The sequence below is a fragment of the Leptospira jelokensis genome (assembly GCF_004769635.1).
Classification (GTDB): Bacteria; Spirochaetota; Leptospiria; order Leptospirales; family Leptospiraceae; genus Leptospira_A; species Leptospira_A jelokensis.
Map to the genome: position 1 here is coordinate 115,344 of NZ_RQGH01000014.1, position 57,671 is coordinate 173,014.

54 protein-coding genes and 1 pseudogene (2 of these 55 cut by a window edge) are annotated in these 57,671 nt (G+C 40.7%); 33 read left to right on the top strand and 22 right to left on the bottom strand.

The window, feature by feature from the left end:
• The 3 genes in view from EHQ62_RS07670 to sppA are tightly spaced (at most 18 nt apart) and all read right to left on the bottom strand, a layout consistent with a single transcriptional unit that may run on beyond the window.
• Nucleotides 1-710: the 5' portion of a hypothetical protein gene (locus EHQ62_RS07670; protein WP_208720645.1), read on the bottom strand. Its footprint begins 4 nt before the window's first position; only the first 710 of its 714 coding nucleotides appear in the window; the start codon lies at nucleotides 708-710; the stop codon falls past the left edge of the window.
• Nucleotides 676-2,103, bottom strand: coding sequence for an MBOAT family O-acyltransferase (locus EHQ62_RS07675; RefSeq protein ID WP_135641611.1), 1,428 nt, complete (start codon nucleotides 2,101-2,103; stop codon nucleotides 676-678). Before EHQ62_RS07675 ends, EHQ62_RS07670 begins: the two co-directional genes overlap by 35 nt.
• An 18-nt stretch (nucleotides 2,104-2,121) precedes the next feature.
• A complete protein-coding gene (gene sppA / locus EHQ62_RS07680) occupies nucleotides 2,122-3,120 on the bottom strand; it encodes a signal peptide peptidase SppA (protein ID WP_135641613.1) in 999 nt (332 codons plus the stop codon).
• 55 nt (nucleotides 3,121-3,175) lie between these two features.
• On the opposite strand from sppA, the gene EHQ62_RS07685 reads away from it, so the two are divergent.
• Entirely contained in the window at nucleotides 3,176-4,072 is an 897-nt protein-coding gene (locus EHQ62_RS07685; protein ID WP_135641615.1) for an aldose 1-epimerase, read from the top strand.
• A gap of 59 nt (nucleotides 4,073-4,131) precedes the next feature.
• Nucleotides 4,132-4,341, top strand: coding sequence for a hypothetical protein (locus tag EHQ62_RS07690; RefSeq protein ID WP_135641617.1), 210 nt, complete (start codon nucleotides 4,132-4,134; stop codon nucleotides 4,339-4,341).
• Here the strand turns inward: EHQ62_RS07690 and EHQ62_RS07695 are convergent.
• Nucleotides 4,310-5,140 carry a hypothetical protein gene (locus EHQ62_RS07695; protein WP_135641619.1) on the bottom strand — a complete coding sequence of 277 codons (831 nt, stop codon included), beginning with the start codon at nucleotides 5,138-5,140 and terminating at the stop codon, nucleotides 4,310-4,312. The two genes, EHQ62_RS07690 and EHQ62_RS07695, sit on opposite strands and share 32 nt — an antisense overlap.
• A 34-nt stretch (nucleotides 5,141-5,174) precedes the next feature.
• Here EHQ62_RS07695 and EHQ62_RS07700 point away from each other — a divergent pair, with 34 nt between their 5' ends.
• From EHQ62_RS07700 to EHQ62_RS07720, 5 genes are all read left to right on the top strand, one after another.
• Nucleotides 5,175-5,939, top strand: a complete 765-nt coding sequence (locus EHQ62_RS07700) for an LOG family protein (protein WP_135641621.1) — start codon at nucleotides 5,175-5,177, stop codon at nucleotides 5,937-5,939.
• Between the two features lie 18 nt (nucleotides 5,940-5,957).
• Nucleotides 5,958-6,248 (top strand): 50S ribosomal protein L28, encoded by a 291-nt coding sequence (gene rpmB, locus EHQ62_RS07705; protein WP_135641623.1) that lies wholly within the window; start codon nucleotides 5,958-5,960, stop codon nucleotides 6,246-6,248.
• 26 nt (nucleotides 6,249-6,274) lie between these two features.
• Nucleotides 6,275-6,916, top strand: a complete 642-nt coding sequence (locus tag EHQ62_RS07710; RefSeq protein ID WP_135641625.1) for an endonuclease III domain-containing protein — start codon at nucleotides 6,275-6,277, stop codon at nucleotides 6,914-6,916.
• 802 nt (nucleotides 6,917-7,718) lie between these two features.
• Nucleotides 7,719-8,630, top strand: a complete 912-nt coding sequence (locus EHQ62_RS07715; protein WP_135641627.1) for a UbiA-like polyprenyltransferase — start codon at nucleotides 7,719-7,721, stop codon at nucleotides 8,628-8,630.
• Nucleotides 8,627-9,223: a UbiX family flavin prenyltransferase gene (locus tag EHQ62_RS07720; protein WP_135641628.1), complete on the top strand. Its 597-nt coding sequence runs from the start codon at nucleotides 8,627-8,629 to the stop codon at nucleotides 9,221-9,223. The genes EHQ62_RS07715 and EHQ62_RS07720 overlap by 4 nt, the downstream gene beginning before the upstream one ends.
• Here the strand turns inward: EHQ62_RS07720 and EHQ62_RS07725 are convergent.
• A complete protein-coding gene (locus EHQ62_RS07725) occupies nucleotides 9,207-9,620 on the bottom strand; it encodes an acyl-CoA thioesterase (RefSeq protein WP_039927955.1) in 414 nt (137 codons plus the stop codon). The two genes, EHQ62_RS07720 and EHQ62_RS07725, sit on opposite strands and share 17 nt — an antisense overlap.
• 66 nt (nucleotides 9,621-9,686) lie before the next feature.
• Here EHQ62_RS07725 and pyrB point away from each other — a divergent pair, with 66 nt between their 5' ends.
• The 12 genes and pseudogenes from pyrB (at nucleotide 9,687) to EHQ62_RS07780 (ending at nucleotide 19,094) form a co-directional block, all read left to right on the top strand.
• The gene (gene pyrB, locus EHQ62_RS07730) at nucleotides 9,687-10,619 is read left to right on the top strand and encodes an aspartate carbamoyltransferase (RefSeq protein WP_135641630.1); all 933 of its coding nucleotides are present in this window, start codon (nucleotides 9,687-9,689) and stop codon (nucleotides 10,617-10,619) included.
• A pseudogene (locus EHQ62_RS18555) lies at nucleotides 10,612-10,959 on the top strand (DUF2203 domain-containing protein); the annotation flags it as partial. The gene pyrB and the pseudogene EHQ62_RS18555, both read left to right, overlap by 8 nt.
• A 3-nt stretch (nucleotides 10,960-10,962) precedes the next feature.
• On the top strand, nucleotides 10,963-12,189 hold the full coding sequence (locus tag EHQ62_RS07735; protein WP_167482858.1) for an LL-diaminopimelate aminotransferase: 1,227 nt from the start codon (nucleotides 10,963-10,965) through the stop codon (nucleotides 12,187-12,189).
• A gap of 52 nt (nucleotides 12,190-12,241) precedes the next feature.
• Nucleotides 12,242-13,234 carry an adhesin OmpL37 family surface protein gene (locus EHQ62_RS07740; protein WP_135641634.1) on the top strand — a complete coding sequence of 331 codons (993 nt, stop codon included), beginning with the start codon at nucleotides 12,242-12,244 and terminating at the stop codon, nucleotides 13,232-13,234.
• Nucleotide 13,235: 1 nt separating this feature from the next.
• Nucleotides 13,236-13,874, top strand: coding sequence for a hypothetical protein (locus EHQ62_RS07745; protein WP_135641636.1), 639 nt, complete (start codon nucleotides 13,236-13,238; stop codon nucleotides 13,872-13,874).
• A 47-nt stretch (nucleotides 13,875-13,921) separates the two neighbouring features.
• Nucleotides 13,922-15,121, top strand: coding sequence for a helix-turn-helix domain-containing protein (locus EHQ62_RS07750; RefSeq protein ID WP_135641638.1), 1,200 nt, complete (start codon nucleotides 13,922-13,924; stop codon nucleotides 15,119-15,121).
• Nucleotides 15,122-15,263: 142 nt separating this feature from the next.
• Nucleotides 15,264-16,667 (top strand): transcription termination factor Rho, encoded by a 1,404-nt coding sequence (gene rho / locus EHQ62_RS07755; RefSeq protein ID WP_015676048.1) that lies wholly within the window; start codon nucleotides 15,264-15,266, stop codon nucleotides 16,665-16,667.
• Nucleotides 16,668-16,677: 10 nt separating this feature from the next.
• Nucleotides 16,678-16,878 carry a 50S ribosomal protein L31 gene (gene rpmE / locus EHQ62_RS07760; RefSeq protein ID WP_012388038.1) on the top strand — a complete coding sequence of 67 codons (201 nt, stop codon included), beginning with the start codon at nucleotides 16,678-16,680 and terminating at the stop codon, nucleotides 16,876-16,878.
• A 50-nt stretch (nucleotides 16,879-16,928) separates the two neighbouring features.
• A complete protein-coding gene (locus EHQ62_RS07765) occupies nucleotides 16,929-17,723 on the top strand; it encodes a pentapeptide repeat-containing protein (protein WP_135641640.1) in 795 nt (264 codons plus the stop codon).
• Nucleotides 17,720-17,908 carry a hypothetical protein gene (locus EHQ62_RS07770; protein WP_135641642.1) on the top strand — a complete coding sequence of 63 codons (189 nt, stop codon included), beginning with the start codon at nucleotides 17,720-17,722 and terminating at the stop codon, nucleotides 17,906-17,908. The genes EHQ62_RS07765 and EHQ62_RS07770 overlap by 4 nt, the downstream gene beginning before the upstream one ends.
• 54 nt (nucleotides 17,909-17,962) lie before the next feature.
• The gene (locus EHQ62_RS07775) at nucleotides 17,963-18,322 is read left to right on the top strand and encodes an STAS domain-containing protein (protein WP_015676045.1); all 360 of its coding nucleotides are present in this window, start codon (nucleotides 17,963-17,965) and stop codon (nucleotides 18,320-18,322) included.
• A gap of 7 nt (nucleotides 18,323-18,329) precedes the next feature.
• Nucleotides 18,330-19,094 (top strand): LA_1326/LA_4305 family lipoprotein, encoded by a 765-nt coding sequence (locus tag EHQ62_RS07780; RefSeq protein WP_135641644.1) that lies wholly within the window; start codon nucleotides 18,330-18,332, stop codon nucleotides 19,092-19,094.
• On the opposite strand, the gene EHQ62_RS07785 is transcribed toward EHQ62_RS07780, so the two are convergent.
• The 7 genes from EHQ62_RS07785 to EHQ62_RS07815 form a co-directional block, all read right to left on the bottom strand.
• The gene (locus EHQ62_RS07785; RefSeq protein WP_135641646.1) at nucleotides 19,083-20,765 is read right to left on the bottom strand and encodes a DUF342 domain-containing protein; all 1,683 of its coding nucleotides are present in this window, start codon (nucleotides 20,763-20,765) and stop codon (nucleotides 19,083-19,085) included. The two genes, EHQ62_RS07780 and EHQ62_RS07785, sit on opposite strands and share 12 nt — an antisense overlap.
• On the bottom strand, nucleotides 20,766-21,833 hold the full coding sequence (locus EHQ62_RS07790) for a glycosyl transferase (protein WP_135641648.1): 1,068 nt from the start codon (nucleotides 21,831-21,833) through the stop codon (nucleotides 20,766-20,768).
• The gene (locus tag EHQ62_RS07795) at nucleotides 21,830-22,663 is read right to left on the bottom strand and encodes a TrmH family RNA methyltransferase (RefSeq protein ID WP_135641650.1); all 834 of its coding nucleotides are present in this window, start codon (nucleotides 22,661-22,663) and stop codon (nucleotides 21,830-21,832) included. Before EHQ62_RS07795 ends, EHQ62_RS07790 begins: the two co-directional genes overlap by 4 nt.
• 15 nt (nucleotides 22,664-22,678) lie before the next feature.
• Nucleotides 22,679-23,515: a class I SAM-dependent methyltransferase gene (locus tag EHQ62_RS07800; RefSeq protein WP_135641652.1), complete on the bottom strand. Its 837-nt coding sequence runs from the start codon at nucleotides 23,513-23,515 to the stop codon at nucleotides 22,679-22,681.
• The gene (locus EHQ62_RS07805; RefSeq protein WP_135641654.1) at nucleotides 23,512-25,437 is read right to left on the bottom strand and encodes a SpoIIE family protein phosphatase; all 1,926 of its coding nucleotides are present in this window, start codon (nucleotides 25,435-25,437) and stop codon (nucleotides 23,512-23,514) included. Before EHQ62_RS07805 ends, EHQ62_RS07800 begins: the two co-directional genes overlap by 4 nt.
• A gap of 48 nt (nucleotides 25,438-25,485) precedes the next feature.
• Nucleotides 25,486-26,775, bottom strand: coding sequence for a citrate synthase (locus EHQ62_RS07810; protein ID WP_015676072.1), 1,290 nt, complete (start codon nucleotides 26,773-26,775; stop codon nucleotides 25,486-25,488).
• Between the two features lie 68 nt (nucleotides 26,776-26,843).
• A complete protein-coding gene (locus tag EHQ62_RS07815) occupies nucleotides 26,844-29,111 on the bottom strand; it encodes a lytic transglycosylase domain-containing protein (RefSeq protein ID WP_135641656.1) in 2,268 nt (755 codons plus the stop codon).
• Between the two features lie 48 nt (nucleotides 29,112-29,159).
• On the opposite strand from EHQ62_RS07815, the gene EHQ62_RS07820 reads away from it, so the two are divergent.
• The 7 genes from EHQ62_RS07820 to EHQ62_RS07850 all read left to right on the top strand — a co-directional run bounded on the left by EHQ62_RS07820 (nucleotide 29,160) and on the right by EHQ62_RS07850 (nucleotide 34,911).
• Nucleotides 29,160-30,359: an LBF_1011 family protein gene (locus EHQ62_RS07820; protein ID WP_135641658.1), complete on the top strand. Its 1,200-nt coding sequence runs from the start codon at nucleotides 29,160-29,162 to the stop codon at nucleotides 30,357-30,359.
• A gap of 1 nt (nucleotide 30,360) precedes the next feature.
• Nucleotides 30,361-31,134 (top strand): hypothetical protein, encoded by a 774-nt coding sequence (locus EHQ62_RS07825; RefSeq protein ID WP_135641660.1) that lies wholly within the window; start codon nucleotides 30,361-30,363, stop codon nucleotides 31,132-31,134.
• Nucleotides 31,135-31,202: 68 nt separating this feature from the next.
• The gene (locus tag EHQ62_RS07830) at nucleotides 31,203-31,643 is read left to right on the top strand and encodes a bactofilin family protein (protein WP_012388052.1); all 441 of its coding nucleotides are present in this window, start codon (nucleotides 31,203-31,205) and stop codon (nucleotides 31,641-31,643) included.
• Entirely contained in the window at nucleotides 31,644-32,588 is a 945-nt protein-coding gene (locus EHQ62_RS07835; protein WP_135641662.1) for a PdxA family dehydrogenase, read from the top strand.
• Nucleotides 32,585-33,007, top strand: coding sequence for a hypothetical protein (locus EHQ62_RS07840; RefSeq protein ID WP_135641664.1), 423 nt, complete (start codon nucleotides 32,585-32,587; stop codon nucleotides 33,005-33,007). Before EHQ62_RS07835 ends, EHQ62_RS07840 begins: the two co-directional genes overlap by 4 nt.
• Before the next feature lie 15 nt (nucleotides 33,008-33,022).
• Nucleotides 33,023-34,144, top strand: a complete 1,122-nt coding sequence (locus EHQ62_RS07845; protein WP_135641667.1) for a DegT/DnrJ/EryC1/StrS aminotransferase family protein — start codon at nucleotides 33,023-33,025, stop codon at nucleotides 34,142-34,144.
• Nucleotides 34,144-34,911 (top strand): hypothetical protein, encoded by a 768-nt coding sequence (locus EHQ62_RS07850; protein ID WP_135641668.1) that lies wholly within the window; start codon nucleotides 34,144-34,146, stop codon nucleotides 34,909-34,911. The genes EHQ62_RS07845 and EHQ62_RS07850 overlap by 1 nt, the downstream gene beginning before the upstream one ends.
• 9 nt (nucleotides 34,912-34,920) lie before the next feature.
• Here the strand turns inward: EHQ62_RS07850 and EHQ62_RS07855 are convergent, their stop codons facing one another.
• From EHQ62_RS07855 to odhB, 4 genes are all read right to left on the bottom strand, one after another.
• Nucleotides 34,921-35,754 (bottom strand): hypothetical protein, encoded by an 834-nt coding sequence (locus EHQ62_RS07855; RefSeq protein ID WP_135641670.1) that lies wholly within the window; start codon nucleotides 35,752-35,754, stop codon nucleotides 34,921-34,923.
• 108 nt (nucleotides 35,755-35,862) lie between these two features.
• Nucleotides 35,863-38,631, bottom strand: a complete 2,769-nt coding sequence (locus EHQ62_RS07860; RefSeq protein WP_135641671.1) for a 2-oxoglutarate dehydrogenase E1 component — start codon at nucleotides 38,629-38,631, stop codon at nucleotides 35,863-35,865.
• A gap of 34 nt (nucleotides 38,632-38,665) precedes the next feature.
• Nucleotides 38,666-40,072, bottom strand: coding sequence for a dihydrolipoyl dehydrogenase (gene lpdA, locus EHQ62_RS07865; protein WP_135641673.1), 1,407 nt, complete (start codon nucleotides 40,070-40,072; stop codon nucleotides 38,666-38,668).
• An 8-nt stretch (nucleotides 40,073-40,080) separates the two neighbouring features.
• The gene (gene odhB, locus EHQ62_RS07870) at nucleotides 40,081-41,313 is read right to left on the bottom strand and encodes a 2-oxoglutarate dehydrogenase complex dihydrolipoyllysine-residue succinyltransferase (RefSeq protein WP_135641675.1); all 1,233 of its coding nucleotides are present in this window, start codon (nucleotides 41,311-41,313) and stop codon (nucleotides 40,081-40,083) included.
• A gap of 157 nt (nucleotides 41,314-41,470) precedes the next feature.
• Here odhB and EHQ62_RS07875 point away from each other — a divergent pair, with 157 nt between their 5' ends.
• From EHQ62_RS07875 to EHQ62_RS07885, 3 genes are all read left to right on the top strand, one after another.
• Nucleotides 41,471-42,004: a gamma carbonic anhydrase family protein gene (locus tag EHQ62_RS07875; protein ID WP_135641676.1), complete on the top strand. Its 534-nt coding sequence runs from the start codon at nucleotides 41,471-41,473 to the stop codon at nucleotides 42,002-42,004.
• A gap of 131 nt (nucleotides 42,005-42,135) precedes the next feature.
• Entirely contained in the window at nucleotides 42,136-42,774 is a 639-nt protein-coding gene (locus EHQ62_RS07880; protein ID WP_135641678.1) for a hypothetical protein, read from the top strand.
• 123 nt (nucleotides 42,775-42,897) lie between these two features.
• Nucleotides 42,898-43,281 (top strand): hypothetical protein, encoded by a 384-nt coding sequence (locus EHQ62_RS07885; protein ID WP_135641680.1) that lies wholly within the window; start codon nucleotides 42,898-42,900, stop codon nucleotides 43,279-43,281.
• A 23-nt stretch (nucleotides 43,282-43,304) separates the two neighbouring features.
• Here the strand turns inward: EHQ62_RS07885 and EHQ62_RS07890 are convergent, their stop codons facing one another.
• On the bottom strand, nucleotides 43,305-45,065 hold the full coding sequence (locus tag EHQ62_RS07890; protein WP_135641682.1) for a GAF domain-containing SpoIIE family protein phosphatase: 1,761 nt from the start codon (nucleotides 45,063-45,065) through the stop codon (nucleotides 43,305-43,307).
• Nucleotides 45,066-45,464: 399 nt separating this feature from the next.
• On the opposite strand from EHQ62_RS07890, the gene EHQ62_RS07895 reads away from it, so the two are divergent.
• The gene (locus EHQ62_RS07895; RefSeq protein WP_244241687.1) at nucleotides 45,465-46,544 is read left to right on the top strand and encodes a BPSS1187 family protein; all 1,080 of its coding nucleotides are present in this window, start codon (nucleotides 45,465-45,467) and stop codon (nucleotides 46,542-46,544) included.
• Between the two features lie 27 nt (nucleotides 46,545-46,571).
• On the opposite strand, the gene EHQ62_RS07900 is transcribed toward EHQ62_RS07895, so the two are convergent.
• Genes EHQ62_RS07900 through EHQ62_RS07915 form a run of 4 tightly spaced genes read right to left on the bottom strand, consistent with a single transcriptional unit; the run spans nucleotide 46,572 to nucleotide 51,899 of the window.
• On the bottom strand, nucleotides 46,572-47,312 hold the full coding sequence (locus EHQ62_RS07900; RefSeq protein WP_135641684.1) for an SDR family NAD(P)-dependent oxidoreductase: 741 nt from the start codon (nucleotides 47,310-47,312) through the stop codon (nucleotides 46,572-46,574).
• Nucleotides 47,313-47,315: 3 nt separating this feature from the next.
• Nucleotides 47,316-49,727, bottom strand: a complete 2,412-nt coding sequence (locus EHQ62_RS07905; RefSeq protein ID WP_135641685.1) for an ATP-binding protein — start codon at nucleotides 49,725-49,727, stop codon at nucleotides 47,316-47,318.
• A gap of 13 nt (nucleotides 49,728-49,740) precedes the next feature.
• The gene (locus EHQ62_RS07910) at nucleotides 49,741-50,718 is read right to left on the bottom strand and encodes a sigma-70 family RNA polymerase sigma factor (RefSeq protein ID WP_135641688.1); all 978 of its coding nucleotides are present in this window, start codon (nucleotides 50,716-50,718) and stop codon (nucleotides 49,741-49,743) included.
• A complete protein-coding gene (locus EHQ62_RS07915; protein ID WP_135641690.1) occupies nucleotides 50,715-51,899 on the bottom strand; it encodes an NAD(P)/FAD-dependent oxidoreductase in 1,185 nt (394 codons plus the stop codon). The genes EHQ62_RS07910 and EHQ62_RS07915 overlap by 4 nt, the downstream gene beginning before the upstream one ends.
• A gap of 102 nt (nucleotides 51,900-52,001) precedes the next feature.
• On the opposite strand from EHQ62_RS07915, the gene EHQ62_RS07920 reads away from it, so the two are divergent.
• Entirely contained in the window at nucleotides 52,002-53,252 is a 1,251-nt protein-coding gene (locus tag EHQ62_RS07920) for an OmpA family protein (RefSeq protein WP_135641692.1), read from the top strand.
• Here the strand turns inward: EHQ62_RS07920 and EHQ62_RS07925 are convergent.
• A complete protein-coding gene (locus EHQ62_RS07925; protein ID WP_135641693.1) occupies nucleotides 53,245-54,753 on the bottom strand; it encodes a malate:quinone oxidoreductase in 1,509 nt (502 codons plus the stop codon). The two genes, EHQ62_RS07920 and EHQ62_RS07925, sit on opposite strands and share 8 nt — an antisense overlap.
• A 70-nt stretch (nucleotides 54,754-54,823) precedes the next feature.
• Here EHQ62_RS07925 and EHQ62_RS07930 point away from each other — a divergent pair, with 70 nt between their 5' ends.
• Nucleotides 54,824-56,023 carry a metallophosphoesterase gene (locus EHQ62_RS07930; RefSeq protein ID WP_135641695.1) on the top strand — a complete coding sequence of 400 codons (1,200 nt, stop codon included), beginning with the start codon at nucleotides 54,824-54,826 and terminating at the stop codon, nucleotides 56,021-56,023.
• A 135-nt stretch (nucleotides 56,024-56,158) separates the two neighbouring features.
• On the top strand, nucleotides 56,159-57,671 hold the 5' portion of the coding sequence (locus tag EHQ62_RS07935; RefSeq protein WP_135641697.1) for a methyl-accepting chemotaxis protein. It continues 269 nt past the right edge of the window; the window shows 1,513 of its 1,782 coding nt (coding positions 1-1,513); its start codon is at nucleotides 56,159-56,161; its stop codon lies off the right edge, out of view.

The window sequence follows — 57,671 nt, forward strand, 5'->3', positions numbered from 1 at the left end:
TCCAACTTCACGTGATGATACACGTGGGGTTGGAATTCTTTTTTTCCATACTTCAATTTTGCAATTTCGAATAATTTAGTTTTTGTATAGGGTTCATCAGATTCCCAAGCAATGCCAAAGTTTGCTTCCTCATACCCTGATTCATATTGCATCGGGTACAAAGACTTCCCATCATAATAGTAGAGTAGGTTGTGTTGGAATTCCTTGGTAGAATCCAAAGAAAACGTTTCACACGGAATCTTTGGCACAAACTGTTTTGCCATTCGCTTTGGTTTCCCTTCCACACGGCATTCTTTTGTATTGAGTTCTTTTGTGGATAGTAAAACCCAATCCTTTGATTTTTCAAACTGGCCTCTGCCAATGATTTGGCGGAATTGGACATGGTCTTCGTATACCTTCCACTCCCGCCAGGTCTTTTTGAATTCCGATTCTGATAGGATTTGGATGGTTTCTTTCCAATGCAAATGGAAGGATTTGGAACCCATTGCCGATTTTTTTTCCGTTGGCCTGTCATAATAACCTAATGGAAGTCCAATGTCTCTAGGGAAGGAAGGAGGCAGAGTGCGGATCCAACCCATCTTGGGTGTACAGGCATCGAGTCCTAAAACAAGGGCCACCAAAAGAAGGGATACAGCTTTCTTTTGGAAACCAATCGGCCCCCGTTTTTGTTTTTCGTTAGAACTGGAAGTAGATAAAATCTTGCCCACCATCTCCAAAAATTCCGAGTAAAAGTAAAATCACAACGGATAAAATGGGGAGTAATATGTTCTGGTATGGTTTTAGTTTTTCATACACAAAAGGAGAGTATTGGAACCAGTTGAACATAAGGCCAAGGGCAATGAAGGTAGGAAGTTCATCCACTCGGCTAAGGGTATCACCAGTATTGCGTAAGGTCAAAACCCCTTTGAAGATTTCATAGGCTACGTTTAAAGATTCTGAACCCCTTGCTGCCGCCCTGAAAAATACTCCCGAAAAAGTAAAAATGATAAAGATCACGATGGTGCGGATGAAACCTGCCATGGGGAAGGTGTCGGGAATGAATTTCTTTTTGCCACGGTGTAAGTACAAAGATCGTTCGATCCAGATAAGGGCACCTAAATAGGCTCCCCAAATCACAAATGCCCAATTGGCTCCATGCCAAAGACCTCCCAGGCACATCGTGATAAAAGAATTTAAATTGGAACGGAAAATGGATCCCTTACTTCCCCCAAGTGGGATATAAATGTAATCACGTAACCATGATGATAACGTGATATGCCAACGGCTCCAAAGTTCACGAAAGGACTGCGATAAAAATGGACCTTGGAAGTTTTCAGGAATTTCATACCCAAGTAAATTGGCCGATCCCCTTGCCATATCCGTATAACCAGAGAAGTCACAATACACTTGGATACCAAAGGCAAGGACACTAAAAAAGATCGAAAAACTATCATACTTTGCAGGGTCCATGTAAAGGGGAGCGATGATCGGAGCAATGTTTTCGGCAATGATTACCTTTTTAAATAATCCACCGATGATGAGAAAAATCCCTTTCTTCATTCGATCTTCATCGATCGTAGGGTTGTCCAGTTGCGGAAGGAAATCTTGAGACCTCATGATGGGCCCGGCAATCAGTTGAGGGAAAAACAAAATGAATAAAAAATAATCCACAGTGGACATTCGTTTTTCAATGACACCTCGGTAGATGTCCACTTGCACTGCGATGATTTGGAAGGTATAAAAACTAATGGCTAGTGGTAAAAAGATACTCCATGAACCAGAGATTTCTTTAAAACTTGGATAACCAGTTAAGCCGTACAAAGAATCGGTGATAAAGTAAAAGTATTTAAAAAACGCTAAATTGATTACGTTTAATACAACAATTGTATACAAAACGGAATCGAATGTTTCCCCTTTCTCTTTTTTGCGAAACATCCATTCGCTGAAAGCATAATTGATTAAGATGACAAGAAGGAAGTGGAATAAAAATGGAAAACTAAAGTATGCATAAAACAATAAGGAAGAAACCACAAGTAGGGGTTTACGCCCCTTTTGTGGTATGTTCCAATAGATTAAGTATGTGAATGCAAATAAAAATAAATAAGGAATCGAATTAAATAACATGCAGTTGGTAACCTAAACTCAAATGTCCCAAAGGTATAAAAACTTTGCGTTGGTTTCACCACCAAGAAGTTTGTCTGCGATTCCAAATGAAATAGGATTTCCTTTGGCATCTGTTGCTTGGTAAATATTTTCAACAGGAACTTTTCCTCTTTGGTAGGTTACAATCCGAGGGGAACCTTGTGGATTGCCTTCGTATCTTGGGTGTTTCATGAGTTCGATCACAAAGTTATCAAAGTAACCAATAAAGTCGATCATCCCTTCTTTTTGTGCTTGTTCTGCCGTGAATATCCTTCCATCACAAATTTCTTTGAGTCTTGCTTCTGAAACTTTGGGACGTCCTTTTTTAACGACATCAAAAAAACGGGAATACAAACTATCGATGATGGATTGCAAAATTTTTCTTTGTTCGGATGTCATCTCCGTTGTGGGAGAACCAAGTGCTTTGTTTGGACCAGAAGTAAAGGATTGGTCTTTGATTCCCAGTTTGTCTAAACCTTCTTTCACATTGATCCCTGACATGATGACCCCTACAGAGCCTGTAACAGTTGTTGGGTGGGCACCGATGGAATCTGTTGCCATGGCGATGTAGTAGGCACCACTTGCGGCCGTATCCATAAATCCTGCAAAAACAGGGATTCCTTTTCGTTCTTTGAATTTTTTGATTTCTTGGTAGATGATGTCACTGGCAGTCACCGTTCCACCAGGTGAATTGATTTTTAAAATCACACCTTTGACATCAGCATCCTTTTCGGCACGTTTTAAGGATTCTTTCACTCGGACCACCATGGAGTCGGAGGCTGGTCCAAAAAAGGATGATTTGGATTCATCAGAAATCATCCCTTCGATCGAGATAATTACGATTTTTTCTTGATCCTTTCCTGCGATGAGTTTCTCTTCGAATTCAGACTTAGTTGTTGTTGGGAACAAGTTCATACTGTTTCCGATCACACAAGATTCTGTAAAAAGAACCGAAAGAAGAACGACTAAACTAAAAAGACCAAACTTTCTTAAAGGCATACAAACCTTTCTAAGATCGTAAACTCTGACTTCAATCATTTTTGGGAGATAAATCTTGCACCAATTGAAAACTAAATATTCTAGTTTTGGGTCAGAACCGACTGGGGGAGGGCAATGGCTCCATTTGCACCTACATTCTCCCGTAGATGGATCCACAGTTTCTGTTGTTGCAGGCCACAAACCCCCCGACCCATTTTTTGCTTCGGGTTCCTTTTTGATGTTTCCTTGGGTCAACCGCTTAGAACCCAATCCTTGGGCAAGGGAACCATTTTACCCGAGTGTACACTGGCTTACCGATGGGAATGGGATCTCACTCCATGGTCTCTTTCATAATTTGCCTCGATTTGTTTTGGAGGAAAAAGAAACGGACCAAAAATCCTTTGTGAAATTTGGAATCGAAATCCCAGAGTCTTGGAAGGGCACCTTACTTTCCAAAATCCAAGTGAGAGAGGTCTACGAACTCACGCCAACTGAACTAAAAATCATCTATGAATTGGAAAATCAGTCAAAAGAAGACTTCCCATTTGCTCTCGGAATCCATCCGTACTTTCGCTTACACGAAGAGGAAACGATTGATGATTTATTCCTCATTGGTTCCGGATTCCACCAAATCAAATTGGGAGACTATTTATTGCCCGAACGAGTGTTAACTGAAGAAGTCGTCATCAATTCAGAAATCCCACTCGGTGGAAAAAATTTTGACGATTTGTACGTGGCGAAAGGTGAAGCAGTCCCTTATATAGGACTTTTTTCGATGAACAAAAAGGAAAAATTAATCATCAGTGGTGGAAACTTTTACCAAGTGTTCACACCGCAAGATCGAAAGTCCATTGCCATCGAACCCATGACAAGCACAGGAAACTTTTTACATTTTCCTGGTGCAAGTCCTAGTATCGTGAAGGCAGAATCCGAAAAAAAAATCGAATTTTCGATTCGTTTGGATCAATTCTAAAAAAAATCATTCTCTTTATCGAACAAACTGTCTAAGAAAAAAAAGAGGATAGTCCCCCCATGTCAGATGCACTAGTGAATACTTGTAAACAGATTAGTAAAAATCTTTTGGAAATCAAATACTTCGCTGAAAAGAAAAACACTAGCCGAACTTCTGTTTACCGAGCCTTACAAGATAAAAAAATCAATGAGGTGATGATTGGTAAAAATTCAAGATTCATCATTTTAGATGATGCTGCTAAGAAGTGGAAACCTGGTAGACAGGCCTAAATTCGAGTTCTTCCGCTTTTAAATTGGCAGCAACCCAATTCTCTGTTGGTCCATCGGGCAGAGTTTTCCAAATTTCATCGGGAATCCTTTCTCTAATGGACTTCGGAACCTTTGGTTGGAATCCAAAATAAGCTAACAAGTATTCGTCTGATTCCTTCTCGAGTAGGTATCCTAAAAAAGAATAGAATACCTTGCCTAAACTTTCGTCAGTGTGTTTGTCTCTTGTTTGGATATAACACTCCGCAAATTTTGGGTAAGGTGGTTGGAAGGATTTTTGGTGGAATCGGTATTGGATATTTTTTAGGTATGAGATTCTAAGAATGATGTGTGAAGCATTCTCATGGATTTGGAGATGGCGGGAGGGATCCAAGGTTTCGATCCCTTCCATTTCCAAACTTGCTTTGACCATCACAAGGTTACCCAAGAGCAATTGGACTGGTTCCTTCCCATAGGTTTTTATTTTTTGCCAAACGGAAATCCGTTTGCTCGGCGATTGTGGGACTGGAAGTTTTTCTCGTAAAATATTTGTTAGTCGTTCTCTATTTGCCTTCTCAAACCAAGTTGGGAAAAAAAGAACCAAAACTTTGTCCCAGTTTTTTAGTTCCGATTGCAAAGTAAGAGTGGCTCTGCTATTGCCAAGAGCTTCTGGTTTTGTTTTCCAATCCAAAACCCAAAATGGTCGCAAAAACGAAAGCTTCGTGTTTTCCCATTCGAGGATCGTTTCCTTTAATTTTGTCTCTGGGATGGGGAGGTGTTCGAAGGAAATCGTAAGTTCGTAAGTTTTTGGGAATTTCCACATTTTTAATACCAATCGGTCGATCTATGATAACAAGATGAATGAATTAGCCTTTGAGAATCAAAGTTTTTTATGGGGGAATGAAGCAGGTCCCGTTCGCATCCTATCCGAGTACCTGCACCCCAAGGCAGAATTGAAAGAACATGGGATTACCGATACGATCGTTGTGTTTGGATCTGCAAGGATTCCTTCTCCTGAAACCAAAGGCCAAAACTCCCATCTTCCACTTTCCGCTTTAAGCCATTACTATGAAGAAGCCAGAGAATTCTCGAAACTGATCAGCGAATGGGCAGAGGTTTTAAAAAAAGAAATCCCTGATCGTAACCTCCATATCTGCACGGGTGGGGGGCCTGGGATCATGGAAGCAGGGAACCGAGGGGCAAAAGAAGCAGGGTCCAAATCGGTTGCCCTAAACATCGTCCTCCCTCACGAACAACAACCGAATCCCTATGTGAACCCAGAACTCACCTTTGAATTCCATTATTTTTTTATGCGAAAACTTTGGTTTATGAAATCCTGCCGGGGTATGATTGCTTTCCCAGGTGGGTTTGGGACCTTCGATGAATTGTTTGAGACCTTAACCCTTGTCCAAACAGGGAAAAAAAGCCCAATTCCCATTCTGCTTTATGGAAAAAAATTTTGGTCAGAAGTCATCAATTTCAAAAAATTGGCGGAGATGAGGCTCATATCCGAAGAAGACTTACATCTTTTTGGTTATGCAGACACTCCCATCGAAGCACTCCGATTCTTTCAGGAAAAGATTCGTTTCGAATTGACCCATTCTGAGGGTACAAAAACATAGCGAAACAAGGTAATAATTATGGCTAGAACATGTGTAGTAACCGGAAAAGGAACAACGGCAGGGAACAACGTATCCCATTCTCATAAAAAGAATCGCCGTATCTGGAAGGTGAATGTGATCACAAAGAAAATCTTTTTGGAAGACGAGAACCGTTGGGTCCGCGTTAAGATTTCTACACGTGCTTTGAGAACCCTTCGTAAAAAAGGTTTGAAAGTGGCAATCAAAGACCACGGCGGTGACATCACTGCCATCACTCCGAAAAAATACGTAGGAATCACACCGAAAGCACAAACGGCACCGACAGCTTAAACCAACGATTTAAGATTGTTTGTGGATTGAAACGATCCAAAAAAACACCAACTACCACCGAAGTTTACCGCCTACTTGAGGCGGAATTCGGTGTCGTGGAAACCCCCCTCACATTTTCCAAACCATACGAACTGGCGATTGCCGTCATTCTGAGTGCCCAATGCACAGACGAACGTGTGAACCAAGTCACACCCGAACTCTTTCGTACCTTCCCAACCCTAGAATCCTTTGCCAAAGCACCACTTGCTGCGATTGAAAAAAAAATTTTCTCCACTGGGTTTTATAAAAACAAAGCCAAAAGCATCCAAGGATTTGCCAAGATGCTTCTCTCTGAATTTGGGGGGGAACTTCCAAGGACCATGGAAGAAGCGATTCGTCTCCCTGGCTTCGGGAGGAAAACCGCAAATGTAGTGCTTGCAGAAATTTATGGAGTGGTGGAGGGATTTGTGGTGGATACCCATGTAAAACGGCTTACCAAACGCCTCGGGTTTACCAAAAAAAACGATCCCGTACAAATTGAACGAGAGATGATGAAAATGACCCCTAAGGAAATTTGCCGAAACCTATCTCTTTACCTAATATTTCTCGGTCGTAAGTATTGCCAGGCTCGCCGTACATATTGTTCGGATTGCCCTCTTTCTTCCCTATGTCCTTCTTATTCGGAATAGGTTTTTCCAAACCTTCTTCTGTTTCCGATTCCTTTCTCTGTTTCCAAGAACGATTGCGATCCACTAAATTGATGGATTCCACTTTATAATCCAACCGGATTAGGTTTCGTTTGCGGTAAAACAAATTTAAGGTGCCAAGCCTTCCATACTCTTTTGGGCATTCAATTTGGTGGACGTTTGCCAGGTAACGAAACCGTGCTTGTGGTTTTTTTTCGACCAGTAAAAAGATGGGAAGGTTTGGGTCGTTCCTACCTGGGATCATTGGGATTTTGATTTCTTCTTCAGGGCTTACATAGACAATCCAACCATCATAATCTTCTATGTTTTTGGCATTGACAAGGCCATCAATGGAACCTAAACCCAGTTTGACGGGGCCATGTTCCATCTCAATGGTTTTCGTGAGGTTGAATCCATCAAAAGGAAATTCCAGTGGTTTGTCTTTGGCACCAAAAGGGTACAACATGTACCCTTTCCCCCGTTTTAAATCCAAATCCATTTTTTCTCTTTCCACAAACCCGAGTAAGGCACTGAGACCCCCTCTGCCTTCCTCATCCATCTTTGTGAACAGGTCCTTTCCGCAGTGGAAAAACAGGCGGAGTGGCCTGTCTTCCAAACTTTCATGAGAAGATAAAACCGAAATCGAAAGAAATAATCCAATTGTCAAAATGGATAGGGTGAATCTTCCAAGAAAGGAAAGACGGATATTCATATTTTGTGACCTTGGTTCTAAGAACGGAAGAATTCGAAACAGAATGAACCAAAAAACCTACCGCCTGTCTAAACTAAGGGCAGAAAGGATGCCATGAACTTCTTCAAAAATCTATTTCTCTACGCTAAAATGGTTAAATTTTCCCACACACTTTTTGCTTTGCCCTTCGCTGGGATCAGTTTTGTCTTAGCTTACCTAGAATCGAGCCTGGATACAGGAGATTTACTTCGGGTTGGAGCCCTCATCCTTGTTTGTATGGTGAGTGCACGCAGTGCCGCCATGGGCTTTAACCGGTATGTGGATTCTGAAATTGATGAAAAAAACCCACGCACCCAAAATCGGGAAATCCCTGCTGGGAAAATTTCGAAACTATCGGCTCTCCTTTTCATTGGGTTATCGTCATTTATTTTTATCTTTGCCAGTTTCTTTGTAAACAAACTGGCATTTCTTCTTTCATTCCCGGCACTTTTTATCCTCTTTTTGTACTCACTGACCAAACGTTTCACTTTGTTTTGCCATTTGGTTTTGGGTTTTGCCATCTCGCTTGCTCCCTTGGGAGCTTGGATTGCCATCACGGAAACCATAAGCCTTGTGCCGATTTTATTTTCTTTTGGACTTTTGTTTCACATAGCCGCCTTTGACGTGTTATATGCAATCCAAGACATGGACTTTGATACCAAAGAAAATCTGCATAGCATCCCGGCAAAACTAGGAGAAACCAAATCTCGTATCATCGCTGTGGTATTACATAGTTTGTCTTTTGTATTTTTTATCTTGGCTGGGATCAGTGCGGAACTTGGGTTTATGTACTTTCTCATCCTTTCTGTGATTGGAATTTTGGTTTTGTATGAACATAAGATTTCTTACCAATTCAAACGTAAGGACCTACCACTTATTTTTTACCAAATCAATTCTTGGATTAGTGTGGTTTTATTTTTAGCCATTCTCTTTGACAAATGGAATGAGTTTTTATTAAAGATATCCTCTGGGATCAGTTTTCGATGAAACTGGTTGTGGGTCTTGCGGGCGCGAGTGGTAGCATCTATGCCGCAAGATTTTTAAGAGCTCTTTATGAATTGGATGGGGAAACATATATCACCGCAAGCCCCGCTTCCCTTCGTATCTTTTCAGAAGAGTATGAAACAAGTGTTAAAACAACCGAAGACATATTGTCCTTTGTGGAAGAAAAGTGGAAACTAAAACCCAAACACAAATTCCATGTGCGTAATTTTTTTGACATTGGATCAGATATTGCCAGTGGATCCAATGTGTGGGATGCGATGGTTGTCATTCCCTGTAGCATGAAAACTGTGGCTTCGATGTCAGCAGGTCTTACCGAAAACCTCATTGAACGTGCGGCTGATGTCACTCTGAAAGAAAGAAGAAGACTCATTGTTGTGCCAAGAGAAACTCCTTACAACCGCATCCACCTTCGTAATCTCTTAGACTTGGATGAAGCCGGTGCCATCATCCTACCTGCATCCCCTGGGTTTTACCAAATGCCAAAAACATTGGATGACTTGGGTGATTTCATTGCAGGAAGGATTTTGAATTTACTCGGCCATTCTCAAACCCTTTTCCCTAAGTGGGAGGGGTGAAGTTACGAAAGTAGGCTGTCGGTTTCCCATTCTCACCTAAGCATACGTAGGTGATGTCACTTTCAATCACAGCAGACATTTTTCCCGTTTGTGGGTTGTTTGTGATGGCGAGGGTTCTGGAAGTGACCGAAGATTTTCCATATTTTACAATTTTTCCGTAAATTTGGATGATGTCACCTGCCCGGGCAGGGGAACGGAACACCACATTGTCCATACTCATGGTCACAATGTTTGTGTAACGGATTTTGTTCATCACATACATTGCCATCCCTTCATCAATCCAGGAGAGCATTTTCCCTCCAAAAAGATTGTTATGGTAGTTTAAATCGTCTGGTTGGACCAAGTGTTGGGTGACAAGTTCCATATCCAGGAGTTTGTTCTGAATTGTCTCGACCATAAATACCAAAAAATATGTTTTCGATTTATTCGATACCAAAAACCCTAGAGAAAAGATTTCCGATCTATGTACGCATACTCCCACAAAAACATCCTAGACACCCTACAATTTTCCAAAGAAGACCTCAATTTCTTAATCGAAAAAACAAACCGAATGAGTGTGTTACACGAAACGGGAGAAGCGTTTGGAATCCTCCATGGAAAACTCCTTGCCTCCCTCTTTTTTGAAGCGAGTACCCGAACCAGGATGAGTTTTGAAGCGGCAATGGAAAGGCTCGGGGGCAGGCTCATTTCCACTGTGGGGTTTCAGTTTTCTTCCATTTCGAAGGGAGAAACTCTCTATGATACCATGAAGATGATCGAGGCCTATGTCGATATCGCTGTCATCCGCCACCCCGTGGAAGGATCCTCTCGGATTGCTGCAGGTGCTGTGAACATCCCTGTGATCAATGCAGGGGATGGGGCAGGGCAACACCCCACACAGGCCCTTCTCGATTTGTATACCATCGTTTCTGAAAAAAAGAAAATTGATGGCCTAAACATTGCCTTTATTGGGGACCTAAAGTATGGTCGCACCATCCATTCTCTTATCAACCTACTCAGGCATTACCCAGTGCATTTGTACCTGATTAGCCCCGAAGAACTCAAACTCCCAGATAAGTACAAAAAGAACTTAGAAGGTTTTCCCATGACTTGGGAGGAAACCACAGACATCAAAGCGATTTGGGATGCTGATGTTGCCTATGTCACAAGGATCCAAGAAGAAAGATTCCCTGACCATAGGGAGTATGAAAAACTAAAAGATATTTATAAAGTGAATAAAGAGTTAGTCCTTGCCTCCAAAAAAGACACAACCATCCTCCACCCACTCCCTCGGGTGAACGAACTTTCCACGGATGTGGATGATTTGCCAAACGCAGCTTACTTCCGTCAGGCGAAGTATGGAGTGGTTGTGAGAATGGTTTTACTTTGCTTAAGCCTTGGAGTCAATTTTGACTAAAAAAATTTGGACTTTGGAAGAGGCAAGGGAAGTCCTTCCCCTTGTACGTGACATCACCAAAGAATATTATCTAAAAGCAAGTGTGCTTGCAGATGATGTACGAAACAAAATGTTACCAGAGAATATTTTGGAATCCAAAGAGGATGAAATTGGAGACATCATCAAACATTGGACAAACGAAATTTTAAATTTGAAAATTGATGTAAAAGGTTTGTGGCTTGTCGACTTTGATCATGGCAACGGGTTTTATTGTTGGACATGGGGCGAAGAAGATGTGTTATACGAACATGGTTATCATGAAGGATTTAGATCGAGAAAACTCATAGAGGAAAAAAAGAAGAAAATGACTCAGATAAATGAAAACTATTTAAAATTAAAAGCGGGATACTTATTCCCTGAAATTGGGAGAAGGGTAAAAGCTTATTCCGATGCAAACCAAAATGCAAAAATCATCCGACTTGGAATCGGGGACGTAACCCTACCTTTGGCTCCAACGATTGTAAATGCTATGGTGGATGCAGCAAAGGAAATGGGAAGTGCAGGTGGTTTCCATGGTTATGGACCAGAACAAGGTTATTCTTTTCTCATTCAAAAAATCATAGCACATGATTACACTGCTCGTGGTGTCCAAATTGCAGAAGACGAAGTTTTTGTATCAGATGGATCCAAATGTGACTGCGGAAACATCCAAGAGATCTTTTCACTCGATAGTAAAATTGCCGTTGTGGATCCCGTTTATCCAGTGTATGTCGATACCAATGTGATGGCTGGCCGTACAGGAGAAGTCGGACCTGATGGACGTTATGCGAATATCATCTACATGCCGGCAACTGAGGAAAATAACTTCGAACCAGAGTTTCCAAAAGAAAAACCAGACATCATCTACCTATGTTACCCAAATAACCCAACGGGGATGGTGGCAACGAAGGCTCGGCTCACGGAATGGGTGGATTATGCCAAAAAAATGGGAAGTATCATCCTTTATGATTCTGCCTATGAATCCTTTATCCAAGACCCAGAAATCCCAAAATCCATTTATGAAATCCCAGGCGCCAAAGAAGTGGCGATGGAATTTCGTTCCTTCTCGAAAACTGCCGGATTTACGGGGACACGTTGTGCTTACCTTGTGATCCCAAAAGACTTAAAAGGAAAAACAAAGTCTGGAGAAGAAGTGAGTTTTAATTCCCTATGGAACCGCCGCCACACTACGAAATTCAATGGCGTATCGTATGTGACCCAAAAAGGAGCAGAAGCAGTTTTTTCAGCACAAGGCCAAGTGGAAATCAAAGAACAAATTTCCTATTACATGGAAAATGCCAAACTCATCCGAGAAGGTCTAGGCAAAGCGGGTTACAAAGTATTCGGAGGGACAAACGCCCCGTATATTTGGTTAAAAACCCCAAGGGGTCTCAAATCTTGGGAATTTTTTGACGAACTCCTAGGAAAGGCACAGGTAGTCGGTACCCCTGGTTCTGGTTTTGGACCGGCTGGAGAAGGGTATTTCCGACTTTCAGCCTTTGGAAAACGAGAAGATGTCATTTCTGCCATCGAACGCATCCAAAAAATGTAAAATTTAGTCCTGGTTTTTTCCATAGCTCCGATATATAAAACAAGGTAGAGCTATGGGAAAATGGAAATTCATCCTCTTTTTTGCACTGGTTGTTGGGAATATCTCCCACATCAATGCAGTATCTCCAGAACAAACGAATTTGGGGATTTTGATCTTTGAAAACAAAGAAAACTTAAATTTTATCAATGTGGCACTCAGCAATTTGGCCCCTTCCCAAGAAGAAGCACAAACCACTGCACAACCAGGCCCAGGAACACAAACCCCAGATCCTTCCAAAAAGAATTTGGATTTTGATTATTTCAAACTCCTAAAAGCCGCTAACCAATCGGATTTTAGCGGGAATATGTGGTACTTACAAAGTAACTATGTATATGGGTTTCGCCAACTCCGCCAAGCGCAAGGGGAACTCAAAAACATCTTCGAGATTGTCATCCAAAAATACATTGAAGATGCGAGAGCCCTGCTCGAAGCAGCAGCACCTGCCATCATAAGGTCCAATGATAGTAACGCCAAAGCTCTATTACGTTTGGGTTTTCGTGACCTTCGTTCTTCGGAAGACCTTTATACAACGGGACTCAATTCCAGCCCTCACCAATACCGTTACAAACTTACGCTCTACAAAGAAGGGATTTTGACACTCCGCCGTGCAAAACGTTTTGCCATCCTCGCGATGATTTACAGCAAAACTCCTGATGAAGACAAACCAGAATACCAATACAGATCCAATGAAGATTTAAAAGAAGCTCGTAACGAAGAAAAACAACGTAACTACGAAAAGGTGAGAGACACACTCATCAACTTCATTGAAAACAAACGCATGGAAAGAACGGTTGTTCCACCAGGTAACCCTGATGCAAAACCTTTGGACTTACTCGAACAACATGATGATAATTATGGATTCATCACTTCCAAAAAATTGGATTTATTACTCGAAGCAAATGCACAAATCAAAGAGACGGAAGGTGCAAGACGTGAGTCTGTTCCTCCCACTCCAAAATTTGATGAAAACGGCAAAGCAATTTATCCGGAAGAAAAGAAGAAGTAATATGAAGTTTGTAACAAGTGTGATCCTAGTTATTTTCTCTCTCGGACTTGTGGCCAAAAGTACAATGTCATACCGAGAAAGGAAAAAACAATTGGATGGCAAAATCACACTTGTTCTCGACATCAAAGAACAACTAAAACTCGAACCAGAAATTGGTAAAACTTCTGTGGAAACAATGCGAGACCAAGTAGAAGAAACCTATCGGGTTGGGAAACGTGCCGACATTGAAAAAATGTTAACCCTTGCAGAAGGGGAAATCCTTGTCACACAAAGAAAACTTTGTATTCCCATGGAAGAACAAGCCAATGGACTCTACCAAAAAGCCATGGGGACCTGGATCCAAATGGAATCGGATGAAAAATCTGGTTCCATTCGTTTGGAGTGGGACACAAAAGAAAAAATCCAACGTTACCTGATGATGGCTAAAAGTGAAAAAGACCATGCAAAGGAATATTTTTTGTCGGGCAATTACCAACTTTCGCTCCATACCTACAAACGTTCGCTAGTTTATAGCCTTTTGACATTACGTTCGCAAAAAACAGAAATCCCTGAATCGTACCAATCTGCAGATGCAGCGTGGGTACAACCCATTTGGTTGGGGCTCCATAAACAAAAGCAAACCTCGATCCAAGAAAACTAAAAAATTTTCATTTTCATTCACACCAAATTTCAAAAAATGACTGCTTAGTGAAGTTTGAATCACTTTATCGTCATTTTTTGCTCACAAGGGCAACTCAGATTCCCGTCATAGGCGAGAAAGGAGAACTTGTCGGCTTACTTTCCAAAGAACGAGTGCACCGAGAATTATCTGACCTTGGAAAAGAAAGAGAAGACTTAGACCAAATCCCAATCGAAATTTTAGAAACAGAACTCAGTGAGTCTTTGGTATTATATTTCAAAGAGTCTTCTCTTATCCCTGTCATCGGCATCGATGGAGAAAAAAAGGACAATTGGGACAAACCAAGATTTCTTGCTGCCTTTACCAAATTAGAATCCAAACAAATTCGGGATCCGAAACTCGAAACCATCGAATCCAAACTAGAGAAAAAAAAGGAAAATTTAGATTCTGTCCAGTGGTTTATGGAACTCATCTTATCCCATTTCCCTGATGGCCTAATCGCAACCGATGTGACAGGTGGAACTATTTTTTATAACGAAAGTTTTGAAAAGGATATTCTCACAAAACCTTTGTTCGACGATTCGATCGAAACAGCAGAAAAGTTTTTACATAATTTAAATAGAGAAGTTCTCGCCACTTACCTAAAAGACCATGATTTGAGTTTGGGTAAAGAAGCGGACACAAGTGTTTTAACCACGATGTTACCTGATTTACAATCACAGGTAAGGATCATCACGTTAAAAAAAGAAAAGAAAGTAGTGGGGTTTTTGTACCATTTTACTTCTAGTGTGAGTGGTTTTGGGAAAGGAAAATCAGATTTCCCTGATTTAGATTTGGCCTTCCATTCCAAATTGCCACTGGAAACAGTACTTGCGGAAATGGAAGCGCACTACATCCATAAATCCTTACAAAGGAATTCACAAAATATCTCTCATGCCGCAAGTGAACTGGGAATCCCAAGAACCACGTTACAAAACAGAATTCGTTTTTTAAATTTATCCGAACGGTTCCAAAATCATAAAAAAGAAAAACTGGTGATCCCAAGAAAACGATCTGAAAAACAGGGAACTCTTGAAAAAAAACCACTCCCAAAAAAAGGACAAACCAAAAAACAATCTGGCTCCCAAGCGAAGGATTCCAAAAATACTCTGCGTAAAGCTGTTAAAACACGGAAAGAAAGCACTCCAACGCTGAAAAAGCAAAAGAATACGAAGAAACTGAGCCCATCCGCGAAGAAAGCGGCCAAAAAGGCAAAAAAAAGACGTTGACGAAAACGATCGGAAAAACAATTTTTTCATTACCGTTTGAGAAAACACCTCCGCACTTCGCTGTTTCACTTGCATACTTAACTTGCACAAATGGTTTCCCGAATTTTATCAAATACTCTAACAAATCAATGTAGAACAATCTATGGCATCACGCAAACAAGAAGAAATCCAAGTTAATCCCCCTGAAGAACCAACCGAATACACAAATGGCATTATGGACCAAGACGATGCCTCCGAACCACCGAAACAATTTAAGAAAAAAAAGAATCGTTACGAAGGTCCCATCCCTCCACCTCTTGACTTAGTTGAACTTAAGAAAAAGAACATCAATGAACTGGCAGACCTTGCGAAAGGTTTGGGAGTCGAAAACACTCATGGTTTGAAAAAACAAAACTTGATGTTTGCTCTCCTCCAAGCACAAACCGAAAAAGACGGACAAGTGCATGCAGCTGGAGTGATGGAAAGGTTGCCTGATGGGTATGGATTCCTTCGTTCACCTGACTACAATTATGTGCCAGGTCCAGATGATATATATGTTTCACCCTCTCAAATCAAATTGTTTGGCCTAAGAACAGGTGATACGGTAACTGGTCTCATCCGTCCACCAAAGGAAGCAGAACGATTTTTTGCGATGCTTCGAGTGGAATCCATCAATGGATTTCCGGTAGAAGTCGCTCAAAAAAGAAATTTATTCGATAACCTAACACCTCTTTATCCAAATGAAAGGATCAATATGGAATTTGATCCAAGCCATTTGGACACACGTGTGATTGATCTCATGTGTCCCATCGGAAAGGGACAACGGGCTCTGATTGTGGCGCCACCTAGAACTGGTAAAACGGTTCTCATGCAATCCATTGCCAATGCCATCACTCGTAACCACCCAGAAATTTTTCTCATCGTCCTTCTCATTGATGAACGCCCCGAAGAAGTAACCGATATGGCACGCCATGTAAAAGGGGAAGTTGTGAGTTCTACTTTTGATGAACCAGCACAGCGCCACGTCCAAGTGGCAGAGATGGTCATTGAAAAAGCAAAACGACTTGTGGAACATGGAAAGGATGTGGTTATCCTCCTCGACTCTATCACAAGGCTTGCCCGTGCCTACAACCAAGTGGTTCCCACTTCTGGGAAAATCCTTTCAGGTGGTGTGGACTCCAATGCCCTTCACAAACCAAAACGTTTTTTTGGTGCAGCAAGGAATATCGAAGAGGGTGGCTCACTCACCATCATCGCCACTGCCCTCATTGACACGGGTTCCCGAATGGACGAAGTGATTTTTGAGGAATTTAAGGGAACGGGGAATATGGAAATCCATTTGGACCGAAAACTCGCTGACAAACGGATTTTCCCTGCCATCGACATCAACCGCTCTGGGACAAGGAAAGAAGAACTCCTCCTTCCGCAAGACACGCTCACTCGTGTTTTTATCCTCCGAAAAGTACTTTCTCCTATGAGTATCACCGAAAGTATGGAACTATTGATTGAAAAAATGCGTGGCGCGAAGACAAACGACCAATTCCTCGCCAGCATGAATACGAACTAAAAGGGCCACCATGAAAACTGACATCCATCCAAAATACGTTGCTGCCAAAATCAAATGTGCTTGTGGTACTGTGATCGAAACACGTTCCACTTCCGGGGACATCAGTGTGGAAATTTGTTCCAACTGCCACCCTTTCTTCACGGGAAAATCCAAACTCGTGGACACAACAGGCCGCGTAGACAAGTTCAAGAAAAAATACAAAATGAAATAAGAGGCTTTTGCCTCTTTGGAACCGTCTAAGTTACAACAGGAGAACAACTCATGGCAGTAATGGACTTTGCTCGCTACAAAGAAATCAACGACCAAAGGATGAATTACCGTGAGATGGAAGACGCTACTGTCGTTTCCTACTACCGCAACACTGGTTGCGGAGACGGTTACCGCATCTATCTAAAGTTAAACGACGAACAAGTTGTAGAAGACGCCAGTTACACTACAACAGGTTGTGGGTTTGGGATTGTGGCTCTTGCCATGGCAACCGAGTACGCAAAAGGTAAATCCTTAACGGAACTAAAACACCTAACACCAGAAACACTCGAAACTCTATTTGAATTTCCAGAAAGAAGGAAAAACTACCCGGAGTCCGCAGTTGCTGCTCTTAAAAAAGCAGTGGAAGACTACGAATCAGGACAAGGGGTTCCCAAAGAAAACCGAATCACAAAAGCGCAAACCATGGAGCTGCTTCACAAACAAGGGCATTTGCGAGAGGCAAAATTATCCAGTGTAATGCTTGAAAAAGAAAAATTGGATGGTGTGGATTTTTCAGGTGCTGACCTTCACAATGCTTTTTTGCAGAACTCTAGTTTTGTTGGAGCAAACTTCCAAGGAGCAAATCTAAAGGCTTCGTTTTTCAATGGAGCGGACCTTCGTAATGCCAATTTCCGTGGTGCTGACCTTCGATTTGCCAAACTCGCTTCCGCAAAAATCGAAGGTGCTGATTTTACCGATGCGATTTATGATATCGGAACACGTGTGGACCATAGCCAAATGTACATCTTTGATGTGATGAAAAAAGCAGGCAAAGACCTCTATCTGAAAAAAGAGGATGGGGAATGAAACCTGGCGACAAGGCAAAACTCACGAAACAAACCTTCCTCCACAAAGGGATTTTTATTTTTACTGGTTCCACTGTCGAAGTGAAAGAAATCCAAAATGATAAGGCAATCGTCATTTATAATGACAAAGAAGGTTACCCTCACGATTTAGAGATGAACCTAACCGATTTGGCACCAGTTTCCTAAGCCCGATTTTCTTGACACAAAAGAAGAGAATCGTAACGTATTGTTAATCCTAGTATGTTGATTCAAAGCCACCGTCAGGAAAACCACCTGTTACTCTCCATCCAAAGGGATGTCCTGATGGAAAATTCACGCGAGTTTTACCAAGAGTTCGAAAAAGCAATTGAAGGTTCTCATTTTGGTAAATTGACCATGGACTTTCATTTGGTGAAATTTTTGGATTCCAGTGGGATTGGTGCTGTGATCAAAGCATCCTCTGCTCTCCACAACCGTGGTGTGGAAATCTTTGTAACCAACCTTAACAAAAATCTAAACTCTGTGTTTCGATTGTCTGGACTCAATCATATCCTTTCCATTTTGACTTTGGATGAATACCTTTCAAAATTTCCTGAGTTTCAAAAAACTCTAGAGGCTTAACACCAATATGAAATCCCTTCGCATTCTTTTATTCGTTTCGTTTACCATTGGTATCCTTCAATCTTGTGCTACTGGCGTAAAATCCAGATCCCTTCTTTTTCGTAGCAACGAGTTTGCGATTTATACGGTAAACCGTGATAAAATCAATGTGAAAACAGAATCTTCTGTTGCCAAAACTTTTGCCCATCCAGTTGAACTTACGGAAGATAAAATTTTAGATTTACTGGGAAACATTCGGTTCCGAGAAGAAAGTTCTTATGGTGATGTGAACCAATACATCTTCGAAGAAAAAGAAGTGAAGGAATTCGCTTTGGATCTTGTGGATGGATTACAAAAATTAAAACCAAACCAGATCTTACTTGTCATTTCAAAATACAATCCAGTGAAATCAGTGGTATCCCACTATTCAAGGACATCTTTTTATATTTGGTCCACGGACACATCCATTGAGATTCTATTTGGTGAATTACAGAAAGAAATCTCTTATGATGAACAAGGGAATTATTTTGATTGGTCCAATATCCCTGATATTCCGTTTGATCACTTCCCTCAATCCACCTATGTTTTGCAAGGACAAGGATTTAGTTTTAAAAAAGTAGGTGGGTTTCGTAACAAACATTGGCTTGTTTTTGACAAATCAGATTTGGCAAAATTGAAATTTGAAAAACGGAAAAAAAGTTCCAACGAAATTTCCAATTCAGTAGAAGCCGATTTAAAACCTGAGAAAAAAATCCAGAGAGATGAAGAAGATGGGGTTTTGTTAGAGGAGTAGGTCGTCTTCTTTTCGAATCACATTCCGTTCTGTTTGGATGGAACCATCGGTTCCCAAATAAAAATGTGTTTTCCCAACGAGGGAGTTGATACCCATCCGGTAATTTTTCCCCGCACCAAAACTTAAATCCACTCCAGGGAACACTTCCCTTTCCACATCCACAAAAGCATCGGGATTTGGTTCATAGGAACCAAGTGCTGTTTCAAACTGTTTGGTTTGTGTTTCCAATACCTTTGAAAACTTATCATTCGCATCTTTGAGTTTAGTGATGGTTTCTTTTTCTTCCTGGGTGAGTTCTTTTTTTTGGCCTTTTTCGACAAGTTTGGTGAGTGTGAGTTGGACTTTATGGAGGGTGATTTCTTTTTCCGAAATTTCTTTTTTCATCCGGTTCAGTTCATCCAGAAGTTCTGGTGGGGTTCCAATGGCCACTTTCGTTTTTGTTTCCACAACGGCACCGAGTTTGGCACAGGTGAGTGAGTTCCCAGCAATGATGGTGCCACCGATCACTTCTCCACGGCCCCCCATCACACGGATAAAGTCTTTGGCAGAAATTTCGGAATGCATCACCGCCTCTTCCACAAAAATGGAACCTTGGGCAGTCAGTTTTCCTTGTTCCACAAATTTGGCATAGATATTCCCTTCGGACTCGATGTATCCTTCTCCGCGACCCATAAATCCACCTGATAAAACAATATCACCTTTTGCTTTGAGAAAGGCTTTCCCAACTGAGTTACGGATGATGATGCTGCCACTTGTGGTGAGAGAAAACCCATCACCAATTTTTTCCTCAACGATAATGGTTCCAGGAAAATCAATATTGCCTGTGGAATAGTCCACAGCTTCTAGTTGGATCACTTCATCCACTTTGATTTCCCAGGAAGCGGAAAGGACAGGACGGCCGGCAATTTTAGCGTACAGTTTGTCCCCTTTCAGTTCCACATTGGGGCCAAGGATCCATTCAACGATTTTTTCTTCTTGGTAGGGTAGGATGGTTCCCGTGACGGTTTTTCCAAACTCTCCTTTTTTGGGAGGGATTTTCTCTGCGATGAGGTCACCTGGTTTTACGGATTGGATGACACCGATGTTTTTGTAATTGATCCGACCATGTTCATCTTCTTCTAACTGTGGTTTGTTGTCAGATCGGAAATAAATTTTGATCTCTCCATCCTTTCCTGGGATGGGAGGGATGCCTTTCGCAATCACGTAAGGAACAAAAAATTCAGGATTTTTGATTTGGTTTTGGATGACCGAATCAATGATTCCCACCGATACACCAACAGCTGCAATTTGTTCACGTAACTGGTATTCGGTGAGAAGGGGACCACCGTGTTTGGGAGGGTGTAAAACCATTTTCGCTTCCATACCATCGTCTGAAACACTGATGTCTGCATACGATGGAACGGGATCTCCTTTGGACCAAGACCCAATTTCCACTGGTTTCCCATCGGCAAGTAATACGATTTTTTTTAAGTGTTCGGCTTGGTATCCTTCCACACCAAAGAGTTGCACTCGGGCAAGGACATCTTTGAATTCTACTTTTTTACCTTTGGAACCAGGTTTTGTGATTTTTAATATGGCTTTGCCATTGGCGTTTTCAATTTGGAAGTAACCATTTTCAGATGCTTCCAAGTCTTGTAAAATTCGATCTGTATATGAATCAGGGCCTGGCATTTAAGTATATTCTAACAGATGGCGAACGACATCTCCTTCACCATCAATTTTTAATTCGGATTTGGGAGTCATTCCATCCACTGTGGTAAGGTATCTCAGCACTTCTTCAAATTCACAAGAAATAATTTTCTCCAAACTCAGGTAAGCGGATCGAAAGTATAGTTCCAGTGCATTCACCAAATACAAGTATTCAATGAAGTCTCCTCGATCTGTATAGAGGATGGGAGTTTTTGCATGATAACATTCTGCTAAAATTCCATAACCCGGTTTTGTGCAGACAAAATCGGCGGCTGTTACGAGGTCAGGGTAATGGGAAACATTGGGAACCAAAATCCCTTCTTTTTGGATACCAGGAACCCCATAGGCAACGAGTTGGATGTTTTTTGGTAAATTTTTGGTTTGTAATGTATGACCTTCTAACCCATACGCACCAAAAGAAAGTAAGATATAGGTAGTTTCATCATTGAATCCAAATTGTTTCCGTGCCAAATCTTTTGTTAAATTGGGTTTTCTCCCCACAAGACCAATGTTAGTTTTTTCTAAGAAATTTGGCATGGGGCATTGGAAAGGTAATATGAGAGCTTCTGTCGCAAATCCATATTCCACTTCCAATTGTTCACTTAAATTTCCGAAATAAGAATCTGACTTGGAATAATTACGATAGATAAAATCCCAGGTGAAATTTCCGAGAAAGATACTGGGAATTCCCACTTCCAATGCAAGTGTGATGGGAAATGAAGAACTATCTGTGAGGATAAGAGAAATTTGATGTTCCTTGCAGTATTTTGTTTCCTCCTGTAACAGATTTGCTTTGGTTTTTTCAAATCGGATGAGTTCTTCTTTAGTGTTTTCCAAGTCTATGGACAGGGAATCTTTTTGAGTGATTCCAACATCTAACTTCAGTGCTTTAAGTTTTAATTTTGGGTGTTGGAAATCGATAAAACCAATTCGTGTACTGACCAAATGGATCTCTTCTATGAAATCCTCATCTAATAACCGTTTGATGATACTGCCTGACCGACTGATGTGGCCAAAACCATGGCCTGAAATCGCAAAATAAAGTTTCATATGGATCGTTGGCGAATCGATTCGTACAAAACGATCCCGCAAGACATTGCTAAATTGAGAGAATCGGCTTCACCGAGCATCGGTAGGTATAAAGTAGAATCCGCAAGTTCTTTGGCAAGAGGACTCAGTCCATACTGTTCACTCCCAAATAAAAATACTGACTTCTCTTTTAGGTTCACAGAACTGTATAAGGTTTTGCCTTCCGGTGTGACGGCGTAACGTTTGTAACCTCGTTTTTGGAATTCTGTTAATACTTCACCTAGGTCTCCAATGTATACGGGAAGTGTAAAAATGGTACCTGTGCTTGCCCGTACAACATTTGGATTGAATAAATCAATCCTTGGATCGGTAACAATCACAAGCCCCACACCCGCACCTTCCGCGGTACGAAGGATGGTTCCGAGATTTCCTGGTTTTTCTACACCTTCGATGATGAGGATGGGATTTGTATCTAGTACCTGAAGTTCTTTCCAAGGAACAGATGCACTTGGAGTATCGGCCACTGCAATGAGACCATCTGGCCGATCTCGGTAGGATATTTTTTCAAAGATCTTTCGAGGTAGTTCGTAAACAGGACAACGAATGGATGCGATAAGGGATTCTTCGTTCTCTCCTAAAAAACATTCTGGAGAGATGAATAAACTTGTGATGTTTACCGGTAAACATGGGATAGGTGAAGATGGGTTTCCGGTAATTGCTTTTTTGATTTCTCGGTAACCTTCGATGAAAAATTTTTTTTCTTCATCTCGGTTTCGTTTTTCTTTGAGACCAGATACCCATTTTACTTTTGGATTGGAGAAACTTGTAATGTAATTCCTTTGTGGTTTCATTTGAGGAAAGTTCTCTTACGATCTTTTGAAAAAGGTGCAAAAACCGGCAGGGTATTTTTTTCCAGAAGTTTCTGGAATGTAGAGTTCTGTTGTTTCATACAACCCTTTTGTTTTGATGCGCGAGGAAAGGATCCGTTCCAGTGTGAGAGGGCTAAACCCTTGGCTATGGCAACTGAGGATGACAAACTCAGGTTTGTTATCTGACAATTCCATGAGTGCATCCATGAGTTCTGATAAATTCTCTTCAATTTTCCAAACTTCTCCTTTGGAACCACGTCCGAAACTGGGTGGGTCAAGGATGAGGCCTTGGTATTTTTTCCCTCGTTTGATTTCTCGGCGGATGAATTTCATCACATCATCCACAATCCAACGAACTGGTTTCGCATCGAGGCCTGAAAGTTTTGCATTCTCCCTTGCCCAGTCAACCATTCCTTTGGAAGCATCCACATGGCATACACTCATCCCGGCATCGAGGCAAGCTAGTGTGGAACCACCTGAGTAGGCAAATAAATTCAAAACTTCAAGTCCTGATTTTTTTTTACCAATCTCCCGGATACGGTTCCAGTTCGTTTCTTGTTCTGGAAAAAGGCCAATGTGTCCAAAGGGAGTGAGTTTGATTTTAAATGTTAGGTTTGAAAATTCGATGGTAAAACTTTCTGGTACCTTTTTTTGGAAATTCCAATGCCCAGAGCCCGAATCATTTTTGATGTAGATGGCATGTAAATCGTTCCATATCCCAGGTGTTTCTTTGCCATACGCGGAAGTAGGGGAAGAACGTTGCAATTTGTATCCGCCAACGATTTCTAATTTGGATAGGTCACCAGAATCCAATAATTCGTAACTTTTTGTCATACCAATTCCAGAAAAATAAAGGTTAGGTCGTCCTCCCAGTCTTTTATTTCCCGATTTGAAAATGACTCGAGTTCTTGGATGAGTTTGCCTTTGAATAAATGATTGGGTAGTTCCCGATTGGTTTTTAAAAATTCGATAAGGCCTGAATCTCCAAACATATTCCCTTTGCGATCAAAACATTCCAGTACCCCATCACTCAAAAGCAGTATACGGTCTTTGGGGAGAACTGGGAAGGTAGTTTCATCGATTTGGATTTCCGGGAATACTCCGATGATCTTTCCTTTTGGATGGACTTTGATGATTTCGCCACTTGCCCTCTGTAAAAAGGCACTTGGATGGCCCGCACGCCCAAACCTCCACACTTTGGTAGAAGTATTGAGGTATAAATATGATGCAGTCACATATTGTGGAGAACAGTTCCCATACAAAACACGGTTCATCCCTTCTAACACTTGTTTTGGGGAAGAAATCGAATCTTTTTGTGTGGTGAATGCCACTTTCCCCATTGCGGAAATGAGTGAGGCAGGAATACCATGCCCAGATACATCACATAATACGATTCCTAATTCAAAGGGATTTGGAGAATGGTATTCATAAAAATCCCCTCCAACATCTTTCATTGGTTGGATGTAAATTTGGATTTGCAGGTTTTTCACATTTGGACTTGTTTTGGGAAGGGATTGCATGAGAATGTCACGCGAAATCTTTCGTTCTCTCCGAAGGCTTGTGACTTGGGCAAGGGCTAAATCTTTTTCTTGGCGAAGCAGTTGGATCCTGTCAGCCAAAGCAAATGCAAATAGAGTGATGTCGGCAAGAGAGGCAATCGGAAACAACATTTCTTCTAAAAAGGAATTACTTGGTAAAATTCCAAATTTCAATAGTCCATAAATAACGCATGTTAGGAGTAGAAGAAAAAATGCAATGGAGATGTAATAAAAAGATCGAATCCGTTTTTTTAGACCCCAAATCAAAATTCCAAATAAAGTCATACAAATGGAAACAGATAACCAACTCACTCCAATGGATGCTTCTGAAATCCCTCCAAAGAGCGCTATGCATACATTGAATATTGAAAAGGCACCTAAAAGTTGGTAAAACCTTGTGGTTCTTGGCAAACGGACTTTGATTTTTAGGAAATTGGCAGTGAATAAAACAAAGAAAAATAAACAGATACTAAAAAAAACAGGAATGCCCACCCGTTTCCAATAATAAGAATTGGGAACAAAAAAATAACCCCAGAATCCAAGTAAAGACAATTGGCCCAGTCCAAAAAACAAAACATAACCAATGTAATAAAAATAACTTTTATCTCTTACAAAAAAGGCAATGGCAAGATTGTATAAGATGATGATTCCCAAACTTCCGAAAAACAAACCATACACCCATTGGGTCACATAATCTTCTCTTTGCAGATTCCTTTGGTTTGTGAAGACTAATGAAAATTGTAAGGAAATATCTGATTTAATCGCGATGAGGATGGTTTCCTTTTGGTGTCCCAATCGGAATACAAAATTTCTGTGGGGGATTTCCCTTTGGAACATTGGTTGCTCATGTCCCGATTTTGAGATGATGTAAGATTCCCCATCAAATTTATGATACAATTCAACCGAATCTATGTTATGCGCTTGTATCAATAATAAAGGAAATTTGCTGGAGTCTGGAAAATCATTTGGATCAAGGCGTAACCACAATGTTCCTTTTAAAAATCCAAAATTCGCAAACTCATCGTTTAGTTTTTGAAAAGTCCCTTGGTTTAAAACTGATTCTACTGGAACCTCCGATTTTCGGTCGATCCAATAGGAAAACTGTTTTGTCGCAACAAATCGTTCCCCAATGTCTTCACGGTTCTCTGAAAAAATAGGCAAAACAAAAGGAAACCAAAGTAGGAACGTGAGAAGGATTTGGAAGGAGGATCGTTTCAAGGGTTGGCTTGGACAAGGGCCATCACCCTTGTCCTAATTTTTTTCGTCTTACGCTTGTTTTTTTGCAGTCTCGTAAGAAATTTCTTTTGGACCAGTGTAAATTTGTCTTGGTCGACCAATTTTCAAATTTGGGTCTTCAATCATTTCTTTCCATTGTGCAATCCAACCTGGGAGCCTTCCCATTGCAAACATCACAGTGAACATGTTGGTTGGGATTCCAAGTGCTCGGTAGATGATCCCTGAGTAGAAGTCAACGTTTGGATAAAGTTTTCTTTCCACAAAGTATGGATCGTTGAGAGCCGCTTCTTCCAATTCTTTTGCGATATCAAGCAGTGGGTCTTTGATTCCTAATTTGTTTAACACTTTGTCACAAGCAACCTTGATGATTTTTGCACGTGGGTCAAAGTTTTTGTACACTCGGTGGCCAAACCCATTGAGTCGGAAACTCGAGTTTTTGTCTTTTGCTTGTTCTACGATTTTTTTAACGGAAAGACCACTTTTTTTGATCCCTTCGAGCATTTCCAAAACTTCTTGGTTGGCACCACCATGGCGAGGCCCCCAAAGTGCAAGGATCCCTGCGGAAATTGCTCCGTATAAATTGGCAAGTGATGAACCCACCAAACGAACAGTAGATGTTGAACAGTTTTGTTCATGGTCTGCATGTAGGATGAGGAGTAAATTGAGTGCAGAAACAATTTCTGGATCAATATGATAGTCTTCAGCCGGTACCGCAAACATCATATTCATAAAGTTAGATGCATAATCCAATTCGTTTAACGGATGGATGATGGGTTGGCCAATTGATTTTTTGTAGGCATATGCTGCAATGGTAGGAAATTTTGCGAGTAACCGAATGATCGAAATTTCTCTGTGTTCCTCATTCATTGGATCATAACTGTCTTGGTAATAAGTGGACAAACATCCCATCATACAAGACATGATCGCCATCGGGTGGCCATCTTTTGGGAATCCATTGAAAAGACGTTTGAGGTCTTCATGGATCATTGTGTGTTTTGTGATCGAACTATTCCATTGCGTAAGCTCTGCTGCACTTGGAAGTTTTCCATAGATGAGTAAATAGGCAACTTCAGTGAATGTTGACTTTGCTGCTAAATCTTCGATGGGAATTCCACGGTAACGTAGGATTCCTTTTTCACCATCGAGAAAGGTGATTTCACTTGTACAAGCACCTGTATTTAAATAACCGGAATCAATCGTAACATAACCTGACAATTGGCGGAGTTTTGTAATATCAATTGCCTTTTCGTCTTCACTTCCCACAACGATTGGAAGTTCGAACTCTTTTCCATCCACTTTCAGAATTGCCTTTTCGGACATATCTTCTCCTGTATATCTCTGTCTATTTCAAAGAATAGACAGGGGAAAGGGTGGGGAAAAGCCATTTTTTACAACTTGTGGTATTTTTTCATGATATCGTATGCGTAGAAGTTCGATACGACAATGCGACAATAGTCCCTTGATTCTTTGTAAGGTAGGTCTTCCAAAAAATGGTTAAAATCGCCGGAGTACACGGATTTTTTCCATTTTCGTAAATTGCCTGGCCCACCGTTGTAAGCAATCGATGCCCATTTCAATTCGTTTCCATTGGACTTGAGAAGGTAGGCCAAAAATTTTGTACCTAACCGAATCGAAGTTTCTGGTTCATAGAGTGAATAGGATGCAATTCCCATCCTTTGCGCAAGCTCTCGTCCAGTCGCAGGCATGATTTGCATGAGGCCACGTGCGTTTGACCTTGAGGTGGCAGTCTCTTTAAAAAAGGATTCTTGACGCATCAGTGCATACACACTGTCCTCTGGGATCCCGTTTTCGTTTGCGTAGCGTGAGACAATATTCTGGTGGGGCCTTGGATACATCCGAACCGAGAGAGAAGTGGGGAGTAAAATGGGATCATCAGGGATGAGATAGCGTTTGAGAAGGGAACGTGTGTGAAATGCCGAATAATACGTGTTACGTGTTAAGTCCCCAATCCCAACAAGGATTTCATCCTTTTCATCTTCTGAAAGGTTTTCTCGTTTGACATGGAAGTTCACAAGGTGGAGCCCTAAACTATCTTCTCCGACACGGAAATATTCTTTGGCAAGGTTTAAGAGTTTGTGGCCTTGGATCCTCGAACTCATCCCACCCAATTTGTTCCCAAGTTCATAGGAGTCTTTGGGATACACAAATCCTAAATTCCTACCAATAAGGGCTCCTGATTCTTCTGGGATCCCTGCGGTATAAGATAAGTATTCAAATAGGTATTCTTTGTTATAAGTAGGATTTTCTGGTTTATTGGATTCTTTGATGGTTGCTAAAAATTCTTCTCGGATCACTCGGGTATAATAGGAACCAGGGCAAAGTGCATAATACCGTTTGAGTTCTTTTTTTAGCCTTTCTGTTTCTCCATTTTCTTTTAAAGAACGTAAATACCAATACACAAGCCTTCCTTTTACAGGAAGGTTTGGAATTTCGGCAAGTGCCCTTTCGAATTTTGCAAGTGGGGCATAATGAGATTTGTCTCCCTTTCGTTCCACCAAATACTCAATCAATCGGTCTTGGTAGAATAAATTGAATGGGTATTTGCCAAGGTATAAAATTAAATTTTCGAAGTACAGTTCCTTCTCACCCAATCTGTCATAGGATGCGGCAAAAACGCGGTAATACCCGGCATCTTTTCCAGGAAAGGTTTTTAGGAGTTCAATTGCTTGATGGAATTTGTTTTGTTGGTACAAAACATCGGCAAGGGAGACAATCCAAGATGAGTCCATATCCACAAAACTTTTGTTCGCACGTAAGACCCGAAAAAGTTCGTTCATTTTTCCAACTTTCGTTAGAGATGATGTTAGGTGTTTGAACCCTTCGTAATAATTTAAGCGGCTGGAGAATATCTCAGGCCTCGAACGAAAGAGAGCTTCCTTGTCATTTGCATTGATGGCTGGTAGGAATAAAGTGATCTCCGATGGATTTAATTGTAAGATACTCCCACTCCCTTTGTACTTACTCCAATCGGAAGCGATCATTTGTATGGTTTGGTCCATCAGGCCATCTTTTTGTAAACAAATAAGCCATTCTTCGATTGCAGCTTTTTCATCGCCAAGGATAAGTTTTGCTTTCCCATAACGATACAAACTATCACCTGTTAAGAGATATTTTTTGTATGAGTCTGGAATGGATTGGATTTTTTCAGTGATTTCCTTCCATTGGTTATTTGCCGCAAGTAACCTAATTTGTTCATCAAGTACACGCCTGCAAATGGGATCCTCTTCCAAATTCAATCGATTTAAAAATTGAATTCGTTCCTGAGGTGTGAGGTAATTTTTGGATGTGATCTCATTGTACAATTTCCAATAACTCAATTTAAACAGAGTGGTTTGGAAGGGCATGGTTTGTGTGAGGATTTTTTTTACTTCTTCTTCGTTTGCTTCTGTCACAAACACCCCACGAATGAGAGATAACAAATAACGAAATCGTTTCTCCTTGTCTCCGTTAGGTGCTTTTTCATGGAATTCGATGAGTGAATACACTTCACTTTCACGCGAAGGTGTTGTGTTTTTGAAATGAGATTCAATTTGACCCCATTGGTGGGATTTAACTAAATAATGAAGGTCTGTCTCAGCAAGTAGGGATGTAGTGAAAAAGAGAAGAATTCTACTTGCTAACCAAAAATGCCTCATGCATACTTCCTATGATTACGAATTTAGAGAGGGAAGGTTCCCCTCCTTATGAGCTTACAAACAGAATACAAACTGCGCTGGCCAGAATATAGAATCGAATTCCACCCAACGGAGGAAACCCAACCAAATGTTTCTCTCCCTGAGTTGTGGCCAGAGCTTCGTGCCTTTTTTTCAGGCAATCAGTCTCGTTTTGCAAACTACCTTTTTTATCTATCGACCGATTTCTCTGGGGGGTTCAGCCTTTGTTCGGTTCTTGGCCAAAATGATGCCAACTTTCGGTTCCACGACCCGGTTTTGCAATCTCCCACACGTTTTCCCAAACAAAGTTTGGACCAAATTTGGAAACTCTGCCAAAATCGCGAATTTGAGGAGATGGAACGAGAGGACTGGGAACTCATCGGTTTTGGACTTTTGTATGTGGGGGACATACCGGAATTTCGAAAATGGGTTCTGTCCACGAAAGAGTTTTTTGGGCAAACGGATGATAACCGTCGGTTTTTATATTTGCTTGGATGGGAATTTTCAGAGATCCCTTTTGAAAACTCCATCTTGCATATGTTAGTTGAGTATGCCAAAGGGAATTTTGATAAAATTCATTTTCCAACTTTAGTCGATGCGGCTTTGAGTGAATCCCATTGGCAACTGGTGGGAGTTTTGTTTCATGCCATTGAACTTGGATTATTACAAGCTCCCGATTCCTTTCGCATTTGGAAATTTCTGATCGGATTTTATGAAGAATGGGAAACTTGGGAAAAAGAAAAATTCCAATTGGTTTCTTTTGGAAAAATCCCTCCGTTTTATGCCTTACGATTTGCAAAACGTTACCTTCCTGAACAATCATTCCCCAAATACCAAACTGATTTGGAATCAGAATTGAGGGGGGACTGGATGAGTGGGAATGAGTTTGGGTATGAACTCACTCATACAATGAATCCTTGTATTGATACCGTTGTGCGTTTTCGAAATGAAGGGGAAAGTTTTGAAAGGGAATTGAACGGGGAGTTGGCGATCAAACCATATTCGTACCTACTATCACTGCAACTTGCCTGCATTCAGTTTGTTAAAAAGGAATATGATCTTTTCCTGAAATTTTACCAAAAATCGGGAAGGCTTAAACATTTGCCCCTTGCTCTCAATTTGTATTGGAGAGTTTTGCAATATAAAGGTGATACAAAAACAAGTTCTGCCATCAAACGTTCGTTAGAAAGCGGAAATGAATCGATCACACTACCTGAGGGTTGGGAATAAGATGCCACTTTCGCAAGAACAAATTATGGAACTCTCCAAATTGCAGAAAATGCTGAGGAATTTGGAGAAAATTGAACGGAATGCAAAAAACGATCTCCAAAAAGAACGTGTTGCCTTTGATATCGAACGATATCGTCGAAGGATGCAAGAAGTGTCACCTGATGGAATTCCAGACAATTTGGAACAAACCATGCGGAATGCCAAAACCCGGGAAGAAAATCCAGAAAACCTCAAACACAAAATCATATCGCAATACCCTGTGATGAAAATTTCACCCAACTCCAATGATAGTGAGATCAACCAAATTGGAACACTCATCAATATTATGGATTTGGAATACATACCGATCCTTGGAGATGCCCATATCAAATTTGATTACTCCCATGCCACAGAACGTGACTCGGTACTCAAATACATGGAAAACTTACGACGTAATATGAAAATCCTTGTGGAAACTGTAGAAGAGTATGCAGCCGCAGACAAACAAGAGTTTCGTGAACAGCTCTCTCGGATGAAAAACAAACAATCTCGTATCTTTATTGCAGAGTCTTTTGAGACCTTGGGTAAGTTCCGTGACTTCCTTGTTGCCGTAAACAAAGACATAAAAGAAGGAAACAATGTCATCATGAACATGGAAGAGCCAATCAAATTCAATCCAAGGTTTGAAAAGGCAACCGTTTTAGAAGGTCGATCCATTATGGAAGGGCTTCGTGAATTTGAGGAATTTGCCGAAGAAGCATGTGATTTGATACGCCTCCCGTCGTTTCGAGGGTAAAAAAACCTTTTCATTCCTAGGGGGAACGAAGACACTGTGAAAAATCACATACACGGACTCGCAAACGCATGGCATTAGTCAAAAATCAGACCGAAGTTACCAATTCAACTATTGGTGAGAATTCTTACTTCAACGGAAAATTCTTCATCAATGGATCTCTAAAAATTGACGGTAAATTCGAGGGTAAATCCCTCCAAGCCGAACACCTCTACATCGGTGTCACAGGAAAGGTCAAAACCAATATCACAGCGGCGAGTGTCATTGTAGAAGGGATTATCGTTGGGAACGTAACAGCAAGGAACCGCGTGATGCTCCTTCCCACCTCAAAAATCCTTGGGGACATCAAAACCCCTGAGCTCATCATCCAAAATGGTGTCATTTTAGAAGGTCGTTGTATGATTTCCAATGACCTCAAACACAGTGCAAAAGACCTGATCGAATTGGAATACTCCAAAGATTCACTCAGCGTCGAAAAGATTTTTGGGAAACAACCAAACGCCAAAGAATAATTGAAAACCATCTTCATTTCGGAAGGGGACCCAACGAGTATCAATTACGAACTTTTGGAGTCCGCCTTCCCCCAGTTACAGTCCTTAGGAAACCACCACCGCATTTACCTCGTCCGAGGGCCGCACAACCAAACACTACCTTCACTTCCCAATCTTTCCAAACCAATCGATGGCCCGGGATTTTATTCCCTCACTTGGAAGGGAACGGGAAAATCCAAATCCTTTGTCCTTGGCAAACCTTCTAGCGCTTCGGGTAAAATAGCATATGACTCACTGCTTTCCACCATTGACTTCCAAAAGGAATTTGGTGGGGACATCATCACACTCCCTCTTTCCAAGGAGTGGGTGCAAAAAGCAGGGGTGAAGGGATTTCGTGGTCATACGGAGGCCTTGGCTGCGGCCTACAAACGACCTACCTTTATGATGATGGCTGGTGAAACATTGAATGTGATCCCCTTAACCACCCATGTTCCCTTACAAGACGTTGTTAAAGAATTAAAAAAATTTGATTGGAAAGAGCTTTGCCGTGCGATCCAAACTTCCCCGTATCTAAAGCACCCCTCCATTGGTTATTTGGGCTTAAACCCCCATGCGGGAGAAGGGGGAAAGATTGGAACGGAAGAAACCACCATCTTAAAACACGGGGTCTCTTCCCTGCGCAAGGCAAAATTGACTGTGGAAGGTCCGCTTTCTGCTGATTCTGCTTTTTTACCAGGAGCCAAACCGTACGATTTGTATTTGGCCTGTTACCATGACCAAGGCCTTATCCCATTTAAATTGCTTGAAGGAAAGAAGGGTGTGAACATAACCTTAGGTCTGGATTTCACGCGTGTGTCCCCTGACCATGGAACGGCATTTGGAATCGCAGGAAAGGGGTGTGCCGATCCGACTGGACTCATCGCCTGTTTAGAACGACTTGTGGAGACAAAAACAAAGCCAGTATGACCCTTTTGGAAACCCTTGCCTTTCCCGTTTTATTCATTTGGTTTGTGGGACTGCTCCTCACTTTTTTTCGTAGGGATTTGGAACCCCATTGGAAGTTCTTTTTCTTTTTGGTGTTTTGTTTTTACCTGGTTCAATTTTTCCCTGAGTTTTGGCTTGGAGTCACGAGGTGGAAGGAAAATCCAAAAGCAGAAGTTTTGCAATGGATTTCGGCCATGGGAAATTCCATTTATGTGTTTTTGTTTTTTTTATGGCCCCTTGTCCTCATCCGAATTTATTATTCTGCTTCGAACAATTTAAGTAAAACCTTGATCCCAAGCTTAGCGTATGGGACGGTTCTGTATTGGGCATTATTTTTCTTATGGACTCTCTATTCAAAAGAGTTCAACGAGTGGCTTCATCAAATATTTGCAAATAAGTAAAAGAAAGGGCGAACAATGGCAGTTCCATTTATAGATATCAAACGTTTTGAACCAGGATTTTTGGACACCTGGAATGAAAAAGTAAAGTCCATGTCCGAAAACGCACAGTTCATTGGCGGAAACGAAGTCACTGATTTAGAAACAAACCTTGCCACTTGGGCAGAAACCAAGTATGCCATTGGTTGTGCAAACGGGACTGATGCCTTACAACTTGCCTTACGTGCTGTGGGTGTGGGTCGTGGTGATAAAGTGTTATTACCTGATTCCACATTTTGGGCAACCTTCGAAGCGGTTGTGAATGTGGGTGGGGATCCCTACACTGTGGATACAAACCCTGTGGATTTACAAATGGATTTCCAAGTTTTCCAAGAAGCTGTGGAAAAAGTAAAACCTAAGGCAGCACTCGTTGTACATTTGTATGGATGGGGGACTTCGAAAATTGAAGAACTCAGAAAGTTCTGCAAAGAAAAAAATGTAGCCCTCATTGAAGACGGGGCTCAGTGTTTTGGAGTCAAACACAATGGAAACTCTTTGTACAAAGATGCACTGATCTCTACTACTTCTTTTTACCCAGCAAAGGTGTTAGGTGCTGCGGGCGATGGTGGGGCAGTGTTTACAAACGATGAAGAGTTATCGGTTGTCACACGCCGCCTAGTGAACCATGGAAGGACCTCTCATTACGAACATGGACTTGTGGGTTGGAATTCAAGGCTTGATTCTTTACAAGCGGCATTCCTCAATCTTTCTTTAAAACACTTACAAAAGAGGATCGAATCTCGTAAAGCATCACAAAACATCTATTATAAGGAATTACCTGGACTTGGGATTGGAGTGATCCAACCTCCAAAAGAGTATGACGAAAATGGATATTGTAACGTAACACTAGTGGATCCAGAAGTCCGACCAAAAATTGAGGCGGTTTTAAAAGAGAAAGGGATTGGGTTTGGGAATATTTACCCAGGTGCTATGTCTGACCAACCTGGTGCAAAACCTTACCTCATCGAACGGTTTGGAAAAGAGGGAAATGCTCGTAGGATCTCAAAATCAGTTCTTAACTTCCCACTTTTTGCTTATATGACAAGTTCTGAAATGGATGAAGTTTTGAGTGCAATAAAAGCGTATAACGCTAGTAAGTAATGGAAAAAATTCGGGTAGGAGTCTTTTTATTCTTTTTACTCATCCTTGCGGTGTTGACCTTTAGTTTGTCTAAAAGTTGGCGCCTCTATGATGGTGGGTATGAAGTGACTGTGGAAACACCAGAGTCCAAAGAAAAAGACAACTCTCCCGAACCAACTGACAGTTTGGATTTAGAAGATGGGAATGGGAAAATTTATTGGAAACAATACTTCATTTACCCTCATGGCCTTGTCACCGAATCGGGTGGGTTTGGTCCCGATGGGATTTTATCCCATGCCCGTAATTTATACTCCATTAGTTTAAAGGATGGTAAGGTCCAAAAACTCTTCACTCACGATGTTTACATTTGGGATTTTTTTATGGGTGAGTTTTCTAAAAAGTCGGTCGCCAATACCATCGATGACCCAAAAGAAGATGTTTTGCAAATTGAGAAAAAACTTTTGATTTTTGCAGTGACTGAGGACAGTAATTTAGATGGGGTTCTCAATTACAAAGACCATAAATTTGTTTTCCTATATGACCCCGATACCAACCAATTGGATTCTATTTTACCAACTGGTTTTCATTTTAGAAAGTTATTATTCAATTCTTCTAAAAACCACCTAACTTTGATTTTGGGAAAAAACCCAGAACCACAAATGAAAAACCAAAAGAAAAAACTTCCAGAACCACCGATCAAACTCCACCTTTTTGATTATGATGTAGTTTCTGCCAAAGGCACACTCAGTGGTTCTTTGGAAGCATTTGTGTCACAAGAACCTAATTAAATAAACTGTTTAATACTTTCCAATTGCTTCGAAATTAAAGATAAATCCGAATTGAAAACCGGCGTGGTTGATCGATTCCGATGCAAATGCGTTGGATTTTAGGATTTTTCTGGATCCATAAATTTCAATGGCAATACCAAATTCAGGTGTAATGAAATAATTGGTTCCAAATGCCACTCTCCCTCCAATGCCCGTTCCAGGGTGTGTGTAGGTTGGGTAGTATAAATTATTCAACTGGCCTGACCTGTACTTGGTATCAAAATTTAAAATACTGACTTCAAGTCCCATATAAGGATCAAATCGATTTTTGGATAAAAAATGGTAATTGAGCCCGATTCCATAACTACGGTCTTTGTAAAGAGTGGCACTCAAAGGCACGGCTTCGATATACGTGATGTACCCGTTTGGTTGGTTCCGATCCAATACTGCGAGTTGGTTTGTCCCTTGTGACTCAATGGAAATTGTATTATACGAGATAAAAAAACCAAGATTATCTGTGAGTCCGTACTCCATGGAAATCCTTCTCGTATTCCCAGCTTGGACTTTGTCGGTTGGGAGAGGAAAATTTTGGGGGAAGGGAACAGTCCCTATCAAACGGACGGGCATAACTCCTAAACTGGCTTGGGTACGTAAGCCATTTTGGTAATCTTTTTCCCTTTGGATGAGAGACCCTCCTGTGTATGCAGTTTCTCCTCCAATGATGGACATATAAAACCCACCTTTATAAAATCCAAAAACGGGTTCTGGTTTGATCACCTGTGCATTTACATTGAAATAAGGAATGCAAATCACCAAACAAACGAATATGACAAAACGATTAAGGGGAGGTAAATTTATTCTCATCGAAGAAAGTTTAACGGCTGCTTAGTGGCTGTCAATTGCAAAAAAAAGGCCTTAGAGTCTTCCCCCAAGGCCTTTTTCTGTTATTAGTATGTAGTGATATTCTTGTTTTTAAGACAAGGCATCCTTTACTAAGTCTTCTTGTTCCTTTAAGTGTGTGACAACGTGTCCACAGGCAGGGCTTGGGAACTCAGATCGTCCCGCATAATGTAACCTTTTGTTTTCTGGCATAAGTGCCTCGATACGATCACGCACAAAGAACCAAGCTCCTTGGTTTTTTGGTTCTTCCTGAACCCAAACAAATTTTTTCAGTTTTCCGTAACTTGTGATCATTTGTTTGATATGGTTTTCAGGGAACGGGTAAAGTTGTTCGATACGAACGACAGCAACGTTTTCCAATTTTTGGGAATCGATAGCCTTACGTAAGTCATAGTAAACCTTTCCAGAACAGAAAAGTAACTTCTCCACTTTCTCTGGTTTTGCCACAGGATCTGGTAGGATTTTTTTGAAAGCACCAGTTGTGATGTCTTCCAAACTAGAAGCTGCATCTTTCAAACGAAGTAGTGACTTCGGTGTCATGATGATGAGTGGTTTTCTAAAACTTTGTAAGATCTGGCGGCGAAGGATATGGAAGTACTGCGCCGGTGTGGTGAGGTTAGCCACTTGGATATTGTCGAGGGCACAAAGTTGCAGGAAACGTTCAAGCCTTGCCGAAGAGTGTTCTGGACCTTGGCCTTCGTAACCATGCGGCAATAAACAAACAAGTCCCGACATCCTTTGCCATTTGATTTCCGAACTGGAAATGAATTGGTCAAAGATCACCTGTGCGTTGTTAGCAAAGTCACCAAATTGAGCTTCCCACATCACAAGGCTACTTGGATCTGCAAGGGAAAATCCATACTCAAATCCAAGACATGAATATTCGGAAAGGGATGAGTTGACGATTTCGATTTTGGCTTGTTTGTCACTGATATGATTGAGAAGGGTGAGTTTTTTCCCATTTACGATATCAGAGAGAGTTGCATGTCTGTGAGAGAAAGTTCCTCTTTGAGCATCCTGCCCACCAAGTCGAATTGGGAATCCATTTTCCAAAATGGAACCAAAAGAAAGAGCTTCTGCAAATCCCCAGTCTATCGGTAGTTCGCCAGCCCCCATTTTTTTACGGTCTTCCAAAACTTTGATATGTTTTGGATTGGCTGTAAAACCTTCTGGGAGAGTGGTCACTGCTTTTACAATACCACCTAATTGTTGTTGTAGGAGTTGTGTGTGTACATCGGAATCAAGAGGTTCTTTTGTGTACCTAGACCAAACACCACCAAGAGTGTCTACGGTGATACGAGTGTCTTTTTCTTTTGCTTGTTGGAAGGAGTCCTCTAATCCTTGTGCGATTCCATCTTTGATGAATTGGATTTCGTCTGGAGTGATGTCCCCACGTTGTAATAATCTTTGTTCATAAAGAGAGATTGTTTTCGGATGTTTTTTGATGATATCATACATTTGAGGTTGTGTGAACGAAGGTTCGTCTGTTTCGTTATGGCCTAACCTTCTGTAACAAATCAAATCGATGATCACATCTTTTTTAAATTTTTGTCGATACTCTAGCGCGAGTTTTGTGACACGGTATGCTGCTTCTGGGTCATCTCCATTCACATGGAAAATCGGAACTTGGAAACCTTTGGCAAGGTCAGTGGCATAAAGAGTGGATCTGGATTCACTTGGAAGTGTGGTAAATCCAATTTGGTTATTGATGACGATATGGAAGGTTCCACCAACCGTATACCCTTCTAGGTTCATCATATTAAAAGTTTCGGCTACAACACCCTGTCCGGCAAAGGCTGCATCCCCATGGATGGCAACAGGCATGTATTTGGAGCGGTCCATATCTTTTGCCATTTCTTGGCGAGCACGCACCGAACCAAAGATCACAGGGTCAACGGCTTCCAAGTGGGATGGGTTGAAGGCTAAAGAAAGTTTGACCTCTTTTCCATAATGGGTCATCACATTATTGGAATACCCAAGGTGGTACTTTACGTCTGCATACCCAAGTTGGCCAGGGTTTAGTTTTTCTTCAAACTCTGCAAAGATAAGGCCTGCTGGTTTACGGATGATGTTCACAAGGACATTGAGGCGTCCCCTGTGCGCCATCCCAATGACAAGAGCATCCATTTTATGACCCCCCGCTTCTTCCACAAGGGTATCAAGCATCGGGATCATGGTTTCTCCACCTTCGAGTGAAAATCGTTTTTTACCCACGAATTTTTTGGCTAGAAAGTTTTCAAAACTATCGGCTTGGTATAGCTTTTCAAACAAACGTAAGGCGATCTTTTTGCTGATAGGTTCGCTATTGGCAAGAGGTTCCATTCGGTTTTGTAACCACTCACGTTCCTCATCATTGACAAGGTAGTAGTGTTCGCAACCTATCGACCCACAATATGTTTTTTCAAACCAATCGATGACGTTTTTAAGTTTTGTTTTTCCGAGGTTTGCAATCCCAGAATCCACTTCAGTATCCAAGTCGGATTCTTTTAGGGCTTTGATTTTTAAGTCGATGAATTCACGGTTGGGTTTATTGATTCCTAATGGATCGAGGTTTGCTGCAAGGTGGCCTTGCCTTCTATAGGCATTGAGAAGGTTGATGATACCAAAATCACTGAGTGAAGAGTCTTTGCGGTGTTCGGTGGATGTGTAGTTTACATACCCATTTCCATTAAAACCACTTCCGTTTGTACCATTGTTCGAAACAGAAGCTCGTTCTAATTCCCCAAAAAAATCGATCCAATCTTTGGATAAGGAAGAAGGATCTTCCTTAAATTGTTTGTAATACTCTTCCAATAATACAACGTTATCGCCGTATAAACTCATCATCTGATCGGTTGTCATATATTCTCCCTAAAACAACAAAACAACAGTTCCATTATGAATGGATGGACCATTTTGCATCCGCATCCATTGCCGCTTCCCTAAGGACTTCGGAAAGAGTGGGGTGGGCATGTGTGGAACGAGCTATGTCTTCAGCACTCGCACCAAACTCAAATGCGATGGCAGCTTCTGCGATCATATCGGAGGCCCTAGGTCCAACGATATAGACACCAAGCAGTTTGTCCGTTTTTTTATCGGCAAGGACTTTTACTTGGCCATCTGTTTCATTCATCGCTTTGGCCCGGGCATTGGGTTTGAACATGTACTTACCCACTTTGTATTCAATGCCTTTGGCTTTTAATTCTTCTTCGCCTTGTCCTACCCAAGCCACTTCTGGCCAAGTGTAAACGATCCAAGGGATGGCTTTGTAATTCACATGGCCATACTTGCCACAAATGAGTTCGGCCACAGCAATGCCTTCGTCTTCGGCTTTGTGGGCAAGCATCGGTCCATCCACTACGTCCCCAATGGCATAAATATTAGGAATGTTCGTTTGGAATTTGTTAGGTTCTACTTTGACACGACCACGGTCTGTCATCTCAATTCCAATCTCTTTGGCACCAAGTCCATCTGTGTTGGGACGGCGACCAATGGAAACAAGGACCTTGTCTCCTTCGAGAATTGTTTTTTTGCCGTCTTTGCCTTCGATTTCGACTTCGACTTTTTTGCCTTTAACTTTGGCACCATGCACTTTGGTTTCAAAGAGGAAGTTAATCCCTTGCCCAGTCAAAAGTCTTTCGGCAAGGCTTGCCATTGCTTGGTCAGCCGTTCCGAAAAGCCGTGGCATAAGTTCCACTACAGTGACTTTGGCACCGAGTCGTAACCATACCGATCCAAGTTCGAGTCCAATGACCCCTGCACCCACGATGATGAGGTGTTCGGGAACGGAATCAAATCCAATGGCATGGTCAGAAGTCACAATGTTTTTTCCATCTACAGGAAGGGGTGGGATCTCAATGGGTGTAGAGCCCGAAGCGATGATGATGTTTGTTCCGCTGATGGATTCTTTTTTTCCATCTTCAGCAGTAATCGATACTTCTGTTTTAGAAACAAAACTTGCATGGCCCAAATAACGAGTGATTTTGTTTTTTTTCATCAAGTAGTCAACACCCGATGTCACTTCACTCACCACTTTGTCTTTTCTTGCCATCATCTTTGCGATATCAATTTTAACATCTTTTACGGAAATTCCATGGTCTGCTAACTTGTGTTTTGTTTTATGAAATTCCTCAGATGAATCCAATAGGGCTTTGGAAGGGATACAACCTACGTTGAGACAAGTCCCACCAAGTGTTTTTCGTTTTTCGATGATGGCTACTTTTTTACCGAGTTGGGCCGCGCGAACCGCAGCCACATACCCACCAGGACCGGCACCAATGACAATGATATCATATTGTTCCATATTTGTGCCTATACCTCAAAGAGGAGTCTAGTTGGATCCTCTACCATTTCTTTGATCTTCACAAGGAACTGAACTGCTTCCTTTCCATCCACAATTCTGTGGTCATAGGATAACGCGAGGTACATCATCGGTCGGATCACAATTTGGTCATTCACAACGACGGCACGTTTGACGATGTTATGCATCCCAAGGATTCCCGATTGAGGAGGGTTCAGGATCGGTGTCGACATCATCGATCCATACACACCACCATTGGATATGGAGAAGGTTCCGCCTTCCATATCTTCGAGTGAAATTTTTCCATCTTTCACTTTGCCTGCAAGCCTTGCGATCTCTTGTTCAATCTGTGCAAAACTGAGGAGGTCGGCATTTCGTACGATAGGAACGACAAGTCCTTTTGGTCCACCCACAGCCACTCCGATGTCGTAGTAGTTTTTGTAGACAATGTCCGTTCCGCGAATTTCTGCATTGATGGCAGGGAAAGCCTTAAGAGCGGCCACAGCTGCTTTAGTAAAAAGTGACATGAAGCCAAGACCCACACCATGTGTTTCTTTGAACTTGTCTTTGTATTTATTTCGAAGTTCCATAATCGGTGCCATGTCCACTTCGTTAAACGTAGTGAGGATGGCTGCCGTATGTTGTGCATTCACCAATCGATTAGCGATCGTTTGGCGAAGTTTTGTCATTGGCACAACCGTTTCTCTTGGTCCCGCATTTGCCGAAACCACAACCGCTTTTGGAATTTCAGGGCTAGGAGTTGCAGCCTTAGGTGCGGAACCTGCGCTTACACCACCTTTTTCCATAAAGAGGATCACATCTTCTTTTGTGATTTGGCCGTTTCGACCTGTGCCTGTGATTTTTGAGGCATCTAATTTATTTTCTTCGATGAGTTTACGAGCAGCAGGAGGGAGTTCTTCATTCACTTTTCCCGTGTTAGGTTGTGCTGCAGGAGCTTCTGCTTTTGTGCCTGCGCTACTAGAAACACTAGGAGCCGAAGCCACAGCACCTTCTTCTATGGCACCGATGATGTCACGCACATGGACAACGTCCCCCACCTTTTTGGAGATGGATTTTAAAACCCCAGACGTAGGAGCAGGGATTTCTAATGAAACTTTGTCTGTTTCTAAAATAGCGAGCACTTCGTCTACTTTTACGGCATCGCCTTCTTTTTTGGTCCAAGCACTGATGGTCGCTTCGGTTACGGATTCCCCCATCTCGGGGACTTTGATTTCTATTGCCATGAAATATTCCTTAGCAGGTTTTTAGAGAAAAATAGCGTTTTTGAGGAGTGAGATCCCATTTGAATCTAAGACTACCGTAACTTACTCAAAGGTAAAAACGCAAGCGGAAAAAACGAAAAGACCTTGAGTTTCAGTTTGGCCCCCTTTCTGTAGCAGTATGATCCGAACGTTTCAAGGCCACACACCATCCCTTCACCCAAGCTCCTGGGTGGCACCTTCCGCAGATGTACTGGGAAAGGTTACGATTGGCGAAGATTCTTCCATTTGGTTCCAATGTGTGTTAAGAGGTGACGTAAATACCATTACCATTGGCAAACATGTGAACATCCAAGACATGACTCTTGTACATGTGGCAAGAGATTTGTATCCTGTCACGATCGGGGATTATGTATCCATTGGCCACCATGCGACCATCCACGGATGTGTTTTGCGGGACCATAGTTTTGTGGGGATGGGGGCAATGATCATGGACGATGTGGAAATTGGCGAATGGTCGTTTGTGGGTGCAGGTAGCCTTGTCCCTCCCGGGAAAAAAATCCCACCAGGTGTTCTCATCATGGGTAGCCCTGCCAAAATCATCCGAGACATCACTGACAAAGACCGAGAGATCATCACACGCACTGCAAACAATTATGTGAAGTACAAAGAAAACTATCGGAGTGAAGGGATAGGGGGCACATCCCTTTCTTAACAGAAAGGGACCGGGTGATCCGCTCCAATCTTTTGCTCATTGCAAAAGGATTTCCGCTTCTCCCCCTTGCGCGGGGAAATGATTAAATCCGCTTGCCGAAGTTTTTCCGTTTTGGCAGTCTAACCTAACCTATGAATGTTTGCCTTCGATTGGTTTTCGCCTTTGTCTTTTTATTCTCTCTGTCTTGTAACTTCCATTACTTTGCACTGGCCAATGAAATTCCTAAACTGGATGGCCAAAATGAGGAATTCGGCAAAGACAAAATCCGATTCCATCTCATCCGAGTGGAAGAATCTCCGAAAGGCAATTTATACAACTCTCAGGCTTTGGAATTTGAAATCGCAAAATCAAAACTTTTTAAAATGAGTCGTAATTCCAAACTGAATCTGACCTACACAACTAAAACAAATTTTGATAATTCTGGCGTTTCTGGATTATTATTCCTACTCACCTTGGGTGTCTTCCCTTGGTTTGTTGAAACTCAGTCGAATGTTACCTTCACTCTCATGGATAGAGAAGATAAAAAAGTTATCCGTGATTACACCTTCCCAATCCAAAGCAAACGAATTGTGTCATGGTTATCCATTCCGTTTTCCATTGTGTTGCCCATATTTTCTGATTCTGTGGATGGAGGATCCAATTTTGACACTTCCAATGTTTCCTTACGTATGTTAGTTGATGCATTTGAAGCAGAACTAGTCAAGGATTGTAAGGAAAATCCAGAATTATGGAATACCCTTCGTTCAAAAGGCAACGAATCCATCGAATAATAAACGGATTTGTTCCCAATCTATTTGGATTGGTTCTGAAAATATGGGACATTAACAATACATTTTTTTAGATCTGATTGGATTGTTCGTTTACAATTGATTCACCTATCGGATTGTTAGTTTGTGAAACATGCAAAATTTCTAATCCTTTTCCTTTTTGTTTTTCAATGTAGTAATTTAGGTAAATCTGGGATAGGTGAAGAGACGATGCTCGGCCGAGATATCTTCGATGAACTTACTGTCTACATTGGAATTTACGGATTGGATGTTGTGAATGACCGCATAAATTACAATAGGCGAATCCTTGGCTTTGGAATCCTTGCCCGGTGGCCAGATGCAATGGGTGTGAGTTACCAAAAACGAGATTTATCCTTTCCACGAAAGGCAGCGAAAGCCTGCATCCGACTTTCTTCAGCCTACCTCATTGCCTCAAGAGATCCAAGTGGTACATTGGTTATGGCTTCCACCTGCCAACTCAAACCCGTTTCGGACCAACCTCTGCCTTAAGGATATAACGGAGTCGTGTTCGTTTAGATACGATCCACTAACAAAACTGTGACGTCGTCAGCAAATTCATTGGAGCCAACATAATCCTTTGCTGACTGGATCAGGTCGTTTGCAGATTGTTGTGTATCCAAATCAATTGATTTTAAAATGGCTTTTTGGAAGAGATCCTCGTCATAACGTCTGTTATGGTCTTTTGACATATGTTCCGTGATACCGTCCGTATACAATACGAGTCTATTCCCTGGTGAAAACGAAAAGGTTTTTTCTTCATAAAACAAATCTGGGATAAGGCCTAAAATTTTTCCTTTTACATCCAGTTGCTCTAGGGAAGAAGTTGGTTTTTGGATGAGGAATGGAGCGTGGTGCCCTGCATTGGCACAAAGGATGGAATTCTTTTTCAAATCAATGATCCCATAAAATGCAGTGAGAAAATTTCCTGCAAGTTTTCCATACAACATATGGTTGAGTGTTGTAAGGAATTGAGAAGGACTTAGTTTGATGTCGGGTTCAAAGTTTTTGAGAACCATGTGGGACATTGCTGCAAGTACTGCAGCAGAAAGGCCATGCCCAGATATATCTGCAATTAAAATGGAAAATTTAGAATCTTCGAGTTCGGTGACATCGTAAAAATCACCACCCACTTGTTCGAGAGGGATATGGGACACACCATAAGAAAGTCCAGCCGACTTAGGTAAGTTAGATGGCATAATTTTTTGCATGATGTTTTTGGCACGACTTAACTCTTTTCCTGTATCAACAATTTGATGGAAAAGTTGTGCATTTTTGATTGTATTACTCAGTCTTGCCGCAATGTTTGTGAGTAAGTCCAAATCCGAATGTTGGAAGGCATAACCAGAGATTTTGTTATTGATGCTGATCACACCCAAAAGTTCGTTTTGGTAGATGAGCGGTGCTGAAATCAATGACTTCGATTCGAAACGGTAAGGTGAAAGTTTATTGTACCTTGGATCCATATCCAAGTTATGGATGAGTAAACTTTCTTTTTTTTCTGCCACCCATCCCGATACCCCTGTTCCATAGGGAACTTTGATTTGGTCGTACGCATCTTCAGGGATTCCTTTGGCGGCAAGTATCCCTAATTCTTGTTTGGTGTTATTGGCAAGGTAAATTGTCCCAGAAGAAGCCCCCAAATATTCCAAAACCCTGTTTAACATCCACTTTCCAAGTTCGTTTAAACTTTTTTCGGAAACGGAAAGTTTTTCAAATTCATAGAGTAGGGACAATTCTAAGATTCGTTTGTCCAAACTATCTTTGGTATTGGCATTTTGGATGGCAGTTGCCGCTACTTCGGAAAGTGAAATTAAATATTCTAAGTCTGCATCATTAAAAATTCGGTCATTGGTTTTGTTGATGACTTCGAGTGTTCCAATGAGCCTTTCTTCAACAAAGAGTGGGACACAAATCAGCGATTTGGTTTTGAATCCTGTCCTTTTGTCCATACCGGGATTGAATCTGGGGTCTTTGTAGGCATCTTCCAAGGCAATCGGTTTTTTCTCTTTGGCGACCATTCCCACGATGCCTTCTCCAAATTCCAACCTTGCATATTCCTGAATGATTTCCCCTTTTTCTCCCAAGGCCACTTCACAATACAAAAATTCATCGTTTTCCAAAAGGAAGAGGGAACTTGCTTCTGCTTCTAACAAATCTTTGGAATACAACATGATGAGAGGGAGCAGTTGGTGCAAATCTAAGTTTGCATTGAGAATGGATGAAATGTGCAGTAAACTTCGGAATTTACTAAGGCTAGTTTGGGGATCGGTCATACAGGCAACATACCAATCTTTCCAATCGTTTCACTTTCGTCGATTTAGAATTTTTTGTGTTTTTCACTGCGTTTTAGGGAAAGGGAAAGGATTTTTAAATCTTTGGCTGAATGTGTTTTGAGATTCCATCTACACAAAGTTAGTTTTTGGATTGGAGTAAGTGGCAAAAAAGATCCACTCCAAAGGAGTAAAAGCCCCAAATTTTTTACTTTTGAGTTTTGAATCGAAAGAAGGGAATGTGCATTATGTGAATCAGTGTCAAAAAAGAATCCGATCCCTGTAGGGAAAACCTACCCGTACCATTTGTCCAAATCAAAGGTTTTTGTTTTAGTTCCAACTTTCAGTGAGGAAAAAGAATTGGATTGCCAATCTGAGATCGGAATGGATTGTATCGTTTCAATGAAGTTTATTCCTGTTTCATTCCATTCGTTTTTCCAAATATTCTTTTTGCGGTTTTTCCATTTCCTTTTTTTTGTCTGTTTGGTTTCTAACTTACTATTTTGCAAAAAAGAAAAAGAATCAAACGATGATTTGGTGGTTTTACTGGGACTCAACTTGTACCTACGCTCTTGTGCAGGCCAAAATGCCAATCCATCGAGTGGGATGGTAGGATCTTTACAAAGATACCAAATTCCACCTTCCCTCACTTCCTCATCCATAAACACAGACAACAACCCTCATCACGTATACCCTCCACAACAAGGAGTGACCAAAAAAAATATTTTGTCAGTGTTTTATCCAGGCACTGGATCTTCACCTTGTGAGGTGGGAGCCATTTTGCAACAAGGGGCAACGAAAGGATACCATGTGATTGGCCTCAGTTATCCCAATGCAGAGGCTGTGAATACGGTTTGCAACCAAGGTGCTGCAAGGAACGATACAAGTTGTTTTGAAAATATGCGGAATGAAGTTGTGACAGGATCACAAGTTTCTCCTTATGTTTCTGTTGACACAAACAATTCCATCGAAGGGCGTTTGTTGTCTTTATTGCAATACCTCAAATCAACATACCCTAGTGAGGGTTGGGATACCTTTCTAACGGGAGGCACAATCAATTGGGCCAATGTGTATGTTGGTGGTCATTCGCAAGGGAGTGGGCATGCCGCATACCAAGGAAAAATTCGAGCAGTAGGTCGTGTTTCCATTTACAGTGGGGTCTCCGATTACAGTTTACAAACAGCTTCGATTCCCTCCTGGTTTTCCAATGCGCAAGCCGCCCCAGTAGGATCATACTACGGTCTTATCCATGAAAATGATACTGTTGCCAATTTTAGTGGAAACGCAAATCAGGTAACAGATGTTTGGTTGAATCAATTGGGAATGACAGGGACTTTGACAAATACAAATGTTGGGTTTCCGTATGGAAATAGCAAACGTTTGGTGACAAATGCTTGTAATGGTATGGGAACTGCAGCACTGCATAGTTGTCCCATGGTCAATGGATTCCAGACAATTTGGAACTACATCAGTTATCCTTAAACCTTCTTTGTCAAGGAATTGGAACGATTAAAAACTTGGGAGTCGTTTGAAAATCCATTCGGGTATGATTCGAATGAGTAACATAATCCATCGCCAAGGCCAACGAATGTAAATTTGGTCTTTTTTTTCTAAACCAGCCGAAACAATTTTTTCACCGGCAACTTCTGGTTTCAGTGTTAACCATGGAATTAGATTGTGTCCGAAAGACATCTTTGTATAAACAGGTCCCAATAAAATGGTTCCGATATGAACACCTTTGGGATAGAGTAACGCGCGTAAACCAGAAAGGTAGGTAGTAAGCCCTGCCTTTGCACTACCATAGATATAATTTAATTTCCTTCCTCTTTCTCCTGCTACCGAACTCACCACGGTTATGGTCCCAGAGTTTTCTTTTTCCATCGCAAGTGAAATATGATTCACAAGTGCGGCAACACCTGTAAAATTGATTTGAATTGTTTTTTCTAATTCTTTCCAATCCTTACGGGCTTCATTTTGGTCTTCGTAATACCCTACTAAAACAAAAACATGATTCGGTTTTTCTTTAAGAGAAGAATAAAACTTTTGAAAGGAATTCATATTGGTTATATCCAATTCAAAAGTAAGAATTGGAAGGTTGTATTTCCTTTTTGTATCATTTTTGATTTCAGCTAATTTTTTTTTGTTCCTACCCGTAATGGAAATCGAATGGCCTCGTTTTGCGAGTGCATCAATTACCCAAACTCCAATATCGGAAGTCCCACCAACAACTAATGTGTGTTCCCTTAACATCCTTTATCCCTTATACCACTTTTTGATCATAAAAACCAGATCCTGTATGAGGAGTGGTTTTGTCATAAAATCATCCATACCCGCCGCAAGGCATTTTTCTTTTTCTTCTTCCATGACATTGGCAGTGAGTGCAATGATAATCGGTTGTTTCTTCCTGTTTAATTGACTCCGAATTTGTTTTGCCACCTCAATCCCACTTATGTCAGGCATTTGAACATCTAAAAAAATAAAATCAGGATTCTCCGCTTCCACAATTTCTAAAGTTTGTCTTCCGTTTTCGGTAAGTAAGGCATTGTAACCTAATTTCTTTAGGAACATTTGACTTACTTTCAAATTGATTGGGTCATCATCAGCAATTACGATTTTAAGTGGATAATGACTTGCTAAGTTTTTTTCCCATTCTGTGAGTTTGAGGATGTTTTGGTTTTCCGTTTTATTCTTTTGGTTCCCATTTTCGGCCGTGGTCGTGACAGGAAGTTCTATGGTAAAAACTGATCCTTTACCAAATTCTGATTCAATCGAAATTGTACCTGACATCTCTTCTACGATTTTTTTGGTTATGGTGAGACCGAGGCCAGTCCCAGTAGATTTTTCTGAAAGATGAGAATGGATTTGTTGGAAGGGTTGGAAAAGGAGGGGTACCTTATCTTCAGGAATCCCAATGCCTGTATCCATGATTTGAATTTCCAAAATACATTTATTTCCATTTAAGGTTATGGTTTTAAGTGAAACCGTTATTTTCCCTTTTTCTGTAAATTTAACAGCATTGCTCAGTAGATTGGATAGGATTTGAGTGAATCGTCTTTGGTCTGTTAGAATGTGGGTAGGTGGTTCATTTTGAAAATTTAATATGATTTGGACATGATTGTCTTTTAGTTTGGAACGAAACAATTGTATGATATCATTTAGGAATTTAGGTAAAAGAATAATTTCTGATCTTAATTCAAATTTTCCCGCTTCCAGTTTTGTTAAATCAAGAATGTCATTAATTAACAGTAAAAGATTTTCGCCACTAAACTGGATCAAACTCAAATATTCTTTTTGTTCTTCATTTAAATTGGATTGTCCCAACATTTGAGTCATACCCAAAATTCCATTTAAGGGAGTTCGGATTTCATGGCTCATTGTGGATAAAAATGCGGATTTAAATTTTACTTCAGCTAAAGCTAACTCTTTCTCTTGTTTTAACTTTTCTTTGTTTTTAAAATTTTGGATCATCCGATCTGCAATGAATAATGCTTGTGACAATCCAAACACCAAAAACCCGTATTGGGCAAGGTATGCGGTTCCCTTTTTTGCAAATTCAGTCAAAATATCCAATGAAAAGAGTAACATCGTCGCTACAAGGGAAAACAAAAAGAATTTTGCACCTGGTTTTTTAATCAATACACCAAGGAAAATTGGATAAATTAAAGTAAATAAACCAAACAAAGATAAGATCAAATGAAATGATTGGATTTTTGAATAAGTATCTGAATTGAAAGGAATTGCAAATAACAATAGTAAAGCGAATATGTAATTAGAACGATAGAATATGTGATACTTTTTGTCAGGATAAATTTCCTGAACATACCGTACAAAAGACAAATACAGTAGTGTAAATGTAAAACCATTGATCCTAATCATGATTTCGTAAAAACCGATGGGAAGGTAATTGTAGATGAGTCTGGTTTCACCGATACTTAAAATTCGAATCGAAGCAAGGAAACAAACAAAAGCAAAATACAAATGTGTTTTTTCATCTCGCCAAAAAAGAAACAAAACAAAGTGAAAAAAAGCAAGTGTGCCCAGTGAGGCAAATACCAAGATGTCACGGCTTGTTGCTTCAAAGAAAGATTTGTTAATCGTTTCATTAGTTCCAAATTGGTAAGGAGTTGCGATCCCACAGACATGATAATGGAAACAAGATACCTGAACTCGAAGGTCTATCACACCATCATCCGTTTTAGGAATGGAAACTGTTTGGATACTGATGTTTGGGATTTCCGATATTACATCTGAACCAACTTTACCTGATTCATAAATGGTTTCCCCGTTTGTTTGGATACGAAAGGCATTCCTTGTCACACCGTTTTGGAGGTAAAATGATTTTACAGCTGGGTTTACGAGTATTTTCAATTCTAAAGTCGCATACCCATTGGGTAAAACGTTTGTAAAATTTTCTGTCCAATTGCCTGGAATTTTTGTGAAACTAGGGTTGTTTGCCTCTGGATTTGGGTCCCATTGTTTCCAATGGATGAACCATTCCCCATTTAATAGAACGTTTCCATCCTTTGTGAAATCCCAATTTCGTAAATCAATGACCCCTTGTTTTGCGTTAGGTGGATGTGAAAACTCATACTTCTTACAACTCAAATTGTAGAAAACGATAGAAAAGAGAAAAATACATTTAAGAAAAACAAGGAAACGTTTCACGAGATTACATCAATTATGACGAATTTTTTTGTATGGATCTGAAAGCCAAATCGAATAAGGAAACAATTTTCTTTTTCAACGTAATGAGAACGAAGGCAAATAAGTTTGGTTTCCGTATATATCCTAATTTTCTTAATTGGTTTAGGTTTTGAAACCCTTTTAATTTCTCTGGATTCACTATATTAAAAATTTGGTCAATTTTTCCGCCATTGACTGTGAACATTTGGACAAAGATGGGTTTACCATCAGGGTTATATCCAATTACCGCTGGAGTTTGGTTGGCATAACCAAAATACACTTGGCTTGGATCGGATATCTTTTTAGTTGTTTGTTTGAGTAAAGTGGTAACTCGAATGATTCCAGGAATCGGAATCCTTGCCGCATGGACTTTGCCACCTCCATCCGAATAAGCGACCACGTCTTCTTGCAGGAGGAGCGAAAGAGACTTTGTATCTTGTTTGGCGCAAGCAAGACTAAATTCCAAAAATAATTTTGCATGTAATTTGGGATCTGGTTCAAACTTCTTTTTCCTACTCTTTAATGCTTGTTTGGCTCTACTTAAAAGTTTACGGCAATAGGTCGGATTTTTCCCGACAACCTTGGCAATTGTCTGAAAATCAAAATCGAATGATTCTCGTAAAATGAAAACAGCTCGTTCAAATGGATTAAGTGTTTCCAGAATGACAAGAAAAGCATAATTGATTTTTTCTTCATCAACTCCTTCCATGATTTCAGGAATTGGTTCGGGTAAATAAGGACCGATATAGGTTTCTTTTTTTCTCGAGGCTTTTTTTAACAAATCAAAGGCAAGTCTTGCCACAACACTTCCCAAATATGACTTTGGGTTGTGTATATTTGAAGTATCTAACGAAAGCCATTTGAGATAACTTTCCTGGACAATATCTTCTGAATCCGCATAACTTCCAGTAATCCGGTATGCAATTGAAAAAAGATAGGTTTTCCAACTTAAAAAAGAATTTATATCATTCATCTAGCGACTTCTTTTGTTTCCCTTATCTTTTGATTCCAATTATGTTTTTGGAAAAGATTTCCTTTGGGCCAAAGGTAAAATCGGAAAGGCAAAAGTTTTTCCATGTAGATTGAAAACAAAGTGAATCGATTCACACATTCCTTGGTCCAGGCTGCCAATTTCCCTTTTAAGATCCATTCTCTTGGAGAATCATCACCATAAGTGAATTGGATGAGTCCATCGTTTCTACCCAAAGAAACACACCTTCCAAAAAATTGAAACTGAAACTCCGATGGTTTTTTGTTTTTTATGATTTGGTTGATGGTATCTGCCACATAGGCTCCCATTGGTAGTGCTGTGACACATCCCATACGTAAGATGGAATCATTGACTTTTGCAACATCTCCAATCGCAAAAAGATTAGAATGCTGTTTCGATCGTAAATAACCATCCACATAAATTTGTTCTTTGGTATTTGTATGCAACGCTGAATGATCAAAAAGTGATTCCGTTTGAAATCCGGTGCAATTCATTAGGCAATCGTATTCTAAGTTTGTTTTGTTTTGGAAACTTATTTTCCCATTCTGAATCGATTGTATGGCAATGTTTTCAATGGTTTTGATCCCCATTCGAGCAAACGTTTTTTTTAGGTGGGCTTTTCCTGTTTCAGAAAAGGAATGTCCAAATTCCTTTGTATCTACGATTGTTACATTTGCATTTGGAAATCGTTCTTTCCATTCTGTTGCGAGTTCGATACCCGTTAGGCCACCACCTAATATGCATAAGTTTTTGATTTGGTTTGGATCTTTTTTAATTTGGAAGGTTACCAAAGCTTTTTCGGATTGAATGGAATTTTCCTCTGGGCTCAGTTGTTTTATATTCCCACTTCCGATCGCCACTACTAAGTAATCATAGGGAACGGATCTTTCACCTTGGTGTGAATGGAATGCCACTGTGTTATTGTTTGGATCGATATTGGTTACTTTTCCTAATTGAAAGTCAATGTTTTTGCGTAAGTATTCCTGGATCGGAATTCTCTTCTTTGCCCTGCCGACTGCAAATTCATGGAAACGGATTCGCTCTTGGAAATAAAATTGATCGGAGAGTAGGGTGATTTTACAATTTTTGTTTTGTTTTTCCAATCGATTGGCGCATAAAATGCCTGCATAACCTGCCCCTAAAATCACTACATTTGTTTTCATCGGATACCTCAGCTACAAGACGATTGGTGGGTGTTCATTTGTGACAGATTTTAGAAAAAAAATGAACTTGCAGTAACAGGCGATATTGGGACAAGATCACCCATGCAGAAATGGAAGCAAAAATTAATCCTAATAAGCTTGGTTGTGGTCACCTTGTCCCCGGCACAAAGGCTTTTTTCACAAGGATTTGACAAAGGGAATTTGATTTTTTATGGAATGGGAACCGGTGGCCTCGGAAACAACTCAGGTTCCATCCAAAAAGCAGTTTATAATTACAACTTCCCCAATTACCTAGCGCTCAATACAATTTCAAGTAATACAAGTGATCGTGTTCTAAACTATTTAATTTACCAGGAAATAACCGAGGCAAGGACAAGGCTTTCTAGCCGAGGTGGTGAGGTTGGTTTTGAATACGGATTGTTCAAATACTTTGGCATTGGACTTGCTGTCACAAACCAAGTCATTACGGCTGCCCATTTTCGTACGGTTGATACGAGGCTCATCACATTGTTAGCCCTCCAACCCATCAATGTATCCACACAATTTTCCTTATTAAGCTTTACCGATTTGGTCCAGGTTTATTTACAAAGGACACGTGAATTTTACAACGCAGGTACTGCTGATTTGAATTTATTTTTCCATTTGAATCCAAATAGCCCTTTTGATCCTTATATACGAATTGGGGGAGGTGCAGGTTCGGAAAGGTTATACGGTGGCAATGTCAATCGTGTCTTTGGAAGTCTGGGATTTCGTTACCACTTCAATGATAGATTTTTTATCAGTTCTGAAGTAGAACATGCCAATACCTATATCGTAAATTATAAAGTACCGTCTTCGGGATATCGCAATCGTGGAAATTATGAAGAGACAGCAGTTAAATTTGGAATTGGTCTCAATTTTTCCCTCTCTAAGAAAGACAATCTCGTGTTAGACGAAGCTCCAAAAAAAGTGATGGATACTGCTACGTCTGATGTGAACACTAAATCAAATGAAAATTTAGAATCAAAACTAGAACGATTTGTATTCTTTGCAAGTGAGATCTTTGATTTACCATCGAGCCGCATCCATTTGGAAGGAAGGGCAAGGCTCGATGCCATTGCAAGGAGTTTGGAAAATGAATACAAGGAATATGACATCTTAGTAATTACTTATACTTCACCTTACAAAGAAGACCTACCTGGTAATTATGAAAATTATGATTTAGGATTTGAAAGGTCACAAGCAATCTCCCGTGTACTACGTGAAAAAGGCGTGAACCCAAGAAGGATCATTGATTCCACTCAAGGATCGGCCCTTTACACAGTGGAATCAAAAGAAAAAGTCGTGATTGAACTTAGAAAAAAAGTTAAGTAACCAAGGTTTTTAAACAAAGTAACTCTTCCGTCCGTTTTCTACTGCTCGTGCAGAGTTTCGGATCGTCCTTCAGGGACTCTCCGAAACTCGGGATCATTGTTTTTAGTTTTTCCTTCCATTCTTTTGACTTCATTTGTTCTGGAAAACAATCTGATAATACCTCCAACATAATCGAAACGGATGTGGATGCCCCGGGGCTTGCACCCAGTAGTGCCGCAAGTGTTCCATCTTTAGCGGAAACAACTTCTGTTCCAAACTCTAATACCCCACCTTCTTCTTCGTCCCTTTTGATCACTTGTACTCTTTGTCCCGCCACAACAAGTTCCCAATCTTCCGATTTGACTTCAGGGAAATATTCTTTCAGGGCTTCAATTCTGTCTTCATGAGATTGTAAAGCTTGGCTAATCAAATACTTCGTGAGAGGCAAATTATGCATACCAGCTGATAACATTGGAAAAATATTATCAAACTCTAATGATTTCACCAAATCAAAATAAGATCCCTTTTTTAAAAATTTAGTCGTAAAACCAGCGTAAGGTCCAAATAATAATTCCTTTTTCCCTTCAATGATCCTTGTATCCAAATGAGGGACAGACATTGGAGGAGATCCAACATTAGCTTTGCCATACACTTTTGCAAAATGTTCTTTGATGATGGATTTATTTTTACATCGTAACCATTGCCCACTCACAGGGAACCCACCAAATCCTTCTGCTTCAGGGATATCTGATTTTTCGAGAAGTGGTAGACTCCCTCCACCAGCCCCAATAAAAACAAATTTTGCTTCGAAGTGTTCTTTTTCATGGGTTTGTAAATTATTTGATGTTAGGTGCCAATATCCAGTTTCACTCCTTTCCAAATCTTTGACATCTTCAAAATAATGAACATGGACATCGGGAAAACTTTCCAAGTATCGAAACATAGCTCGCGTTAGGGTACCAAAATTCACATCGGTGCCTAAATCCATTTTTGTGGCGGCGATTTTTTCATAAGGGTCTCTTCCTTTCATGACAAGTGGAAGCCATTGTGAAATGGTGTTTCGATCTTCAGTGTAAATGAGTCCGTTAAACAGTTCATATTCTTTTAACGCATGGAAACGTTTTTCCAAAAATCGAACATTTTCTTCTCCCCAAACAAAACTATAATGAGGAACGGAGTGAATGAAATCTTCTGGATCTATAATTTGTTTGATTCCGGATAGATAGGCCCAAAACTCTTTAGAGATTTCAAATGATTCTGCGATTTGCAGTGCTTTTTTGGTTTGGATCGAACCATCTTCGTTTTCAACTGTATAGTTCAATTCACAAAAAGCAGAATGGCCAGTCCCTGCATTATTCCATGCATTGGAACTTTCTCGTGCGGCGGCATCCAGTCTTTCCAGAACTGAGATTGTTAACTTAGGATTTAATTCTTTTAACAGGACCCCGAGAGTGGCACTCATGATCCCTGCACCTATTAGAATCACATCTGATTTGGTTCGTACTGTTTCTTTTTCTTTCATTCTATCCTACTGACGTCAATAATCGAGACTTTCTTGATGAAAAACCTGTCCAATAGGTAAGGTTAGTTTTTTGAAAGTATTCTTCTTATTTTTGTCCGTTCTGACATCCTTACTTGGATTTATCTATTACTATTCTACCTTTCGTTTGATCCGAGGACTTTCACTGAATGGCCCTGTGGTGACATTGATTTTGATAGGGATCGGAGCCCTGGTGGTCCTTGTCCCCGTAACCTATATTTTTAGCAGGGTCTCCAAACGAGAGAAAACCCAAACTTTTTTTGCGTATGTCAGTTTCACTCATTTTGGATTTTTCTCCATCCTCTTCACCTTGGTGCTTTTGATGGACCTGCTTCGGGTCTTAGACATTGGGTTTGTCTCAGATTATTCTAGGTTTCTATTTTCCACCTTACTCCAATTAGGATTTCCGATCGATGGTGTGACAGAAGTGAAAAACTTCAGTTTGGCTTTTTCTACGATTGTAGTTGCAACAGCTCTCAGTTCACTTGGATTTTACAATGCTCATGTTCGCCTGAAATACAAAAAAACCAAAATCCCTGTTCGGAATTTGCAGAAGGACCTCCACGGATTCAAAATTGTCCAGATCTCGGACATACACATTGGACCAACGATTAAGGAAAAATTCCTTCGTCGTGTGGTTGGTAAAATCAATCTCCAATCACCAGATGTTGTGGTGATCACAGGGGATCTTGTGGATGGTCCCGCAGCCACTCTCAAACACCACCTAAAGCCCTTGTCAGACATCAAATCCAAATATGGCACGTATTATGTGACCGGGAACCATGAATACTATTCGGGAGTTTTGTCTTGGTTACCCGAAATTGAAAATTTAGGCATCCATGTGTTACTAAACGAAAACAAAATTTTAAATGTGGGTGAGTCCAAATTGCTCATGGCAGGTGTGACGGATTTAACCGCAGGATCCATGATCAAATCCCACCAAACAAATCCAAGGCGGGCAATGGCTGGTGGTGAAGATACTGACTATAAAATCCTTTTAGCCCACCAACCCAATAGCATTTACGAAGCAAACAAAGTTGGATTTGACCTTCAAATTTCAGGCCATACCCATGGTGGTCAATTTTTCCCAGGCAACCTATTGATTTATTTTGCGCAAAAATTTGTAGCAGGCCTCCACAAGTACAAAGGCACCCAGATTTATGTGAGTCGGGGGACAGGCTATTGGGGGCCTCCTTTTCGTTTGGGAGCCCCAGCGGAAATTTCCATTTTAACCTTACAATCTGAAGGATAACCTATTGATTTTGACAGACAACGGTTCACTCTGAACCATTCTTACACTCTGTTTCCTAATGAAAAAAATGAAAATGGATGATGCCGCGTCCCTTTTCTAAAATCATTGTCAAAGAGACAGGATGGTTCCATAGGAATGACAGAAAATCAGTTGATCAGGAAGTTGACGTTTGCCATCGAAGCACCTTTATACTTATTGATTTTTCCTTATTTTATCAACTTTTGTTTATTTGCTTCCAGTTTTGATTCTGATACGCTCATACAACTCGCAATTCTTGGTACACTTCTCTCCCTCATTCCTTTGGTAGTCGGAATCACACTGAGATACCGAAGGCTAAAAGTTCTTTTGAGTGATTCACATGTTAAGGACAACCAAACTTTGTCAGATTTAAAAAAAGGGTTACTCGAACACCCTCACTGGGAAGGCAAGGTGATCCTCATCCGTTGGACTGTTTCCATCATTGGTTTTTCACTTTTGGCAATTTCAGTTTTGGATTTGCCTGCGGTTGAAATTTTGGCCTTACCCTATGCCTGTGTGATGCTTGTTCCAATCATTTATTTGGCATTTTACTTTCAAACAGAGGTATATTTAAGTTCTGTTCTCAAAAACAAACGTTTTGCTGAGATCCATTTAGATGAATCAAAGTTTCGCATTTTTGGTGTTTTCCAACGTAATCTTTTTACAATGATGGCAGTTGCCATATTGCCAATGTTAACCTTTGGTTATTATTTGTTTTTGCTTTTAGCAACAGATTTTCGATCTCCTTACTGGGTGTACCAAATGCCAATTGTCTTTGTGATGATGGTTATCATTATGATTTATTCAGCTTATGTTGGGAGCAAATCATTAAAGGAAGATATTGGAAATCTTAACCATTCCATTGAAAAATTATCAAATGGAGAGTTGGCTGATACCATCCCACAACTCTCAGCCACAAATTTGAGTCATACCATTGCTAGGTTAAATTTATTTATGGATTCGTTACGATCTTATTTCCAGACTGCAAAAAAAGAAGCAGTATCCTTATCGGAAACATCAAAAACAATTTTAGATAAAGGTGTGGTGATCGATTCTCAAGTGGTTTCCGAAAAAAACAAACTTGATTCTACTTTTGATTCGGTGAACCAAATCCAAAGTTTATCAAAAGCAACATACGAACGAGTGTTAACCCAAAAAGAAAAAACCAATTTTTTGGCGAAAGAACTCACCATTGTTACAAACGAAATGACAAACCTTTCTAAAAAAGCGGATGAACTTTCACAAAATACAATCCATTCCATAGGGACTGTGAAACTGGCAAAAGATGCCATTGAATCTGCATTTGAAAAAGTAGAACAGATGAACCAGATGAGTGAAAATATCAAATCCGCAATCTCCATCGTTGAAGATATTTCGGATCGAGTGAATTTACTTTCTTTAAATGCATCCATAGAAGCGGCAAGGGCAGGCTCTATGGGTCGCGGTTTTGCAGTGGTTGCAAGTGAAGTTTCAAGGCTTGCCGATGAAACAGCAAAAAATATCGAAGAGATCAAACGTGTTGTGAAATTATCCCAAGTGGCATCGAAAGAAAGTTTGGAATCAATGAAAGGTATCATCAAAACCAACGAAGATGTGAAATCGAAATTTGAAGAGATTTCGCAAGTTGTTC

Bases quoted from the DNA above. Each gene is read 5' to 3' on its own strand.
- EHQ62_RS07675 (WP_135641611.1), bottom strand. From the start codon at position 2,103: ATGTTATTTAATTCGATTCCTTATTTATTTTTATTTGCATTCACATAC.
- sppA (WP_135641613.1), bottom strand. From the start codon at position 3,120: ATGCCTTTAAGAAAGTTTGGTCTTTTTAGTTTAGTCGTTCTTCTTTCG.
- EHQ62_RS07690 (WP_135641617.1), top strand. From the start codon at position 4,132: ATGTCAGATGCACTAGTGAATACTTGTAAACAGATTAGTAAAAATCTT.
- EHQ62_RS07695 (WP_135641619.1), bottom strand. From the start codon at position 5,140: ATGTGGAAATTCCCAAAAACTTACGAACTTACGATTTCCTTCGAACAC.
- EHQ62_RS07700 (WP_135641621.1), top strand. From the start codon at position 5,175: ATGAATGAATTAGCCTTTGAGAATCAAAGTTTTTTATGGGGGAATGAA.
- rpmB (WP_135641623.1), top strand. From the start codon at position 5,958: ATGGCTAGAACATGTGTAGTAACCGGAAAAGGAACAACGGCAGGGAAC.
- EHQ62_RS07715 (WP_135641627.1), top strand. From the start codon at position 7,719: ATGAACTTCTTCAAAAATCTATTTCTCTACGCTAAAATGGTTAAATTT.
- EHQ62_RS07720 (WP_135641628.1), top strand. From the start codon at position 8,627: ATGAAACTGGTTGTGGGTCTTGCGGGCGCGAGTGGTAGCATCTATGCC.
- EHQ62_RS07725 (WP_039927955.1), bottom strand. From the start codon at position 9,620: ATGGTCGAGACAATTCAGAACAAACTCCTGGATATGGAACTTGTCACC.
- pyrB (WP_135641630.1), top strand. From the start codon at position 9,687: ATGTACGCATACTCCCACAAAAACATCCTAGACACCCTACAATTTTCC.
- EHQ62_RS07735 (WP_167482858.1), top strand. From the start codon at position 10,963: ATGACTCAGATAAATGAAAACTATTTAAAATTAAAAGCGGGATACTTA.
- EHQ62_RS07740 (WP_135641634.1), top strand. From the start codon at position 12,242: ATGGGAAAATGGAAATTCATCCTCTTTTTTGCACTGGTTGTTGGGAAT.
- EHQ62_RS07745 (WP_135641636.1), top strand. From the start codon at position 13,236: ATGAAGTTTGTAACAAGTGTGATCCTAGTTATTTTCTCTCTCGGACTT.
- rho (WP_015676048.1), top strand. From the start codon at position 15,264: ATGGCATCACGCAAACAAGAAGAAATCCAAGTTAATCCCCCTGAAGAA.
- rpmE (WP_012388038.1), top strand. From the start codon at position 16,678: ATGAAAACTGACATCCATCCAAAATACGTTGCTGCCAAAATCAAATGT.
- EHQ62_RS07765 (WP_135641640.1), top strand. From the start codon at position 16,929: ATGGCAGTAATGGACTTTGCTCGCTACAAAGAAATCAACGACCAAAGG.
- EHQ62_RS07770 (WP_135641642.1), top strand. From the start codon at position 17,720: ATGAAACCTGGCGACAAGGCAAAACTCACGAAACAAACCTTCCTCCAC.
- EHQ62_RS07775 (WP_015676045.1), top strand. From the start codon at position 17,963: ATGTTGATTCAAAGCCACCGTCAGGAAAACCACCTGTTACTCTCCATC.
- EHQ62_RS07780 (WP_135641644.1), top strand. From the start codon at position 18,330: ATGAAATCCCTTCGCATTCTTTTATTCGTTTCGTTTACCATTGGTATC.
- EHQ62_RS07785 (WP_135641646.1), bottom strand. From the start codon at position 20,765: ATGCCAGGCCCTGATTCATATACAGATCGAATTTTACAAGACTTGGAA.
- EHQ62_RS07790 (WP_135641648.1), bottom strand. From the start codon at position 21,833: ATGAAACTTTATTTTGCGATTTCAGGCCATGGTTTTGGCCACATCAGT.
- EHQ62_RS07795 (WP_135641650.1), bottom strand. From the start codon at position 22,663: ATGAAACCACAAAGGAATTACATTACAAGTTTCTCCAATCCAAAAGTA.
- EHQ62_RS07800 (WP_135641652.1), bottom strand. From the start codon at position 23,515: ATGACAAAAAGTTACGAATTATTGGATTCTGGTGACCTATCCAAATTA.
- EHQ62_RS07810 (WP_015676072.1), bottom strand. From the start codon at position 26,775: ATGTCCGAAAAGGCAATTCTGAAAGTGGATGGAAAAGAGTTCGAACTT.
- EHQ62_RS07815 (WP_135641656.1), bottom strand. From the start codon at position 29,111: ATGAGGCATTTTTGGTTAGCAAGTAGAATTCTTCTCTTTTTCACTACA.
- EHQ62_RS07820 (WP_135641658.1), top strand. From the start codon at position 29,160: ATGAGCTTACAAACAGAATACAAACTGCGCTGGCCAGAATATAGAATC.
- EHQ62_RS07825 (WP_135641660.1), top strand. From the start codon at position 30,361: ATGCCACTTTCGCAAGAACAAATTATGGAACTCTCCAAATTGCAGAAA.
- EHQ62_RS07830 (WP_012388052.1), top strand. From the start codon at position 31,203: ATGGCATTAGTCAAAAATCAGACCGAAGTTACCAATTCAACTATTGGT.
- EHQ62_RS07840 (WP_135641664.1), top strand. From the start codon at position 32,585: ATGACCCTTTTGGAAACCCTTGCCTTTCCCGTTTTATTCATTTGGTTT.
- EHQ62_RS07845 (WP_135641667.1), top strand. From the start codon at position 33,023: ATGGCAGTTCCATTTATAGATATCAAACGTTTTGAACCAGGATTTTTG.
- EHQ62_RS07850 (WP_135641668.1), top strand. From the start codon at position 34,144: ATGGAAAAAATTCGGGTAGGAGTCTTTTTATTCTTTTTACTCATCCTT.
- EHQ62_RS07855 (WP_135641670.1), bottom strand. From the start codon at position 35,754: ATGAGAATAAATTTACCTCCCCTTAATCGTTTTGTCATATTCGTTTGT.
- EHQ62_RS07860 (WP_135641671.1), bottom strand. From the start codon at position 38,631: ATGACAACCGATCAGATGATGAGTTTATACGGCGATAACGTTGTATTA.
- lpdA (WP_135641673.1), bottom strand. From the start codon at position 40,072: ATGGAACAATATGATATCATTGTCATTGGTGCCGGTCCTGGTGGGTAT.
- odhB (WP_135641675.1), bottom strand. From the start codon at position 41,313: ATGGCAATAGAAATCAAAGTCCCCGAGATGGGGGAATCCGTAACCGAA.
- EHQ62_RS07875 (WP_135641676.1), top strand. From the start codon at position 41,471: ATGATCCGAACGTTTCAAGGCCACACACCATCCCTTCACCCAAGCTCC.
- EHQ62_RS07880 (WP_135641678.1), top strand. From the start codon at position 42,136: ATGAATGTTTGCCTTCGATTGGTTTTCGCCTTTGTCTTTTTATTCTCT.
- EHQ62_RS07890 (WP_135641682.1), bottom strand. From the start codon at position 45,065: ATGACCGATCCCCAAACTAGCCTTAGTAAATTCCGAAGTTTACTGCAC.
- EHQ62_RS07895 (WP_244241687.1), top strand. From the start codon at position 45,465: ATGAAGTTTATTCCTGTTTCATTCCATTCGTTTTTCCAAATATTCTTT.
- EHQ62_RS07900 (WP_135641684.1), bottom strand. From the start codon at position 47,312: ATGTTAAGGGAACACACATTAGTTGTTGGTGGGACTTCCGATATTGGA.
- EHQ62_RS07910 (WP_135641688.1), bottom strand. From the start codon at position 50,718: ATGAATGATATAAATTCTTTTTTAAGTTGGAAAACCTATCTTTTTTCA.
- EHQ62_RS07915 (WP_135641690.1), bottom strand. From the start codon at position 51,899: ATGAAAACAAATGTAGTGATTTTAGGGGCAGGTTATGCAGGCATTTTA.
- EHQ62_RS07920 (WP_135641692.1), top strand. From the start codon at position 52,002: ATGCAGAAATGGAAGCAAAAATTAATCCTAATAAGCTTGGTTGTGGTC.
- EHQ62_RS07925 (WP_135641693.1), bottom strand. From the start codon at position 54,753: ATGAAAGAAAAAGAAACAGTACGAACCAAATCAGATGTGATTCTAATA.